54 protein-coding genes and 3 pseudogenes (2 of these 57 cut by a window edge) are annotated in these 54,785 nt (G+C 66.8%); 32 read left to right on the top strand and 25 right to left on the bottom strand.

Going from position 1 to position 54,785, the window contains the following annotated elements; translation table 11 throughout:
• Positions 1-363: pseudogene (gene dnaE2 / locus V6S85_RS11915) on the top strand (error-prone DNA polymerase) (its annotated part extends 59 nt beyond the left edge of the window); the annotation flags it as partial.
• Between the two features lie 223 nt (positions 364-586).
• Here the strand turns inward: dnaE2 and V6S85_RS11910 are convergent.
• Complete coding sequence (locus V6S85_RS11910) at positions 587-1,588, bottom strand: LysR family transcriptional regulator (protein ID WP_243410667.1); 1,002 nt, start codon at positions 1,586-1,588, stop codon at positions 587-589.
• Between the two features lie 50 nt (positions 1,589-1,638).
• Between V6S85_RS11910 and V6S85_RS11905 the strand changes: the two genes are divergently transcribed.
• Together V6S85_RS11905 and V6S85_RS11900 are read left to right on the top strand one after the other, a co-directional pair.
• The gene (locus V6S85_RS11905) at positions 1,639-1,968 is read left to right on the top strand and encodes a nuclear transport factor 2 family protein (RefSeq protein ID WP_116569758.1); all 330 of its coding nucleotides are present in this window, start codon (positions 1,639-1,641) and stop codon (positions 1,966-1,968) included.
• On the top strand, positions 1,965-2,753 hold the full coding sequence (locus V6S85_RS11900) for an SDR family oxidoreductase (protein WP_116569757.1): 789 nt from the start codon (positions 1,965-1,967) through the stop codon (positions 2,751-2,753). Before V6S85_RS11905 ends, V6S85_RS11900 begins: the two co-directional genes overlap by 4 nt.
• Positions 2,754-2,829: 76 nt before the next feature.
• On the opposite strand, the gene V6S85_RS11895 is transcribed toward V6S85_RS11900, so the two are convergent.
• Positions 2,830-3,318, bottom strand: coding sequence for a MarR family winged helix-turn-helix transcriptional regulator (locus V6S85_RS11895; protein WP_116490037.1), 489 nt, complete (start codon positions 3,316-3,318; stop codon positions 2,830-2,832).
• 156 nt (positions 3,319-3,474) lie between these two features.
• Here V6S85_RS11895 and V6S85_RS11890 point away from each other — a divergent pair, with 156 nt between their 5' ends.
• Complete coding sequence (locus tag V6S85_RS11890; protein WP_116490036.1) at positions 3,475-4,269, top strand: alpha/beta fold hydrolase; 795 nt, start codon at positions 3,475-3,477, stop codon at positions 4,267-4,269.
• Positions 4,270-4,336: 67 nt separating this feature from the next.
• Positions 4,337-4,615, top strand: a complete 279-nt coding sequence (locus V6S85_RS11885) for a hypothetical protein (protein WP_133244937.1) — start codon at positions 4,337-4,339, stop codon at positions 4,613-4,615.
• A 65-nt stretch (positions 4,616-4,680) separates the two neighbouring features.
• Here the strand turns inward: V6S85_RS11885 and V6S85_RS11880 are convergent, their stop codons facing one another.
• Positions 4,681-5,604 carry a LysR family transcriptional regulator gene (locus V6S85_RS11880; RefSeq protein WP_116490034.1) on the bottom strand — a complete coding sequence of 308 codons (924 nt, stop codon included), beginning with the start codon at positions 5,602-5,604 and terminating at the stop codon, positions 4,681-4,683.
• A gap of 155 nt (positions 5,605-5,759) precedes the next feature.
• Between V6S85_RS11880 and V6S85_RS11875 the strand changes: the two genes are divergently transcribed.
• From V6S85_RS11875 to V6S85_RS11845, 7 genes are all read left to right on the top strand, one after another.
• A complete protein-coding gene (locus tag V6S85_RS11875; RefSeq protein ID WP_116490033.1) occupies positions 5,760-7,103 on the top strand; it encodes an MFS transporter in 1,344 nt (447 codons plus the stop codon).
• Between the two features lie 11 nt (positions 7,104-7,114).
• Positions 7,115-9,061, top strand: coding sequence for a glycoside hydrolase family 3 protein (locus V6S85_RS11870; protein ID WP_334349019.1), 1,947 nt, complete (start codon positions 7,115-7,117; stop codon positions 9,059-9,061).
• Positions 9,062-9,269: 208 nt separating this feature from the next.
• Positions 9,270-11,639: a TonB-dependent receptor gene (locus V6S85_RS11865; protein WP_116490031.1), complete on the top strand. Its 2,370-nt coding sequence runs from the start codon at positions 9,270-9,272 to the stop codon at positions 11,637-11,639.
• A gap of 73 nt (positions 11,640-11,712) precedes the next feature.
• The gene (gene mhpA / locus V6S85_RS11860) at positions 11,713-13,338 is read left to right on the top strand and encodes a bifunctional 3-(3-hydroxy-phenyl)propionate/3-hydroxycinnamic acid hydroxylase MhpA (protein ID WP_116490030.1); all 1,626 of its coding nucleotides are present in this window, start codon (positions 11,713-11,715) and stop codon (positions 13,336-13,338) included.
• Positions 13,326-13,778 carry a GlcG/HbpS family heme-binding protein gene (locus tag V6S85_RS11855; RefSeq protein ID WP_116490029.1) on the top strand — a complete coding sequence of 151 codons (453 nt, stop codon included), beginning with the start codon at positions 13,326-13,328 and terminating at the stop codon, positions 13,776-13,778. The genes mhpA and V6S85_RS11855 overlap by 13 nt, the downstream gene beginning before the upstream one ends.
• Before the next feature lie 9 nt (positions 13,779-13,787).
• Positions 13,788-14,669 (top strand): VOC family protein, encoded by an 882-nt coding sequence (locus tag V6S85_RS11850; RefSeq protein ID WP_116490028.1) that lies wholly within the window; start codon positions 13,788-13,790, stop codon positions 14,667-14,669.
• Between the two features lie 33 nt (positions 14,670-14,702).
• A complete protein-coding gene (locus V6S85_RS11845; RefSeq protein ID WP_334349017.1) occupies positions 14,703-15,545 on the top strand; it encodes a fumarylacetoacetate hydrolase family protein in 843 nt (280 codons plus the stop codon).
• 83 nt (positions 15,546-15,628) lie between these two features.
• Here the strand turns inward: V6S85_RS11845 and V6S85_RS11840 are convergent, their stop codons facing one another.
• Positions 15,629-16,522: an MBL fold metallo-hydrolase gene (locus tag V6S85_RS11840; protein WP_334349016.1), complete on the bottom strand. Its 894-nt coding sequence runs from the start codon at positions 16,520-16,522 to the stop codon at positions 15,629-15,631.
• A 77-nt stretch (positions 16,523-16,599) separates the two neighbouring features.
• Between V6S85_RS11840 and V6S85_RS11835 the strand changes: the two genes are divergently transcribed.
• From V6S85_RS11835 to V6S85_RS11825, 3 genes are read left to right on the top strand one after another with little or no spacing between them, the layout of a single operon-like run.
• The gene (locus V6S85_RS11835; RefSeq protein ID WP_334349052.1) at positions 16,600-16,959 is read left to right on the top strand and encodes an ArsR/SmtB family transcription factor; all 360 of its coding nucleotides are present in this window, start codon (positions 16,600-16,602) and stop codon (positions 16,957-16,959) included.
• Entirely contained in the window at positions 16,928-17,461 is a 534-nt protein-coding gene (locus tag V6S85_RS11830; RefSeq protein WP_334349015.1) for a rhodanese family protein, read from the top strand. Before V6S85_RS11835 ends, V6S85_RS11830 begins: the two co-directional genes overlap by 32 nt.
• A gap of 4 nt (positions 17,462-17,465) precedes the next feature.
• The gene (locus tag V6S85_RS11825) at positions 17,466-18,236 is read left to right on the top strand and encodes a sulfite exporter TauE/SafE family protein (protein WP_116490023.1); all 771 of its coding nucleotides are present in this window, start codon (positions 17,466-17,468) and stop codon (positions 18,234-18,236) included.
• A gap of 145 nt (positions 18,237-18,381) precedes the next feature.
• Here the strand turns inward: V6S85_RS11825 and V6S85_RS11820 are convergent, their stop codons facing one another.
• Both V6S85_RS11820 and V6S85_RS11815 read right to left on the bottom strand, forming a co-directional pair.
• On the bottom strand, positions 18,382-19,407 hold the full coding sequence (locus V6S85_RS11820; protein ID WP_334349014.1) for a zinc-binding dehydrogenase: 1,026 nt from the start codon (positions 19,405-19,407) through the stop codon (positions 18,382-18,384).
• A gap of 39 nt (positions 19,408-19,446) precedes the next feature.
• Entirely contained in the window at positions 19,447-20,262 is an 816-nt protein-coding gene (locus V6S85_RS11815) for an oxidoreductase (protein WP_334349013.1), read from the bottom strand.
• 104 nt (positions 20,263-20,366) lie between these two features.
• Between V6S85_RS11815 and V6S85_RS11810 the strand changes: the two genes are divergently transcribed.
• Both V6S85_RS11810 and V6S85_RS11805 read left to right on the top strand, forming a co-directional pair.
• Positions 20,367-20,951, top strand: coding sequence for a TetR/AcrR family transcriptional regulator (locus V6S85_RS11810; RefSeq protein WP_334349012.1), 585 nt, complete (start codon positions 20,367-20,369; stop codon positions 20,949-20,951).
• A gap of 189 nt (positions 20,952-21,140) precedes the next feature.
• Positions 21,141-21,842 carry a hypothetical protein gene (locus tag V6S85_RS11805; protein WP_334349011.1) on the top strand — a complete coding sequence of 234 codons (702 nt, stop codon included), beginning with the start codon at positions 21,141-21,143 and terminating at the stop codon, positions 21,840-21,842.
• Between the two features lie 286 nt (positions 21,843-22,128).
• Here the strand turns inward: V6S85_RS11805 and V6S85_RS11800 are convergent, their stop codons facing one another.
• From V6S85_RS11800 to V6S85_RS11790, 3 genes are all read right to left on the bottom strand, one after another.
• Complete coding sequence (locus V6S85_RS11800; RefSeq protein ID WP_334349010.1) at positions 22,129-25,101, bottom strand: PAS domain-containing protein; 2,973 nt, start codon at positions 25,099-25,101, stop codon at positions 22,129-22,131.
• Complete coding sequence (locus V6S85_RS11795; protein ID WP_334349009.1) at positions 25,004-25,363, bottom strand: hypothetical protein; 360 nt, start codon at positions 25,361-25,363, stop codon at positions 25,004-25,006. The genes V6S85_RS11800 and V6S85_RS11795 overlap by 98 nt, the downstream gene beginning before the upstream one ends.
• Positions 25,364-25,515: 152 nt before the next feature.
• Positions 25,516-25,935, bottom strand: a complete 420-nt coding sequence (locus V6S85_RS11790) for a response regulator (RefSeq protein ID WP_334349008.1) — start codon at positions 25,933-25,935, stop codon at positions 25,516-25,518.
• 256 nt (positions 25,936-26,191) lie between these two features.
• On the opposite strand from V6S85_RS11790, the gene lov reads away from it, so the two are divergent.
• The 3 genes and pseudogenes from lov to V6S85_RS26590 all read left to right on the top strand — a co-directional run.
• Positions 26,192-27,229 carry a blue-light-activated histidine kinase gene (lov, locus tag V6S85_RS11785; protein WP_334349007.1) on the top strand — a complete coding sequence of 346 codons (1,038 nt, stop codon included), beginning with the start codon at positions 26,192-26,194 and terminating at the stop codon, positions 27,227-27,229.
• Positions 27,230-27,454: 225 nt separating this feature from the next.
• Positions 27,455-27,976 (top strand): pyridoxamine 5'-phosphate oxidase family protein, encoded by a 522-nt coding sequence (locus V6S85_RS11780; protein ID WP_334349006.1) that lies wholly within the window; start codon positions 27,455-27,457, stop codon positions 27,974-27,976.
• Between the two features lie 319 nt (positions 27,977-28,295).
• Positions 28,296-28,412, top strand: a pseudogene (locus V6S85_RS26590) (isochorismatase family protein); the annotation flags it as partial.
• Here the strand turns inward: V6S85_RS26590 and V6S85_RS11775 are convergent.
• Both V6S85_RS11775 and V6S85_RS11770 read right to left on the bottom strand, forming a co-directional pair.
• Positions 28,409-30,451, bottom strand: a complete 2,043-nt coding sequence (locus V6S85_RS11775) for a hybrid sensor histidine kinase/response regulator (RefSeq protein ID WP_334349005.1) — start codon at positions 30,449-30,451, stop codon at positions 28,409-28,411. The pseudogene V6S85_RS26590 and the gene V6S85_RS11775 sit on opposite strands and share 4 nt — an antisense overlap.
• Positions 30,444-31,946 (bottom strand): ATPase domain-containing protein, encoded by a 1,503-nt coding sequence (locus tag V6S85_RS11770; protein WP_116490015.1) that lies wholly within the window; start codon positions 31,944-31,946, stop codon positions 30,444-30,446. Before V6S85_RS11770 ends, V6S85_RS11775 begins: the two co-directional genes overlap by 8 nt.
• A 440-nt stretch (positions 31,947-32,386) precedes the next feature.
• On the opposite strand from V6S85_RS11770, the gene V6S85_RS11765 reads away from it, so the two are divergent.
• Positions 32,387-32,749, top strand: a complete 363-nt coding sequence (locus tag V6S85_RS11765; RefSeq protein WP_116490014.1) for a CZB domain-containing protein — start codon at positions 32,387-32,389, stop codon at positions 32,747-32,749.
• Positions 32,750-33,072: 323 nt separating this feature from the next.
• Here V6S85_RS11765 and V6S85_RS11760 read toward each other — a convergent pair whose 3' ends face one another.
• The 4 genes from V6S85_RS11760 to V6S85_RS11745 form a co-directional block, all read right to left on the bottom strand.
• On the bottom strand, positions 33,073-33,336 hold the full coding sequence (locus tag V6S85_RS11760) for a hypothetical protein (RefSeq protein ID WP_116490013.1): 264 nt from the start codon (positions 33,334-33,336) through the stop codon (positions 33,073-33,075).
• Positions 33,337-33,346: 10 nt separating this feature from the next.
• Positions 33,347-33,829: an Hsp20 family protein gene (locus V6S85_RS11755; protein ID WP_116490012.1), complete on the bottom strand. Its 483-nt coding sequence runs from the start codon at positions 33,827-33,829 to the stop codon at positions 33,347-33,349.
• Between the two features lie 377 nt (positions 33,830-34,206).
• Entirely contained in the window at positions 34,207-34,758 is a 552-nt protein-coding gene (locus V6S85_RS11750) for a type 1 glutamine amidotransferase domain-containing protein (RefSeq protein WP_116490011.1), read from the bottom strand.
• A gap of 140 nt (positions 34,759-34,898) precedes the next feature.
• Positions 34,899-35,219 carry a plasmid stabilization protein gene (locus tag V6S85_RS11745; RefSeq protein WP_116490010.1) on the bottom strand — a complete coding sequence of 107 codons (321 nt, stop codon included), beginning with the start codon at positions 35,217-35,219 and terminating at the stop codon, positions 34,899-34,901.
• Between the two features lie 190 nt (positions 35,220-35,409).
• Between V6S85_RS11745 and V6S85_RS11740 the strand changes: the two genes are divergently transcribed.
• The gene (locus tag V6S85_RS11740; RefSeq protein ID WP_116490009.1) at positions 35,410-35,697 is read left to right on the top strand and encodes a hypothetical protein; all 288 of its coding nucleotides are present in this window, start codon (positions 35,410-35,412) and stop codon (positions 35,695-35,697) included.
• 670 nt (positions 35,698-36,367) lie between these two features.
• Entirely contained in the window at positions 36,368-36,604 is a 237-nt protein-coding gene (locus tag V6S85_RS11735) for a DUF3175 domain-containing protein (RefSeq protein WP_207780805.1), read from the top strand.
• Positions 36,605-36,781: 177 nt separating this feature from the next.
• On the opposite strand, the gene V6S85_RS11730 is transcribed toward V6S85_RS11735, so the two are convergent.
• On the bottom strand, positions 36,782-37,408 hold the full coding sequence (locus V6S85_RS11730; protein ID WP_116569744.1) for a response regulator transcription factor: 627 nt from the start codon (positions 37,406-37,408) through the stop codon (positions 36,782-36,784).
• A gap of 2 nt (positions 37,409-37,410) precedes the next feature.
• On the bottom strand, positions 37,411-40,395 hold the full coding sequence (locus tag V6S85_RS11725) for a sensor histidine kinase (protein ID WP_334349004.1): 2,985 nt from the start codon (positions 40,393-40,395) through the stop codon (positions 37,411-37,413).
• A 155-nt stretch (positions 40,396-40,550) separates the two neighbouring features.
• On the opposite strand from V6S85_RS11725, the gene V6S85_RS11720 reads away from it, so the two are divergent.
• A complete protein-coding gene (locus tag V6S85_RS11720) occupies positions 40,551-40,925 on the top strand; it encodes a hypothetical protein (RefSeq protein WP_116490004.1) in 375 nt (124 codons plus the stop codon).
• Between the two features lie 225 nt (positions 40,926-41,150).
• Here the strand turns inward: V6S85_RS11720 and V6S85_RS11715 are convergent, their stop codons facing one another.
• Positions 41,151-41,573, bottom strand: a complete 423-nt coding sequence (locus V6S85_RS11715; protein WP_116569742.1) for a MarR family winged helix-turn-helix transcriptional regulator — start codon at positions 41,571-41,573, stop codon at positions 41,151-41,153.
• Positions 41,574-41,720: 147 nt separating this feature from the next.
• Between V6S85_RS11715 and V6S85_RS11710 the strand changes: the two genes are divergently transcribed.
• The 5 genes from V6S85_RS11710 to V6S85_RS11690 all read left to right on the top strand — a co-directional run bounded on the left by V6S85_RS11710 (position 41,721) and on the right by V6S85_RS11690 (position 46,828).
• Entirely contained in the window at positions 41,721-42,704 is a 984-nt protein-coding gene (locus V6S85_RS11710; RefSeq protein WP_116569741.1) for an alpha/beta fold hydrolase, read from the top strand.
• Positions 42,705-42,794: 90 nt separating this feature from the next.
• A complete protein-coding gene (locus V6S85_RS11705) occupies positions 42,795-43,571 on the top strand; it encodes an alpha/beta fold hydrolase (protein WP_116569740.1) in 777 nt (258 codons plus the stop codon).
• A 54-nt stretch (positions 43,572-43,625) separates the two neighbouring features.
• Complete coding sequence (locus tag V6S85_RS11700) at positions 43,626-44,027, top strand: cupin domain-containing protein (protein WP_116490000.1); 402 nt, start codon at positions 43,626-43,628, stop codon at positions 44,025-44,027.
• Between the two features lie 224 nt (positions 44,028-44,251).
• Entirely contained in the window at positions 44,252-44,917 is a 666-nt protein-coding gene (locus tag V6S85_RS11695; RefSeq protein ID WP_165829056.1) for an ATP-dependent Clp protease proteolytic subunit, read from the top strand.
• Between the two features lie 336 nt (positions 44,918-45,253).
• Positions 45,254-46,828 (top strand): FAD-dependent monooxygenase, encoded by a 1,575-nt coding sequence (locus tag V6S85_RS11690; protein ID WP_334349003.1) that lies wholly within the window; start codon positions 45,254-45,256, stop codon positions 46,826-46,828.
• 718 nt (positions 46,829-47,546) lie between these two features.
• On the opposite strand, the gene V6S85_RS11685 is transcribed toward V6S85_RS11690, so the two are convergent.
• The 4 genes from V6S85_RS11685 to V6S85_RS11670 all read right to left on the bottom strand — a co-directional run bounded on the left by V6S85_RS11685 (position 47,547) and on the right by V6S85_RS11670 (position 51,892).
• Entirely contained in the window at positions 47,547-48,413 is an 867-nt protein-coding gene (locus V6S85_RS11685) for a nucleotidyl transferase AbiEii/AbiGii toxin family protein (RefSeq protein WP_243410666.1), read from the bottom strand.
• Positions 48,398-49,672 (bottom strand): type IV toxin-antitoxin system AbiEi family antitoxin, encoded by a 1,275-nt coding sequence (locus tag V6S85_RS11680; protein ID WP_133244825.1) that lies wholly within the window; start codon positions 49,670-49,672, stop codon positions 48,398-48,400. The genes V6S85_RS11685 and V6S85_RS11680 overlap by 16 nt, the downstream gene beginning before the upstream one ends.
• A 126-nt stretch (positions 49,673-49,798) precedes the next feature.
• Positions 49,799-51,328 (bottom strand): cryptochrome/photolyase family protein, encoded by a 1,530-nt coding sequence (locus V6S85_RS11675; RefSeq protein ID WP_116569737.1) that lies wholly within the window; start codon positions 51,326-51,328, stop codon positions 49,799-49,801.
• Positions 51,329-51,352: 24 nt separating this feature from the next.
• The gene (locus V6S85_RS11670) at positions 51,353-51,892 is read right to left on the bottom strand and encodes a lipocalin family protein (RefSeq protein WP_116489995.1); all 540 of its coding nucleotides are present in this window, start codon (positions 51,890-51,892) and stop codon (positions 51,353-51,355) included.
• Positions 51,893-52,040: 148 nt separating this feature from the next.
• Between V6S85_RS11670 and V6S85_RS11665 the strand changes: the two genes are divergently transcribed.
• Positions 52,041-52,433 (top strand): hypothetical protein, encoded by a 393-nt coding sequence (locus tag V6S85_RS11665; RefSeq protein WP_116569736.1) that lies wholly within the window; start codon positions 52,041-52,043, stop codon positions 52,431-52,433.
• Between the two features lie 19 nt (positions 52,434-52,452).
• The gene (locus V6S85_RS11660; protein WP_116489993.1) at positions 52,453-52,620 is read left to right on the top strand and encodes a DUF2256 domain-containing protein; all 168 of its coding nucleotides are present in this window, start codon (positions 52,453-52,455) and stop codon (positions 52,618-52,620) included.
• Positions 52,621-52,782: 162 nt separating this feature from the next.
• On the opposite strand, the gene nhaA is transcribed toward V6S85_RS11660, so the two are convergent.
• Entirely contained in the window at positions 52,783-53,979 is a 1,197-nt protein-coding gene (nhaA, locus tag V6S85_RS11655; RefSeq protein ID WP_116569735.1) for a Na+/H+ antiporter NhaA, read from the bottom strand.
• A 164-nt stretch (positions 53,980-54,143) separates the two neighbouring features.
• Entirely contained in the window at positions 54,144-54,440 is a 297-nt protein-coding gene (locus V6S85_RS11650; RefSeq protein ID WP_207780803.1) for a LysR substrate-binding domain-containing protein, read from the bottom strand.
• A 90-nt stretch (positions 54,441-54,530) separates the two neighbouring features.
• On the opposite strand from V6S85_RS11650, the pseudogene V6S85_RS11645 reads away from it, so the two are divergent.
• Positions 54,531-54,665, top strand: a pseudogene (locus V6S85_RS11645) (transposase); the annotation flags it as partial.
• A 77-nt stretch (positions 54,666-54,742) separates the two neighbouring features.
• On the opposite strand, the gene V6S85_RS11640 reads toward V6S85_RS11645, so the two are convergent.
• Positions 54,743-54,785, bottom strand: the 3' portion of a protein-coding gene (locus V6S85_RS11640) for a response regulator (protein WP_116569734.1). The gene runs 329 nt beyond the window's last position; only the last 43 of its 372 coding nucleotides appear in the window; the start codon falls outside the window, past its right edge; it ends in the stop codon at positions 54,743-54,745.

Here is a 54,785-nt window from a genome sequence, read left to right as displayed (position 1 = left end):
CCAGATCATCGAATGGGACAAGGACGACATCGACGAACTGAAGTTCATGAAGGTCGACGTCCTGGCGCTGGGCATGCTGACCTGCCTCAAGCACGGCCTGGATTTGCTCAAGGATCACAAGGGGATCAACCTGGATCTTGCGACGATCCCGCCCGAGGACCCGCGCACCTGTGCGATTATCCGCAAGGCCGACACCCTGGACGTTTTCAAGATCGAAAGCCGGGCGCAGATGGCCATGCTGCCGCGCCTGAAGCCCCGCTCGTTCTATGACCTGGTCATCGAGGTGGTGATCGTGCGGCCAGGCCGATCCAGGGCGACATGGTCCACCCCTATCTGCGCCGCCGCGAGGGCAAGGAGAAGGTCGGAGTGAAAACGGCGGCTATCGGCGGGATCTGCTGAAGGCCGTTGCGCAGCGGGTCGAGGTGTCCTCGGAGGGGGGCCTGCGCGTCAGCGGCTGCAAAGTCGAGCTGCTGCGGGCCATTTCGGCGAACAACGGCGTATAATCGGCGGCTCTAGACGTTCATACGCGTGAGCCGGTCTGCCGCGCCGAGCGGGCTTCTAACCTCCCGTGTGGGGCTCGCGAGATTCAGCCTATCGACGGCCTAAGGGCGTCGCTGGTTCCACTATGGCGCCGCGCGAAGTCGACGAACGCCTTGAACGCGGCGGTCGGATTGCGCCGGCTCGGATAATAGAGGCTCAAGGGTGACAGGCTTGGCGTCCAGTCCTCGAGCACGCGCACGAGGCGGCCAGCCTCGATGTCGTCTCGCACATCGGACTCCATCGCCAGGGTCAGGCCCACGGAGGCCAGGGCTGCGGTGCGGGCGAGGCTCGCTTCGTCGAGAGTAACGGCGCCCTCGACGTCGATCTGGACGGACTGTCCATCCTTCTCGAACGGCCAGCGGTAGATCGCGCCGTTGGGAAGCCGGACGCGGAGACAGGAATGCTCCGCCAGGTCCTGGGGGATCACGGGCGTCCCGTGCGCCTTCAAATAGCCCGGTGAGCCAACCACGACATTGCGCCGCGCGCCGCCCAGCCGGAGCGCGATCATGTCGACGGGCACAAGGTCGGCGCTGCGAACGCCGAAGTCGAAGCCGCCCTCGACGATGTCCACGAGGCGCCCCTCCGTGACGATATCGATGTGAACCTGCGGGTGCACGCGCAGGAAGGGAAGGACGAGCCAGGAGAAGATTTCCCGCGCCGCTGTGGGAAAGGCATTGATGCGCAGCGTGCCCGAAGGGGCCGTTTTCTGGGAGCGCGCAATGTCCATCGCTTCGTGAATGTCGCGCACGGCGGGCGCGACCTGCGCAACGAATTGCTGGCCAGCCTCGGTCAGGGAGACACTTCGCGTCGTGCGGTTGAAGAGCCGTACGCCGAGCGAGCGTTCCAGCTTTACGATCGCGTTGCTGAGCGCAGTCGTCGACATCCCTAGCTCAAGCGCAGCCGTGCGGAACTTGCCCCGTCGGGCGACCATCAGGACGGCGTCCAGTTCGGTAAGGCTGCCTTGGACCATTGTCCTGCCTTTCGTGATGAAGCGTCCCTGATTGACCGGATTATCACGCAAACTGGCGACGTCTAACTTGTCTGGCAAGCGCACTTCCAGCCGGCCTGGCTGCCAGCGCTGAAAGCAGGACAAAGACGATGTCGCTCGACCTTCCATCTCCGATCGCCGCCTATGTGGCCGCGAACGCCCAGCTCGATGTGGACGCCATGCTGAAGCCCTTCGCGGCCGACGCCGTCGTCACGGATAATGGCGCGGTGCTTCGCGGGCACGCCGAACTGAGGTCCCTGTTCGAACACGAAGTGGTCCCCGTAAAGGCGATCTTCATGCCCGACACCGCCCGGTACGAGGGCGGGCAGGTCGTGGTCGAAGGCCCCGCCCACGGTGACTTCCCAGGCAGCCCGATCCGCTTCACCTACCGCTTCACGCTGGAGAACGGCGGCATCAAGGCCCTGGAGATCACCGTATGACCTTCAAGGCAGATCCGACCGAGTTCGCCGGCAAGCGCGTGCTCATCAGCGGCGGCTCAAAGGGCCTGGGTCGCGCGACTGTCGACCGCTTCCTGGCCGGCGGCGCCCGGGTGATCACCGCCGCCCGCGGAAGCCTGGAGCCCATCGACGGCGTCGAGTTCGTCCAGGCGGACCTGACGACGGCCGGGGGCGGGGAAACCTTCGCCAGGGCGGCGCTCGAGCGCCTGGGCGGGATCGACATCCTCGCCCACGTGGTCGGCGGCTCGTCGGCGCCGGGCGGCGGCTTTGTCGCCCTGACGGACGACTACTGGCTCTCCGAACTCAACCTGAACCTTCTGGCCACGGTCCGCCTCGATCGCCTGCTGATCCCGCAGATGATCGAGCGCGGCGCCGGGGCGGTCGTGCACGTTACGTCCATCCAGTCTGTGCTGCCGCTTCCCGAGGCGACCACGGCCTACGCCGCCGCCAAGGCCGCGCTCAGGACCTACAGCAAGTCGATCTCCAAGGAGCTGGGCCCCAAGGGCGTGCGGGTGAACGCCGTGTCGCCTGGTTGGATCATGACGGAGTCGACCGGCGTGTTTCTCAAGCGTCTGCAGGACGCCAATGGCGGAACGATCGAGGACGCGCGCCAACTGGTCCTGCAGGGCCTTGGCGGCATTTCGATCGGTCGCGGGGCCGAACCGATCGAGGTCGCCGACCTCATCGCCTACTTGGCCTCGGATCGCGCCGCCGCGATCCACGGCGCCGAGTTCGTCGTCGATGGCGGCACAGTGCCGACCGTCTGATTGCGTGTCCATGCCTGGCCGCGCAGGCCAGGCATGGACAGATGTCCGACAACGCCCAGCGCCCTCGAACTCTGCCTCACGGTCGTTCATCAGCCTTGGCGGTGGACGTCCCAGTCCCCCATCCGCCGATGGCGCCGTATATGTCGTTCCTCAGCGCCCGGACCTTGTCATTCAGGTCGTTGAGGGCGTCAGGCGACTGGCCCGAGGCTTCGAGCAAGGCCGCGCCCAGGCAGCCGGCCTCCTGCTGCATCGCCCGTCCGGCGTCCGTCAGGGCGACAATGACCTGGCGGGCGTTGGCGGGGTCGCGGGTCCGGTTCACCAGGCCCGCCGCCTCAAGACGCTGGAGCAAGGGGGTTAGGGTGCTGGATTCGAGCGCCAGACGATCGGCTAGCCGCCCCACCAATTGCCCGTCTTCGGCCCACAACAGATTGAGGACCAAATACTGGGGGTAGGTCAGGCCGAGCGCGTCGAGCAGGGGCTTGTAGGTGCGCTGGATGGCGATGCCTGCCGAGTAGATGGCGTAGCAGAGTTGGTCGTCGAGCGGAGGCGGGGGGCTGTGGTTCATGACGGTCTCCTCCTGTCCATATAGGCCCAATCCGAGAAATTGCTATCGCGATAACTTTCCACTGGACGACCGCGTGCGCGAGCGCTAAAAGATACTTATCGCAATAACTTTTATCGCAATATCCCCACGAACACCACTCTTCACAGGTAGGATTCCATGATCCGCCAAGCGCGCACCCTTCTCATCGCCGCCGCCCTGACGGGCTTGGCCGGCGCCGCTCATGCCCAAGCCGACGCCTCGCACGACGCGCATGCGCCCGCCGTCCACAACGTCGTCCTTGTCCATGGCGCTTTCGCCGACGGCTCGGGCTGGCGGGGGGTCTACGACCGACTGACCGCCCAGGGCTACAAGGTCAGTATCGTCCAGAACCCGCTGACCTCGCTGGCCGACGACGTCGCCGCCACCCGCCGCGTGCTGGCCCGCCAGGACGGTCCGACCATCCTGGTTGGCCACTCGTACGGCGGCACAGTGATTACCGAGGCCGGCAACGATCCCAAGGTCGCGGGTCTGGTCTATGTCGCCGCCCTGGCGCCTGACGCCGGTGAGTCGACCGGGGACCAGTTTGCCGAGGTCCCCGCCCCTCCTGGCTTCGTGATCGAGCAGCAATCGGACGGCTTCGGCTTCGTCAACCTCGCCAAGTTCAAGGCTGGCTTCGCCGCCGACATCAATGACGCCGACGCGGCCTTTATGCGCGACAGCCAGGCGCCGATCGCCATGTCCGCCTTCGGCGACAGGGTCACCAAGGCCGCCTGGCGCGTGAAACCCAGCTGGTTCGTCGTGGCGACCGAGGACGGCGCAATAGATCCCAAGCTCCTGCGCAAGACCTCCACCCGCATTGGCGCGCAAGCCGTGGAGATTACGGGCAGCCACGTCGTCTTCCTCAGCCGGCCGCAAGCGGTGGCCGAAGTGATCGACAAGGCCGCCAAGGCCGCCCTGTCCAAGGCGAAGTAGGACCTAGACCGACTACGGGGCCCGATGGGCCAGCCGCCGGCGCGCCAGACGCGCCGGCGGCTGGGCCGTGAACACGGCTGGAAACGGCGGCGGCTACACGGGCTTTGACTTCGCCGAGCGAACATCTCAAACGGTGACGACCTGGTCGGGCATGAACGGCTTGCAGGGCGGCGACCCGGCCAAGCTCGCGGGCGCTCTGGTGACTCTTTCGGACTCCGGCGATCTGCCGCTTCGCTTCGTGGCGGGGGCGGACGCCATGGCCGCGGTCGAGACCAAGCTGCAGACCCTTCAACAGCAGATAGAGGCCCATCGCGATCTGTCCGCCTCGCTCGCGTTCGACGAATAGCATTCAGCGCGTGTGGTTTGAGGCCGTGACGCGCCAATTGCCGACATTGCGATACGGTCGGCCGATTATTCAAACCGGCCCGTCGGGCTCCACCGCGTCGCTACTTCCTCGCGCAACGACTCGCAGAAGCTGGTGACGAGAGCGGTGGGCTTGGCGCCGGCCCGCATCTTGAAGCCGATGGTCCGATGACCCGCGCCTTCCAGCGGAATGACAGAGAAGCCTTCACCCGCAGCGCCGATCTGGACCTCGGAGATAAGGGTGATCCGATCGGTCGTGCGCACCAAGCTCTCCAGGACACTCAGCGAATTGGCCAGAATGCAGTCCTTGGGCCAGGCCACATTGCGGGTCATGAACATCGCCTCGACGTGGCGGCGATACGTGCTGCCCTGGCGTGGCAGGATCCAGCGCGCCATCGCCAGCTCCGGCAAGGTCAGGCTCTTGCGTCCATGGAAGGTGCTCAGGGGGCCAGCGGCGATAGCGAAGGGATCCTCCAGCAGCACCTCCTCGACAACGTCCGGTGCGCCGCGGAACATCTCGGCAACCGGGCCGACGATGATGTCGATACGGCCAGCGCGCAGCATGGGCACCAAGGCGTCGTCCAGATCGTCGACGATCTCAATATCGACCGCCCCGCACTCGCTCACCAGCCGCCCCAGGGCCTTGGGCACCAGATCGGCCAGTACGCTGGGCGTCGCGCCGATCCGCAGCGGGCCACTGATCCCGTTGGCGTAGTGCCTGACCTCGGTCTCGGCGTCGGACAGCAGCGAGAACACCCCCTCGGCCCGGCGGACCAGGATCTCGCCATAGGCCGTCAGGCTTGAGCCGCGACGGCTGCGTTCGAGCACCTGAACGCCCAGGCGCTGCTCCAGCAGGGCGATGCTATTGGACAGCGCCGGCTGGGACATGCCCTTCTCCGCCGCGGCCCGGGTGAACGAGCCATACTTGGCGATCGCCAAAAGGTTGGCGATCTGTCCGGCGTCAACAGCCATAAATTGAACCTATGATAAGACCCACTTTCATTATTTGACGTTGGTTCTAAATCGCGGTCAATCGAGTCTGAACCTGGACCGTGGCGACCTGCGGCCGGCGACACGAGGGCGCAAAGCCCCGCCAAAGGCTCCGGCCGACCACGGGAGGAACATCGATGCACGGCGCGATCAACGTCACGCGGGAACTGGGCGAGACCCGCCTGGGCCGCTTCCACATCGGGTTCGCGCTGCTGATCGGGGCGATGCTCTTCATCGACGGCTACGACTTGTTCAACGCCGCCTATGTCGCCCCCTACGTGAAGGCCGAATGGAGCCTGCAGGCCCCGCAGATCGGCCTGATGTTGTCGATCGGCCTGGCCGGCTTGGCCTTCGGGGCCATCCTGCAAGGTCCGCTGGCCGACCGCTTCGGCCGTCGCCGGCTGATGCTGTCGGCCGTCTGGGGCCTGGGGCTGGCCAGCCTGGCCCTCTGGCTCTGGGCTCCCACCTTCGTGGAATTCTGCGTGCTGCGAGGCCTGCTCGGCGTCTGCCTGGGCATGATCTCGCCCCTGGCCTTCGTCTACGTCAACGAATGGGCGCCCAGCAATTGCGCCAACCGCTACGCCACCCTGGCCTTCGTGCTGCCGTTCTCGCTGGGCGGCATCGCCGCGGGCCTGGCCGGCATGACCATCGGGCCGGTCTGGGGCTGGCGCGAGCTCTATCTGATCGGCGTGCTGGCGGTTCCCCTGGCGATCGCCGGACACTTCCTGCTGCCAGAATCGGTGCGTCACCTGGTGCGCAAGGGCCGCCACGCCGAGGTCGCCCGCCTGCTCGCCCAGGCCCGCCCCGAGCGCGCCCATACCTATGCGTCGGCCGAAGGCTTCGTCACCGGCGAGCCGCCCGCCTCATCCGGTTCGTTCCTGGCCCTGCTGGGCGAGCGCTATCGCGGCGTGACCCTAGCGATCTGGGTGGCCGGCGCCCTCAGCCTGTTCTGCATCCACGGCCTGACCGGCTGGCTGCCCAGCATCGTGCTGGCTCAGGGCGCGGGCGTGCGGACGGCCTTCGGCTATGGCTCGCTGCTGATGACCATGCAGATCGTGGGCGGCGCGATCGGCGGCTGGGCGGCCGACCGCTACGGCCGCGTGCCGACCATGGCCGCGGGCTTCGCCGGCGGGGCCGTCGCCCTGCTGCTGCTGGTCCCGGCGATCAGCACGCCGGCGGCGATGGTCGTCGTGGCGCTGACCGGGCTGTTCGTCTTCGGCGCCCAAGCGGTCATGAACAACTTCATCGCCATGAGCTACGAGACCGGCCTGCGCGGCACCGGGGTCGGGGTCGCCGTCGGGGTCAACCGGATCGGCGGCGTGCTCGGCCCCCTGCTGATCGGCCTGGCCCAGCAGACCGGCGACGCTCTGCTCCTGACCCTGGGCATGCTCGCCCTGGCCCAGCTGGCCGCCGCCGCCATCTTCTCCATCCGGCGCAGGGCGCTGGAAGTCGGTCTCGTCACCGTCGCAAAGAGCGCCTGAGGCACATCGTCATGCTTAAGACCCTTCTGCTCGCCCCCAGCCTGCTGGTGATGCTCACCGCCGCCGCGCCGCGTCCCGCCGAACAGGTCGAACTGGGCCGTCGCACCGCGCCGCTGATCGAGCAGGACGGCCTGGCCTTCAAGGATCTCGACCGCAACCATCGGCTCGACTCCTACGAGGACTGGCGCCTGCCCGCGGCGGTCCGCGCCCGGGATCTGGTGGCGCGGATGACGCTGGAAGAGAAGGCCGGCGTTTTGATGCATGGCACCCCGCCGGGTCAGGGCGGCGAATTGCGCGCGCCCTGGGACCTGGCCGCGTTCAAGCCCTGGATCCAGCAGCGCCACGTCCGCTTCTTCATCCACCGGGTCAGCGGCAAGCCCCGCGACCTGGCCGAAATGGCCAACGCCGCCCAGGCTATGGCCGAGGACAGCCGCCTGGGCGTGCCGATCGTGTTCAGCAGCGACCCACGCAACCATTTCCAGGCGGCCCTGGGCGTCAGCGTCAGCGCCGGGCAGTTCTCGCAATGGCCCGAGACCACCGGCATGGCCGCGATCCGCGACCCGGCCCTGGTGCGTGATTTCGGCCGGATCGCCGCTCGCGAATACCGCGCGGTCGGGATCACCATGGCGTTGTCGCCGATGGCCGACCTGGCGACCGAACCGCGCTGGCCGCGCATCAACGGCACCTTCGGCGACGACCCGGAACTGACCGGGAAGCTGGTCGAGGCCTATGTCGAAGGCTTCCAGGGAGGGCGCGAAGGCCCCGGCCCGAACGGCGTCGCCACCGTGGTCAAGCACTGGGTCGGCTACGGCGCCCAGCCCGCGGGCTACGACGCCCACAATCCTTACGGCAAGGACATCGCCTTTCCCGGCGGGCGCTTCCAGCAACATGTCCAGCCCTTCCTGGGCGCCTTCGACGCCAAGGTCTCCGGCGTCATGCCCACCTACGGACGGCCGCCCGAGGGTCTGCTGATCAACGGCCGGCAGGCCGAGCGCGTCGGCGCCGGCTTCAGCCGCCAGATGGTTACCGACCTGTTGCGCGGAACATACGCCTACAAGGGTTTCGTTCTCACCGACTGGAAGATCACCGACGACTGCGACGCACCGTGCGTCAACGGCACCCTGCATCACGACGAGGTCGGCATGCCCTGGGGCGTGGAGACGCTGAGCAAGTCCGAGCGCTTCGCCAAGGGTATCGACGCCGGCGTCGACCAGTTCGGCGGCGTCATGGACGCCGACATCCTGACGGACCTCGTCCGCTCGGGGCGGGTTTCGCAGACGCGGCTCGACGAGTCGGCTCGGCGGATGCTGGAACTGACCTTCGAGCTTGGCCTGTTCGAAAACCCTTATGTGGATCCCGCCGGGGCCGAGGCCGTGGTCGGCGACGCGGCGGCCAGGGCCGCCGCGCTCGACGCCCAGCGCCGATCGCTGGTGCTGCTGGAAAACAGCGGCGGCCTCCTGCCGCTATCCGCGGACAAGCGGCCCAAGGTCTGGCTGTGGAAGGTGTCCAAGGCCGCTGCCGAGGCCCGCGGCTTCCAGGTGGTCGACCGCCCCGAAGACGCCGACGTCACGCTGCTGCGCATCGTCGCCCCGTTCAAGACCCGTCCGCAGTACTTCTTCGGCTCGCGCCACCACGAAGGCGGCCTGGCCTTCGCCGAGGACAACGCCGACCGCCAGGCTGTCGAACGCGCGAGCGCGGCGACGCGCACGATCGTCAGCGCCTATCTCGACCGGCCCGCCATACTGACGCCGATCCGCGCCAGGGCCAACGTCCTGATCGCCGACTTCGGAGCCTCCGACGAGGCCCTGCTCGACATGCTGACCGGCGACGCCCCGTTCCAGGGCCGGCTGCCGTTCGAGCTGCCGTCGTCCGAAGCCGCCGTTGAGGCGCAGCTTCCCGACGTGCCGGCCGATTCGGCCGATCCCCTCTACCGCACCGGCTTCGGACGGAACCGCTAGACCCCGAGCGCAGCCGTTCACGCGGCGCGTCGCCCTGGCTTCGACAAGGTCGGACTCCGCCGCGATCAGTCATAAGTAAAATAGCGTACGTACCGACAATCCATCATTGGACCAAGGGGCACGGAGCGCGCCATGTCTCGCTCATCGGCCAGCCCGCAGGGGCGGCCCGCCGGAAGGCCATCAATAATAAGTTGGGGAGGACTATTCCTTGATCACCGTCAAATTCACCCGGCGTTCGCGCTACATGGTCTCTACCGCCGCCGTGGCGCTGGGCGCCCTGATCTCCGGCCAGGCCATGGCCCAGGACGCCGCCGCGACCATCGACGACACGGCGGTGACCGAGATCGTCGTCACAGCCCAGAAACGTAGCGAGCGCCTTCAGGACGTCCCCCTGGCCGTGACCGCCCTGGGCGCCGACGCCCTGCAGCGCAACCAGGTCAACAGCACCGCCGGCGTCGCCTCGCTGGTGCCGTCGCTGACCTTCACCCAGTCGACCAGCGACCTGAACAACAACGTCCGTATCCGCGGCGTGGGCACGGCCCTGTTCAACGCCGGCCTGGAATCGGCGGTCTCGTTCGTCGTCGACGGCGTAGTGATGTCGCGCCAGGGCCAGGGCTTCCAGGACCTGATCGACGTCGAGCGCGTCGAGGTTCTGCGCGGTCCGCAAGGCACGCTGTTCGGCAAGAACGCCACCGCCGGCGTCATCAACATCGTCACCAAGCGCCCGTCCAAGAGCTTCGAGGCCGTGGCCGAAGCCACCGCCGCCGAACAGGGCGAGTACCGCCTGCGCGGCTCGGTGTCGGGCCCGCTCAGCGACACGGTCGGCGCGCGGCTAACCGCGTTCTATAACGACAACCGCGGCTACATCTACGACTACGGCAAGAAGGACTGGGTCTACGGCGGCGAAGACCTCGGCGTGCGCGGCAAGCTGGAATGGCTGGCTTCGGAGAAGCTGAACATCCTGGCCACCGCCGACTATCGCGACAGCAAGTCCGACTGCTGCCAGCCGATCCCCTACCAGACCTCCAACAGCGTCCTGAACGGCCTGCGCTCGCCGATCGTCGCCTCGGTCTCCAACCGCAGCGTGATGAGCGACAGCAACACCTTCGCCGACTCCCAGCAGAAGGGCCTGTCAGTCGAGGCCAACTACGAGCTGGGCGACCATACGCTGACATCGGTCACCGCCTATCGCACCTGGAAGATGAAGAACAACGTCGACGTCGACGGCTTCGTGGCGTCCACGCCGGTCTACGTGCCCTTCGGCAACGGCTATTTCGGCGTCAACGGCGGGACGATCGACATCTCGCAGTTCACTCAGGAACTGCGCCTGACCTCACCGTCGAACCAGCCGCTGACCTACACAGTGGGCCTGTTCTACTTCAACCTGGACCTCGACCGCGCCTTCACCCGCCGCGTCGGCGGCTGCGTCACCACCCCGGCGGCCTACGGCCAGGCCTGCCCCACCTACTATTTCTCGTCGGCCTCGCACCAGGCCAACACCCAGACCGACAACATCGCCGCCTTCGGCCAGGCCGACTACAAGCTGACCAACGCCCTGTCGGTGTTCGGCGGCTTCCGCCTGCAGAAGGAGACGGTGTCGTACTGGGGCGAGCGCACCGCCAATCCGGCCTTCGCCGGCGACCGCCTGCTGTTCGCGGCCAACACCGGCAAGGGCGAGGTGTCCGACACCGACCTGTCGGGCAAGGCCGGCGTGAAGTACGCCTTCAGCAGCCGCGCCCAGACCTACGCGACCTGGTCGCGGGGCTATAAAGGCCAGGGCTACGACGTCGAGATCACCGCCGACTTCGCGGGCCAGACCGCCGTCAAGCCCGAGACCGTCAACGCCTACGAGCTGGGCTACAAGCAACAGGCCTTCCAGGGTCGCCTGACCCTGAACACGGCGCTGTTCTACGCCAAATACGACAACCTTCAGGTCCAGTCGACGATCGCCCCGAACGTGTCGGTGCCGACCAACGCCGGGACCTCGGTGTCCAAGGGCCTGGAAGTCGAGTTCTCGATCCGTCCTGACGACCACTGGTCGATCAACGGCGGCGTGACGCGCCTGGAAGCCCGCTTCGACGCCGACCGCATCGCCTGCGCCCTGCCCGCCCAGGCCACGCCCATGACCCTGGCTTCCGGCGCGGCCGAACCGGTCAACACTTGCTTCCGCCTCGGCAGCGGCACGGTCCAGAACGTGCGCGACGGCATCCTGCCCAACGCCCCCGACTGGCGCGGCAACCTCAACGTCCGCTACGAGACCGACCTGCCGGGCGGTGCCTGGGTCGGCTTCGGCCAGTTGGGCATGAACAGCCAGAGCGAGGTGCTGTTCTCGCTGGAGCAGGACAAGGCCCTGCGCCAGGGCGGCTACACCACCTTCGACGCCAGCGTCGGGGCCCGCTCGGCCGACGACCGCTATCAGCTCACGATCTTCGTCCGCAACCTGACCGACAAGCACTACGCCGTCGGCATGCAGCGCGACAACATCGTCACCAACGCGGCCAATCCCGGCAACATCCTGTTCTTCACCTCCAAGGACGCCGCCCGCTACGCCGGCGCCACCCTGCGCGTGAACTTCTGATCCCCTCCTGGGCGCGCCGGCCCCTTCCGCCGGCGCGCCAGCCTTTTTTCAGCTTTCATCGCCGGAACCGTGAATGTCGCGTCCCGCCTCTTCTTCCGTCCCGCCGTCCGGGGACGCCGCGCCTTTCTATGAGGTCGCTATAATCGGTTGCGGTCCCGTTGGGGCCATGGCGGCCAATCTGCTGGGGGCTGCGGGGCTGCAGGTGGTGGTCCTGGAGCAGGAGCGCGATCCGCATCCGCTGCCGCGGGCGGTGCACCTGGACCACGAGATGATGCGTATCTTCCAGGGTGCGGGACTGGTGGACCGGCTGCGCCCCCTGATGCGCGAGACCCAGGGCCATCTGCACATCGGGGCCGACGGTGGGGTGATCCGCTACATGGGCACGGCCGGCCAGGCCAGGCGCTTCGGCTGGGCCAACGACTACTTCTTTTACCAGCCCGAGCTGGAGGCCCAGCTGCGCGGGGCCCTGGACCGCTTCGCCGGGGTGGACCTGCGCCTGGGCGCGCGGCTGGAGAGTCTGACCCAGGACGAGGACAGCGTGGCCCTGGCCCTGGCCGACGGCCAGACCCTGCGCGCCCGCTGGGTCATCGCCTGCGACGGCGCCCGCAGCGCCGTGCGCAAGAGCCTGGGCGTGCGGCTGGACGACCTGCGCTTCGAGGAGCCCTGGCTGGTGGTCGACGCCGAGGTCGACGGCCCCATAAGCTTCCCGCCGATCCCGGGCCTGCCCGCCGGCGCGGACCTGCAGCAGCTGTCGGTGATGCTGTGCGACCCGCGCCGCCCCACCACCATCGTCCCCGGCCGCGGCGATCACCGCCGCTGGGAGTTCATGCTGCTGCCCGGCGAGGACGACCAGGCGATGATGCGACCCGAGGCCGTCGAGGCCCTGATCGCCCCCTGGGTGGCCGGCTCGACCTATCGCCTGGTGCGCGCGGCCACCTACCGCTTCCACGGTCTGGTCGCCGAGCGCTGGCGCGTGGGCCGGGTGTTCCTGGCCGGCGACGCGGCCCACCAGACCCCGCCGTTCTTCGGCCAGGGCATGTGCCATGGCCTGCGCGACGTGGCCAATCTGGCCTGGAAGCTGCCGCTGGTCGTAGGCGGCCTGGCCGACCAGACCCTGCTCGACACCTACCAGCCCGAGCGCGACCCCCATGTGCGCGGCGTTATCGGCGCGGCCGTCGCCGCCGGCCGCTACATCTGCGAGCTCGACCCCGCCAAGGCCGCCGAGCGCGACGCCAGGATGCGCCAGGCCATGGCCGCCAGCGTCCCCGGCGCCACCGCCGCTGACCTGATCCCCGCGTATCAGGCTGGCGTCGTGCGCCCCGGCTGCGGCGAGCGCTTCATTCATCCGCGCGTCGGCGCCCAGCGCCTGCTGCTCGACGAGGTCCTGGGCCGAGGCTTCTGCGTCATCGCCCGCGAGCCCCTCGCCGCCACCCCGGCCCTGACCGCCTTCGCCGAGTGGGCCGACTGGGCCGCCCTGGGCGGACGGGTCCATGTGCTGGGCCGCGACCTCGACGACGCCGACGGCGCCCTGGCCGCCTGGCTCGACGCCAGGGACGCCGCCGCCGTGCTGCTGCGCCCCGACCGCTACGTCTACGGCCTGGCCAAGGCCCCCGCCGACCTGCCCGCCCTGATCGACCAGCTTCGCGCCGATCTGTCCCTGACGCTCGCCGCCCGCGTGGAGACCCCATGTCCCGCCTGACCCTGGAGGCCGCCTCCCTCATCGTCGACGCCGCTCTCGCCCAAGCCCGTCGCGACGGCTACCAGCCGCTGGCTGTGGCCGTGCTCGACGCCGGCGCGCACCTGGTGGCGCTCAAGCGCGAGGACGACGCCAGCCTGATGCGGCCGCAGATCGCCGTGGCCAAGGCCACTGGCGCGCTCGGCATGGGCTATGGCAGCCGCGAGCTGGCCAAGCGCGCCAACGCCGCGCCGGTGTTCTACTCCGCCCTGTTCGCGATCAGCGGCGGGGCCATGGCCCCCTCGCCCGGAGGCGTGCTGATCCGCGACCCGCAAGGGCTGATCATCGGCGCCGTCGGCATCAGCGGCGACACCGGCGACGCCGACGAGGCCTGCGCCATCGCCGGGGTCATCGCCGCCGACCTCACCCCCGATCCGGGCGGCGCGCCCGCGCCCCAAGCTTAAGGAGCCGCCATGCGCCTTCGCAGCATCGAACTGAACCTGCCCGACACCGCCGCGGCCGCCGCGTTCCTGACCGACATCTGGGGCCTGGCCGACGCCGGCGCGGCGGGCGATACCCGCTATCTCCGCGGTTCGGGGACCTTCCCCTATCTCGTGGCCATGACCGAGACGCCGGGATCGTCGGTGCGCTGCACCACCTTCGTCGGCGAAGAGGCCGAGGTCGCCGAAATCGCCGACAAGGCCCGCGCGGCCGGCGCCCCTGTCGTCGAGACCACCTCTGACGATCTCGGCGGCGGCGCAGGGATCCTGGTCCAGCTGCCCGAGGGCGAGGTGTTCCGCTTCCTGCACGGCGCTGCCCTGGCCGAGCCGATCGAGGGCCGCGACCTGCCGGTCAAGCTGACCCACGTGGTCATGAACGCCGCAAACGCCGAGGCCACGGCCGATTTCGCCGAGGCGGCCCTGGGCTTCAAGGTCTCCGACCGCACCAAGGGCATGGTGTTCGTGCGCTGCAACGCCTCGCACCACTCCACCGCCTTCGCGCGCGCCGGTTTCACGTCGCTGAACCACATCGCCTTCGAGATGGCCGACCTGGATGCGGTGATGCGCGGCGTCGGCCGCCTACGTGACACCGGCGCGGTCCCCGCCTGGGGCCCCGGCCGCCACGGCCCAGGCGACAACGTGTTCGCCTATTTCATCGCCCCGTTCGGCGCGGTCGTTGAGTTCTCCACCGCCGTCGAGATCATCCCCGACGACTACAAGGTTGGCGCGCCCGAGGACTGGACCTGGCCGGAAGGCCGCATCGACCAGTGGGGCCTGTCGGGCAAGGACTTCGCCGCCCTCAACACCGCCGAGCGCACCTTCGGGCACGCGCCCCTGCCGACCGCGGCCGCCTAGACGCAACGCACTCCAAGAGTCGAGACCAACTCCATGAAACTGATCAGCTTCCTGCGGAACGGCGTTCCCTCCTACGGCGCCATCCAGGGCGACCGCGTCGCCGATTTCGGGGCGATCGCCGGCCCGGACGAGCACGACCTCGTCGCCGCCCTGCGCCTTGACGCCATCCAGGCCCTGGCCGCTGAGGCGCCGTTCGACGTGCCGGTCTCCGAGATCGAGCTGCTGCCGGTGGTCACGACCCCAGGCAAGATCTTCTGCGTCGGCCACAACTACGAGACCCACCGCCAGGAAACCGGCCGGGCCAAGGTCGGCCATCCGTCGATCTTCACCCGCTTCGCCGACACCCTGACCCCGCACGGCGGCCCGATCGTGCGCCCGCAAAGCTCGACCATGCTCGACTACGAGGGCGAACTGGCCGTCGTCATCGGCAAGGGCGGCCGCCACATCAGCGAGGCCGACGCCATGAGCCATGTGGCCGGCTTCGCCTGCGCCAACGACGCCTCGGTGCGCGACTGGCAGTGGCACACCCAGCAGTTCACGCCCGGAAAGAACTTCCCCGGCACCGGCGGCCTTGGCCCCTGGCTGGTCACGCCCGACGAGATTGACGACCTGAACGCCGTCACCGTCACCACTCGCCTCAATGGCCAACAGGTGCAGCACGCAAGCCTGGCCGACCTGATCTTCCCCCTGCCGACGATCATCGCCTATCTGTCGGAATTCACCCCGCTGTCGCCGGGCGACCTGATCCTGACCGGCACGCCGGGCGGCGTCGGCGCCAAGCGCGAACCGCCGCTCTGGATGAAGGCCGGCGACGTGGTCGAGGTCGAGATCACCGGCATAGGCCTGCTCACAAACTCGGTCATCGACGAGGAGTAGTCGTTTAGCCGCCGCCTCCGATCAGGCGGCAGCGCGCCAACAGCGGAAATTGGCTTGCTTCAAGGAACTGGACGTCGCACCGCTCAAAGCACAGACGAGGCCGGCCGCTGCCTGCTGATAGGTGATCCGGTCACGGGCAGTCTGAGAAATACGCCGCCGAAAGGTGTTGGTGCTGGAAGGGCGCCGGCTCGGATGTTCACTTGTAGCGACGGCAGGATCAAGGTGGGCGCTGGAAGCGTCGCGTCCCGAGCCTCGCGCAGGACCACGAACGCATCCTCGGCCTGGCCGTCCCGGAGGTGGATGTTGCGAGCCCGCTGCTCGGCCACCGTGGTCTCCCAACGATAGTCCGACCGGCCCTCGGGGAGGTAGTCGTGGCCGACGAACACCCGGGTTTCCGGGGGCAAGTCCAGGACCTTGCGGATCGAGCGGAACAGCGTGCGCGCGTCGCCACCGGGGAAGTCGGCGCGAGCGGTGCCGTAGTCGGGCATGAAGATCGTGTCGCCTACAAAGGCCGCGTCGCCGATCCGATAGGTCAGGCAGGCCGGCGTGTGTCCGGGGGTGTGCAGCGCGCCGATCGTCAGCTGGCCCAGCGGCAGCGCGTCGCCCTCTTTCATCAGCACGTCGAAGGCCGAACCGTCGGCGGCGGACTCGGACTCAAACACCGGGATGAAGGCCTTCTGCACCTCGACGATCCTGGCCCCGATGACGATCTTCGCGCCGGTCTCGCCGCGGATGTAGTCGGCGGCCGACAGATGGTCGGCGTGGGCGTGGGTCTCGAGCACATAAGTCAGGATCAGGCCGCGCGCCGCGACGGCGGCCAGCATGGCGTCGGCCGAGCGCGTAGAAAGCTTGCCGGCCTTGGGCTCGAAGTCGAGGACGGGGTCGATGATCGCCGCTGTGCCAGTGACCGGGTCGACGACCAGATAGCTGACGGTGAAGGTGGCGGTATCGAAAAACGCTTGAACGTCGGGCCGCATGGCCGGAGCCCCCCCCCCTTTAGCAAGATCTATATATTAGGCATTGCTAAATTAGATCAAGCTAATATATGACGTTCATGTTCGATCTCTCGCGTTTTGATGTCAGCCAGTTCGAGGCCAGCGCCGCGCAGGCCGCCAAGCTCCTGCGCGCCTTGGCTAACGAGCGACGGTTGATGATCCTGTGCCAACTCGCCGATGGCGAACGGTCAGTGGGGCAGATCCAGCCCCTGGTCGGCCTGTCGCAATCGGCTCTTTCGCAGCACTTGGCCGTGCTGCGCGTGGAGGGTGTCGTGGCCTCGCGCCGCCAAGCCCAGGTGGTCTGGTACCGGATCGCCGATCCCGCCGCCCTCAAGGTGGTCGGCACGCTCGCGGAGATCTTCTGCCCTCCAGCGGAGAACGCCGCCCATGACCAAGACCTTGAATCTCCTGAAGCCTGACGAAGCTGCCCGGCGCCTGGCGGAAGGCCGCGCCATCCTGATCGACATCCGTGAGCCCGATGAGTTCGCCAGGCGTCACGCGAAAGGCGCGCTGTCGCGTCCGCTGTCGAGCCTGGACGCCAAGAGGCTGAGCTTGCCGGACGCGCGCGAGGTGATCTTCACCTGCCGCTCGGGCATGCGCACCGGCGCCAACGGCGAGCGACTCATGGCCGCTTGCGGGCGTTCCGCGCACGTGCTGGAAGGCGGCCTCGACGCCTGGAACGGCGCTGGCCTGCCGATCGAGGTCGACCGCAAGGCCCCGCTGGAGATGATGCGCCAGGTCCAGATCGTCGCCGGATCGCTGGTGCTGATCGGCGTCATTCTGGGCCTGACGGTCTCGCCCTGGTTCCTGGGCGTGGCGGGCTTCGTTGGCGCGGGCCTGACCTCCGCGGGGATCACCGGCTTCTGCGGCATGGCGCGGCTCCTGGCGCTTGCGCGCTGGAACCGTCCGGTCTCGGTGTGAAATCATGGATGCGAGCCTTCTGGCCGCCGCCCTCAGCGGGGCGGTCGTCGCGCTGCTGCTGACGCTGTTCGGCGGCGGCGGTTCGGTGTTGGCCACCCCGTTGCTGCTCTATGTCGTCGGGGTCCGGGACGCGCACGTGGCGATCGGGACCTCGGCGGCGGCGGTGGCGGTCAACGCCGCCACGAGCCTCGCCGCCCACGCCCGGGCGGGTCGCGTGAAGTGGCCCTGCGCTCTGACCTTCGGCGCGCCGGGCCTGGTCGGTTCGCTGGTCGGCGCGCATTTGGCCAAGGCCGCGTCTGGAAGTCATCTGCTGGCCGGGTTTGCCCTGGCCATGGCGGCAGTCGGCCTTTCGATGTTCCGAGCGCCGCGCTCGTCGGGCGACCCGGACGTCCATATCGATCCCGACAAGGCCCTGAGGCTGGTTCCCGCCGGCGCGGCCACCGGCCTGGCGTCAGGCTTTTTCGGCATCGGCGGCGGCTTCCTGATCGCGCCCGGCCTGATGGCCGCGACTGGCATGGCCTTGGCAAACGCGGCCGCCTCGTCCTTGGTCTCGGTCAGCCTATTTGGCGCGGCGACAAGCCTGAGCTACGCCGCATCCGGGCTGGTGGATGGACGTCTGTTTCTGGCTCTGGTCGGGGGCGGCGCTGTCGGCGTCCTAGCGGGTGCGCGCCTGACCCCGCGCCTGACCTCAAGCGCCCTGCTGGCCCGCCAGCTGTTCGCGACCATGATCGTTGCCACGGCGGCCTACGTGCTCTGGCGGGCAATCGGTGCCTAAGGGGTTAACAGGTCGGCGTTCCGCATGCATCCCAAGGGCTGCTTTCCACCCTGCTCGGCTGACGCCGAGGTTCGATCACTGGCGGGGCAGCGCCAAAAGCGGCCGTTGGCGAGTCTCCAGAAACTCGACGCTCGCCCAGGCGCGGTCAGTCGTTGAGGAGCACGATCTTGCCGGTCACCGATCTGGCTTCGAGCGCGCGATGAGCCTCCGCCGCCGCCCGTAGCGGATAGGTCGCGCCGACCTCAGGGGTCACGACGCCATCCGCCACCAACTTCAGCACGGCGACCAGATCGTTTTGATAGGCGCTGGGCCGTCCATCGCGCCAGGGCTCGCTGGAGTAGGCGACCACGCCCTGCCCCTTGGCGAACAGGCCAAGGCTGGAGAACCGCGCGTTCAGGAGCAGGTCCGCCACCGCCAGCGGATTGACCTTGCCGCCTCGGCTGACATCGTAGGCGCCGTAGAACACGCCGACGCCGCCAGGACGCAGCGCCGGCATCGAGACCGTCTTGAAGTGCTTTCCGCCAAGGTGGTCGAACGCCGCGGCCACGCCGCCGCCGCTCAGGGCCATGGCCCGGGCGACGACGTCCTCCCGCGCGTAGTCGATCGGTTCGCCGCCGCGCTGGGCGACGGCGTCGGCCTTGCCGCGCGAGGCGGTACCGATGGCGCGCACGCCGGCGATGCGCGCCATGTCGAGCAGCAGACCGCCCACGCCGCCGCCAGCCCCGTGCACCAGGACCCATTCGCCTGGCGCGGGGTTGGCGATGCGATGGAGCATTTGCCAGGCCGTCACCCCGTTCAGGACCGCCGCCACCAGCCGGCCCGCATCCACCCCCTCTGGCGCGGGGACCAGCCATTGCGCCGCGACGTTGCGGCGGGTCGCGTAGGAGCCGAAGACGGTGATCCCGGCAACGCGCTGGCCGATGGCCAGGTCCTTGACCCCTGGTCCGATCGCCTCGACCCGGCCGACCAGGTCATAACCCGGCGTGATCGGCGGCTTGTGCCCCGCATAGACGCCCTGCCGCATCATGATGTCGGCATAGGCCACGCCGACCGCTTCGATCGCGACCCGGACCTCACCGGCGGCCGGTGGCGGCAGGCGGCGCTCGACCGCGGTAAGCACCATCGCCGATCCCTTGCGAGGGATGTGCATTTCGAGAGCCTGGTCGGTCATTTCGGCAGTCCTGGGGTTCGGGGGTCTCAGAGCGCGAGGCTATGCGGGCAGTCGCATCTGCTTGCGCAGGCTCTTGTCGAAGGCCTTGGCCGGTGCGAACCGGCGCAACAGCGCGATCTGCTTGGCCAGCTTGCCGGCCGGGTAGCGCAGGCGCGGCTGCGGATCGACCGCGGCCGCGCGAACCACCGCGGCCACCACCTCGGGCAACTCGGCGGTCGGCATGACCTCGTCCAAAAGCGCCCGCACGCCCGCCCGCGCCTGATCGTAGACGGCGATCTGGGCGTCCGCCTCTACGGCGTTCTGGTCGAAGGTGCTGCGGATGTAGCCCGGCTCGATCAGGGAGACGCGGACATTGAAGGCCCGAACCTCATGGTCGAGCGACTCCGAATAGCCCTCCAGGGCATGCTTGGTGGCCGCATAGTGGGCGGAATAGGGCGCGGGGATCAGTCCAAGAACCGAGCTGATGTTGAGAACTCGACCTTGGCGCCGGGCGCGCATTGAAGGCAGCACGGCGTTGGTCATCCGCATGACGCCGAACAGGTTGACGTCGAACAGGGCCTGGACCTGACCGATCGAGCTTTCCTCGGCCCCGCCCGTCAGGCCAAGACCCGCATTGTTGACCAGTACGTCGATCTGGCCTGCCTCGGCCAGCACTTCGGCGACCAGTTCGCGGACGGACGTCTCGTCGGTGACGTCGCACACCACCATACGAACCCCATTGGGCGCGGCGACGGTCGGTCGGCGGCTGGTCCCGTAGACCGTGTAACCGCTCGCGGCCAGAGCTTGGGCGCTGGCCTGGCCGATGCCGGCGGACGCTCCGGTCACCAGGGCGATCTTCTTGCGTTGAATGGTCATGGGCCTTCCCGTAGGCAGCAGGCGCAAGAGCGACGCTGCTCATTGCATTATGATCATAATGTGGAAGTATGATCATAATGCAATGAGAATCTCGGAGGCAGGACATGCGCTATGAAAAAGGTCATCGGGACGCGTCGCGCGAGCGCATCCTGCAGGCGGCTTCGGAACGCTTCCGGGCCGACGGCATCGCCGCCTCCGGCCTGGCGCGCGTCATGAAAGACGCTGGCCTGACGAACGGCGCCTTCTATCCACACTTCGAGTCCAAGGCCGAACTGGTGCGCGAAAGCCTGGTCGCCGCCCTCGACGCGCAGGCCGGCCAAATGCGACAGATCCTTGCCGCTGACGGTCTCGAAGGGCTGATTGCGGCCTATCTCTCCCCAAAGCACCGCGACAATCCGCAGGACGGCTGCGCCACCTCCGCGCTTGCCGCCGAGATCGCGCGCGAGCCTCTGGAAACCAGGTCCGCCTACACCGGGCGCGTCGCTGCGTTCGCCGAGCTGGTCGCTGCTTACCTTCCGCCGCACGCCTCGGACCGGGAAGCCGCCGCCACGGCGCTGCTGGCGACCTGCATCGGCACGCTGCAAATCGCGCGCGCCGTCGACAGCACGGAGGTGTCCGATCGCATTCTCGCGGCGGGCCGAGAAGCGGCGCTGACGCTTTTGCGAACTAGCGCATCGTCAGCGACCTAGGCGGCGTCTGACTACTTAGTCTTTGGCGAGTTCGCGCCAATTGCCGAATTAGCAGGGGGTCACGTCAGGCGGACAGTGGTGAAGTCGTCTTCTCATCCACGCCCAGTCGGGGTTGCCCCCGCAAAGCATGGCCTTGATCCGGACATGCGCGACGATGAAAGTGGCTTCGTCCACCACCAAGAGTGTCCAATGTCCGGCAACGATCAAACTCGTCGGGCCGCGATCAGCGGCGCAGCGCTTACAATGGCCTCAGCCAGTTCCCTGGCGGCTCTAGCCGCACCACGCGCCGTCGGCGGGACGGGACTGGAGACTGGAGCGATCCGGGCCATCGGCGTTGACACGGTGCGGACGAATTATATGGGCCGTCCGGCCTTACGCGCCACGGCATTGGAAAACGTTCCAGAGCTCGATCGGCTGGTGGAGCTCGACACGCCCGCCTTCGGCGACGGCGTCATCGAAGCCTGGATAAGCGGCGCCCCGAGCGCTACAGCCAGCGCCACGGCGCGAGGCTTCGTGGGCCTGGCTTTCCGGGTGCGCGACGAAGCTCAGCTGGAGGCCATCTATCTGCGTCCAACCAACGCCCGGTCCGACGACCAGTTACGCCGCAACCATGCCGTCCAGTACATCTCTCACCCAAACTATCCTTGGGAGCGGCTGCGCGCCGAAACCCCGTCCAGGTATGAGACCTACGTCGATCTCGAACCTGGGCGGTGGACGCACATGCGGATTGTGGTGGCGGGTTCCAAGGCTCGGCTGCATGTTGACGGCGCAGAGCAGCCGACCCTGATCGTTGGCGACCTCAAGCACGGCGCCGACGCCAAGGGCGCCGTAGCGCTCTGGATCGGCCCGGGCACGCTGGCCCATTTCAGCGGCGTGAGGATCACGTCCTAGGTGTCGTGAGATCCAAGCGCCGGATCGAGACGCGGCCCAGCCTCGAAGGCTTGTTCGCAAAGTTCACGCTGCTGGCCTCCGAGCGCTGGGAAAGCCCTACACAGCAGCGCCCGCCCCCCGCCTGAGCCACTCCTTCCCTGACGGTCAGGCCGTCCGCTTTTGCGGCGTGGTTGCGCCAACAGCCGACCTTCAGCCATCTTCGGAACTCCAACAGTTAGGCCCGAAACCGCGTATCGCCCCCGCCGTTGATCGAACTGTCGAGTTGGGAGCGGACGTCCTCTGCGTCCTAGAGGCCAAGATCAGCGATGGCGTCGGACAGCTCCTGAGAGCGGAAAGGCTTGGTCAGACGCGGTAGATCCGGCGCGATGCCATGCTCCTCCGCATAGCCGGAAATGATCAGGGCCGGCATGGAGGGGCGAGAGAATCTGACGGCGCGCACGAGCTGGGCGCCGTCCATGCCGGGCATCAAGTGGTCTGTCACCAGCAAGGCGAGGTCGTCGCGTTCCCTCATCAGCATCAGAGCGCGCTCGGCTGATCCAACTTCAATGACCTCGAACCCCAAGTCCTCCAGCATCCGGGCGGTGCTCTCGCGTACGATCTCCTCGTCATCGACCAGGAGGACAACGCCGTGCCGATCGCTTGCCGCTCGAGGCTCACCCTGCCCTTCGATAGGCGCCGCGCTCAGCTTTTGGCTAACCGGCAACCAGAGCGTCACCCGGGTGCCGACACCCATCCGGCTCGCAATATCGAGCGCACCGCCGAGCTGCAGGGCCAGGCCATGAACCATCGACAACCCAAGCCCCGTGCCCTTGCCGATGCCCTTGGTTGAGAAGAAAGGCTCGATCGCCCGCTCCATGGTCGCCGCATCCATGCCAGCGCCGGTGTCAGCCACCGTGATCTTGATATAGCGCCCGTCCGTGAGGCCCTGAGGCTTGGCTTCATCCAAGGCCGACATACCCACCGAGATGCTCAATTCGCCGCCGTCAGCCATGGCGTCGCGTGCGTTAACGCTGAGATTGAGGATGGCCATCTCGAGCTGGTTGAGATCGCCGTGGGCCATGGGCAAGTCTGGCGCGATGTCGGTCACCACCCGCACCTGTGGCCCGGTCGTGCTCGACACCAGGTCGGCCATGCCCGCCACGAGGCTCGCCGTGTCGACAGCGGTCGGCTGCAGGGGCTGTCGTCGGGCGAAGGCGAGCAAACGCTGAACGAGGGTCTTGGCCCGCTCGGCCGATTGCAGGGCGCCGTCGATCAGGCGCTGCTCGCGCTCGGTGTTCAGCGCCTTTCGGCTCAACATGTCGAGTGAGCCGATGATCGGGGTCAGAAGATTGTTGAAGTCGTGGGCCACGCCACCGGTCAGTTGGCCAAGCTGCTCGACCTTCTGGGACTGGCGCAATTGCTCCTCGGCGTCGGCCAGGCGGCGCTGTTCGGCGACCCTGGAGGTGACGTCGTAGACGAACTGGTAGGCGCCGGCGATCTGGCCCGAGGCGTCGCGGTAGTTGCGGAACGTCATCTCGAACCACCGGCGCTCATACCCCGCGCTCCCGAATTCGCGGATGTCGGTGTATTCCTCACCGGCGAGCGCCCGATCCCAAGAGGCCCTGACATCGGCGACGTCTCCTCGTCGCTCGCCAAGCAGCGTGATCATGTTGTCGCCAACCTGCGGCCGGGCGCCGTAGACCCGCTCGAAGGCGTCCATCCCGGCTCGATTGATCGCCAGCACCTGGTAGTCCCGGTCCATGACAATGATGATGGCGTCGGTGTTCTCCACGAGGTCGACAAGCAGACGCCGCTCGGCGATCCCCTCGGCGATCCGGCGCTCCAGGTGCTGGTTCAGCTCCCGCAAAGCTTGATCATTGGCTTTGCGCGCGGTGATATCAATCGCCGTGCCGATAACCCGCAGGCAGCGGTCGCCTTCGAAGAGGCCTCGGCCCTTGGCCGCGACCCAGCGCAGGATCCCGTCTTCCAGACCTATGGTGCGGTATTCGACATCGTAGACGTCACGCACGGCGGGATCGGCCGCCGCGGCGAAGGCCCGCGCCGTCGCTTCGAGGTCATCGGGATGAAGACCGGCGTAGAAGTCGGCCAGGGTGACGGTACGGTCCGTCAGCAGGCCGAACATCGCCCTCAAGCGCGGCGGCCAGTAGAGGGTGTCGTTGACGACGTCGACGTCCCAAAGACCGATCTCGGCGGCGTCAGTCGCTAGCCGCAGCTGTTCTTCGCGCCGGCGCAGGGCCGCCTCGGCGCCGGCGCGTTCGATGTGGGCCCATGAGCGCTCGGTCACCGCGCGAATGATGGCCAGTTCGTCGTCGGTCCAGGCGTGAGGGACCTTGTCGTGAATGGCCATCAGGGCCACCAGGCGCCCGGCCTTGATCAGCGGCATGCAGATCGTCGCGGCGACACCGATGTCCTGGAACGTCTGGGCTTCGTGCGGCGCAAGTTCGGCGAGGTTATCGTTGACGATCAGCGGACGCCCCGCCCCAAGCTCCCGAACGGCCAAGACCCCGAAGTCGGCTAGACGGTAGTGGCCGACGATCGAGGGCGAGCCAGGTTCGTGCCAGTCGCCGCGGATCGTGAGGCCGTCCTCGTCCGCGTCCATATCGGCATAGGCGCAGTTGGAGACGCCCAGATGCTCGCCGACCATGCGCGTCGTAACCTGAAGGATTTCGTCGGCGGTGCTGTAGGCGCTGAGCGCCAGCCCGAGATGGTCGAGAAACTGGAAGACCCCCGCGCTGGTGGCCAGTTTCCGCTCCGCCACGACGCGCGTGGTGATGTCGAAGACCATAGCCAGAATGCCGACCGGGCGGCCCGCGTCGTCGCGAATAGGTGTGTACTCAAGGTCCATCCAGACCTGCTCGGCGCGACCAAGCCGCCAGAGCTCGAGGGGCTGGGCGGCGTAGTGGAGCGCCTCGCCCGCCAGGCCCTTTTCGAGGACGTTGCGGTTGAACCCCTCGGCTTCGGGCCAGATCTCCAGGAGCTTGCCGCCTAGGGACGCCGGGTGCCTGGGACCGCAAACCTCGGCATAGCCGTCATTGTAGATCAGGCGCCCCTCGGCTCCCCAAAGCACCACCATTGGCACGCGCGAGGACAGTACGGTCTGCACGGCGAAGAAAAGCTCCGCCGGCCAGGCTGCGATCGGCCCCAGGTCGGTCGCGCTCCATTCATGGGCGCGGATCAAATCGCCGACCGCGCCGCCCCCCTGCAACTGGCGAGGAACCGCAGGCCTCGGGACTTGAGCATCGGCTTTGAAATCGTCCACGGCCCACTCTCTTTGAGCCGTAGCGATAGCCGAACAGTTCGGGCTCGAAAAGTCGATCGACGAGATCAAATCGATCGCGAGTCTCCCCCTCGTGGCGGCCCGTCTGGCCGGGGTCGACCTCGAAGGCTCGGCAGAAGCTGGCGCTGGCGGCGATGACGATCAGATCGTCACCTAGAAGCAGGGTCGGTTCGGACGCGCTGGCGATGATCGCCATCGCCAGGCCATGGCCGGCGTCGACGTGCAGAATGGGGTGGGCAGCCATGGCTGTCCTTCGCCGACCAGAGGCTCGCGAAGCGAAAGCCATACCTGGCTTGGAATATCTTGGAGACCGCTCGTGAACTCGATGCGGATGAGGCCAGCACCACATCACGTCCAGCTTGGAAGGGCGGGCCTCTTATTCGGCCCTACGAGAATTCATGCGTCGACTATCGGCGTCGGCGCCATCATGGCGATGACCAGATCAAGAAGCGCCGAAGGCCGGTAGGGCTTGGGAAGATATCGACCGTTCGCCGGCAGATCGACGGGCTTTGGGACAGCCGCCCCCGAGGTGGCGATGATCGGCAGTTTGGGCCAACGCAGAGCCGCCAGACGCGCAAGCCCCAGGCCGTTGATTTCGCCGGGCATGTCCACGTCGGTGAACATCAAGGCGATGTCGGGTCGGGCGTCCAGCAGCACGAGCGCCTCGCGGGCGTCAACGGCTTCCAAGGCGTCGTAGCCGGCGTCTTCCAGGATGTCGCAGGCCAGCATGCGGACCAGCACCTCATCCTCGACGACCAGCACGACTTGCGGCGCCGCGCGGGCTCCGTCCGCGGTCTCGCCGCCCTCACTGCCCATCGAAATGCCCCTGGCGCGACCTGCGCGCCGAAAGGCGCAAGCAACGTCGACTACCCGACGTAACCCGAGGCGAGCGTTTTAGTTGCGTCGCCGTTGGATAATCATTCCCAGGCCCGGGCTTCGGCGCCATGGCCAAAAGCCATCCCGTGCACCTTTGGAGACACGGCCCCTTTGTCTCGCGAACAGATCGCAACCCACACCAAACCCTGGCGTTGTCCTGCCCCGGGGAAAGCGCTGATCGGGTTGGAGGTTTGTTTTGAGCGACGCGACCTTGTCCTTGGAGGACCAAGGCCCGATCGATCGGCGGGATCTGGTGTTCGTCGCCGTGGATCGTACGCGCACGCCGATGGTCATCTGCGATCCGCGGCAGATCGACAACCCGATCATCCTGGCCAACCAGGCCTTCTTGGATCTGACAGGCTATGCGCTCGCCGAGGTGATCGGCCGCAACTGCCGTCTGCTGCAAGGCCCCCAGACGGCCCGCGCGGCGATCGACGCCATTGGCCAAGCCGTGCGGGAGGCGCGCGACGTCGAGGTGGAGATCCTCAACTACCGCAAGGACGGTTCGACCTTCTGGAACCGGGTCAGCCTCAGCCCCGTGCACGACGAGGCTGGCAGGCTGATCTACTTCTTCGGCTCGCAGGTCAACGTCACCCAACATCGCTTTGCGCAGGCCAGCGAGGCCGAGGAAAACCGCATCCTGCTGCGTGAGATCGACCATCGGGCGATGAACGCCCTGGCGATCGTCGAGGGCATCGTGCGGCTCAGCCGCGCCCAAGACATCCAGCAATACGCCGCGGCGGTGCAGCAACGGGTGCAGGCCTTGGCCAGGGCCCATGCCTTTCTCTCCGAGAGACGTTGGCAGGCCGCCCCGCTGGAAGACGTCCTGCGGCTGCAAATCGAGCCCTATGGCCTGGGCCGTGCGACTCTGGACGGGCCCAACATTCAGGTCAGGGCGACGCTGATCCAGCCTCTGGCTCTGGTATTCCATGAGATGATCGCCAACGCCGCGATCCATGGCTGCCTGTCGACGCCGGCCGGCGGCTTGGCCGTGCGTTGGGCCCCGCACAATGATGCCAGCGGCTTTCACTTGGTCTGGGAAGAGACTGGCGGGCCGCCGCCGCGGCAGCAACGCACGTCGGGCTTCGGTTCGGCCATGGTCGCCGCGATCATCGAGCGCCAATTGCGCGGCCAGGCGCGTCTGGACTGGCCGCCCACAGGCCTGCGGGCGGAATTCACCGTGCCGGACGCAGCCGGCGAGCCCGCGCCGTTTCGGGTCGCCGCCGGCGGTTGATCGCACATCGGACACGTCAATTCGGATCCAGGGCGCTACTCTTGGATGGCGCGCAGGCGCGCAGTCGTCGTCCAGGCCCACAACCAAGCCTCCACGACTCGTCCGGTTCTGGACATTGCCTTGGCCGGCGCAGCCTTAAGGTTCTGCACGCATTAGCATTGAGCGGCTGCGATGTCCGTGCGCTGGCGGCGGCCGCATTAACCCCCAGCGACCAGGAACAACGCCATGCTCACCGACAGCCTCAGCTGCTCTGGAGGGGAAGCAGGTAAGATCTCCGCCGAGCAAAGACGACGCATAAACGCTATTCTAGACGACAACCAAGTCATGACGCTGGCCACGAACCGTCCCGACGGTTGGCCTCAGGCCACGCCGGTAAACTACCTCCATAATAGCGGCCTGTTGTATTTCGTCGTCGCCCGCAACAGCCAAAAGCTGGCGAATATCCAGCAGGACGGCCGGGTGTCGATCACGGTTGGCGGCGCGAGGAAATCTCAAACCTCGGGACTCTCGATAGCGGCCATGGTCACGGAAGTGACCGAGGGTGAGCAGATCGCGCAGCTGAACACCTTGTTGTGGAACACTCCCGCCGGGAAGGCGTATTCACCTCACCCGGGCGCCAACAGCATAGCGGTGCTGAAGGCGACGCCACGGATCATCTCGCTTATCGACTACGCATTGCCGCCAGGCCAAGCCCAGACGATCTTGATCGAGGAGCCCGGGCCCAGAGGCGCGATATCGGGCTGGTGAGCTTCTGGCCAGCGACCTCCGCTTGCCGCGCATGCCCACCCTTGCGGGCAAACTTGCGCCATCTTCGGCCAGCGTCGTGACGCTGACCGAAGTGTAAGGATCGCTTGCAGCCTAGCTAAGCGCCACGCCTGGTCGCCTGCCCGACCGCTCCCGAAACTCCAAGGACTGGCCAGGCCGCGCCAAGCAAGGGCTGCGCGCCATGATGCCTGCCTACGGCTCCTTCCTGGGCCAGCAGAGGGACCTTTCCACGGCTTCGAACTGGCCCCCAAGAAGTACATGATCAGCGAGCGCACGGGGTGGGGGCAGCAGCGCTTTTGCCGCCACCACCCTGGACAGCTACCTGCGCAACAACAGGATCGAAGACCTCTATGTGATGGGCTTCGCGCTCAGGCAGTGCGTCGATTCGACCGTGCGCAATGCTCCCGACCGCGGCTAGGCGCCCATGGCGCTGATCGGCTCGTCCAGCGCCTTGCGGACGGCGACGGCCAGGTCACTGACCTTGAAGGGCTTGCGCAGGACGGCTTCGGAATCCACCAGTTCTCGAATGGCGCTCGCATCGGCGTAGCCGGTGATCAGCAGCATGCCAAGGTCGGGAATGACTTGCCGCGCCTGTCTGGCGACCTGGGCGCCGTCTATGCCCGGCATGGCGAAGTCGACCACCATCAGGTCCGGCCGATCCTCGACCAGGCGCGCAAGTCCCTCCTGGCCGCTCGCCGCTTCGGTGACGCGGTAGCCCAGCGATCTCAGGCACTGGACCAGGAACCGGCGCACGCTGGGGTCGTCGTCGATCACCAGGACGCGCTCGCCCGCGCTGAGAGGGGCCTCGTTTGGCGGGATGTCGCTGGGCCGGACGCGATCGTCCGCCTCGGTGATCGGCAGCCAGATCTCGATCTTTGACCCGACGCCGACGGTGCTGTCGATCCGCACTGCGCCGCCTGACTGGGTGGCGATGCCGTATACCTGGCTTAGACCCAGCCCTGTTCCCTTACCCACGCTCTTGGTCGTGAAGAAGGGGTCGAACACCTTCTGGAGTAGATCCTCGGGGATGCCATGGCCCGTGTCGCTGACGGCGATCACGACGTGGTCGCTGGGCTGCAGCCCCTCGTGCCACTCATCGGAAATCCGGCTGGAGATGCTCACCGTGCCGCCGTCGCCCATGGCGTCGCGGGCGTTGATGGCCAGGTTCAGCACCGCCAGTTCCAGCTGGTTGGCGTCGGCCTTGGCCCGCGCCGTTCCAGCGCCCAGCGCCATGCGGACCTCGACTGTGTGGCCCAGGGTCCGGGTCAGCAGATCGTCCATGCCGGTGATCAGCGCATCGACTTCCACCGGCTGCAGGTCCAGTTGCTGGCTGCGCGAGAAGGCCAGCAATTGCGCGGTCAGCTTGGTGGCGCGCTCGACGCCTTCGCGGGCGTTGGCGGCCATGCGCTTGACCCGCTCGTCGTCGCTGCGCCGCTCGATCATGTCGATATTGCCGACGATGGCGGTCAGCAGGTTGTTGAAGTCGTGGGCTATCCCGCCGGTCAGCTGGCCGATGGCGTCCATCTTCTGGGCCTGGACCAGGGCGGCCTGGGCCTGCTCGCGCTCGCTGATCTCGGCCAGCAGGCGCTCGTTGGCGCGCTGAAGCTCGCCAACGCTGTCGGCGATGCGCTGCTCGAGGGTCTCGTTGAGCAGCCGCAGCTGCGCCTCGGCGGTCTTGCGAGCGGTGATGTCGAGGCTGATCCCCGACATTCGCCGCGGCTTGCCGGGTTGAATTCGGTTGAGCCGTCCCCGCACCTGCACCCAGTGCAGCGCGCCGTCCGGCCAGAAAATCCGGTACTCGACGTCGTAGTCTTCGGCGCGGGCGATCGAGGCGTTCAGCGCGCCCGCGCGCAGGGCCATGTCCTCGGGGTGAACGGCCGCCTCGATGCTGGCCAGCGTCAGAGGCTGGTCGGGTGAGTGGCCAAAATGCGCGCGCGCCACCGTCGAGGTGGTCAGGGCCCCGCTGTCGAGATCCAGATCCCACGCCCCTAGCTTGCCGGCCTCCAGGGCGAAACGCAGCTGCTCCTCGGCCTTGGTCTGGGCGAGCAGGTGATCGCGCGCGCCATACTGGCGATGCCGGGCGCGGATCGCCGAATGCGCGGCGCTGATGAGCGTCTCGGCGTTGATCGGTCGCTCCAGCAGCACGACGTTGCCGATCGCCCGCAGGCGTTCGGCGTCGGCCTGGGTGCGCTTGCCGGGCTGCTTGGTGACCAGCACGATGAACGGGAAGTCCGACCAGGTCGGTTGCTGGGCCAGCCAGTCGGTCAGGGCGTCGGTGGCGCCCTGGGCCAGGGCCTCTTCGGTGAGGATCGCCGCGCCGGCCTCGTCGCCCAGCGCCTGGGTCAGCCCGCCGAGGTCGCCGCAGATCTGCGAGGCGTGACCGACCTGGGCCAGGGTCTCGGCGATGACCGTCGCGTCGCGCCCCCGCGGCGCAAGGATGAGGATCGGCTTAGGCATTCGTCGGCCGATTGTTCTCCTCGCCCAGCATGTCGATCTTGCCCTGGTAGGACGGCAAGCCGGACATCACGCCCTGGAAGTCGGTCAGCGCCTGGCCCACCTCGATGCCGTGCTCGGTCAGGCGGATCTCGCGGATGGTCTTCTCATGCGCGGCGGTGCGGCTCTTGACCGCCGAGATCGCCGTCAGCACCGAACCGGCGGCCTCGAAGAAGCGAAACAGCAGGATGCCGTCGCTGAGATAGCTAAGGTCGATGTCGCTGCGGACCTCGCCGATGAATCCGTGCTGGCCAAGGATCAGCAGGGTGACCACGCCCTGCTGGTTGAGATAGGTCAGCAGCTCATGCATCTGCAGCAGCAGGAACTTCTGCCCAGGCATGGCCTGGAGGTAGGCGTTGAGGCTGTCGATCACGACCGTCTGTACGCCCAGACGCTCGACCGCGTCGCGGACGTGGAAGGCGAATTCGCCCGGCGACAGCTCGGCCGGGTCGATCGCGCGCACGAGCAGGCGGCCGCTATCGATATGGGGTTGCAGATCCATGCCCAACGCCTTGGAGCGCGTCAGCAGGGTCGTGAGGCCTTCGTCGAACAGATAGTAGGCCACCCTCTCGCCGCGCTCCAAGGCGGTTAGGGAGCAGCGGACCGATGTTGTTGTCTTGCCCACGCCCGACGGACCGCTGATCAGTGTATTGGTGCCGCGCGTAAGCCCGCCGCCCAGCAGCGCGTCGATGCCCAGCGCGCCGGTCGAGACCATTTCCTGGGTGAAGGTCGCGCGATGGTCGGCCGCCACCAGGCGCTCGAAGACCCGGATGCCGCCTGTGTCGAGCGAAAAGTCGTGGAAGCCGCCGCGGAACTTGATGCCCCGCATCTTGACCACTTCGAGCTGGCGGCGCTGGGCGCCATATTCGTGGGTCATCCGCCGCAGACTGATCACGCCGTGGGCGATGCTGTGCAGCTGCAGGTCGCCGTCCTCGGCGGTCTGGTCGTCGAGCAACAGCACCGTGCAACGGCGCGTGGCGAAGAAATGCTTCAGCGCCAGGATCTGGCGGCGGTGGCGCAGCGGGTTCTGGGCAAGCAGCCGCATCTCCGACAGGCTGTCGAAGACGACGCGGAGCGGCTTGGTCTCCTCGACCTGCTTCATCACCCCGCGCGTCGTTTCGCCCAGTTCAACATCGGAGGGGTGCAGAACCGACTGCTCGCTGTCGGGATCCAGGCCCTCTTCGCTGACCAGTTCGAACAGGTCGATGCCGTCCAAAGACCAGCCGTGGCTGGCGGCGGCGGCCCTGAGCTCGGGCTCGGTTTCCGAGAGGGTGATGTAGAGCCCGCTCTCGCCCAACTCCCGCCCCTTGAGCAGGAACTGCAGCGCCAGGGTGGTCTTGCCCGAGCCGGGCGTGCCCTCGACCAGATAGATGCGATCGCGCGTCAGGCCGCCGCCCAGGATGTCGTCAAGCCCCGGCACTCCGGTGCTGACACGGCTCTCGACCCTGGCTTCAGACATGCTCGCTCCGCAAACGACGCGCCTGCCCCCTTATGCGGCGCACAGCCGGAGTAACGCTGAAGACAAGGCTAAGTTCAGTTCCCATGCGGCGAACCGGGGCGCAGTCTGGCGGCGCATCGGATAGCCGACACACGCACGGGAGAGGAACCACAGGTCCTTGGCCCAGGCTCTGCCAACAACATTGGGGGGCGCCGGGAGCCGCACGATGCCCAGGGCTAACGAGACCTTCAGCGCCAGTCGCTGACGTTGGCGCATCTGCCGCAACTGGTCCTTCCGCGCATATCTGACAGCGCGACGGTTCGCGAGGAAGAAACGCGGCGCGAAAGCTTGAAAGGCCGTGCATCAGACCTATCAAACTGTGGACATCGATCCAGCGAAAACCAACCGGAAACCATCCTGCGCGACAACCCGGCCCTTGGATTAAGCCGTGAGGTTTGGTCATGGATTTTCAGGAACACGCACACCACCACCACCACATTCGCGAAGCGCTCGCCGCGGCCCTCAATGAGCGCCGCCCCGTCGATCCCGCCGCCTTGCGATCGGATCGACATTGCCCCCTCGGTTGCTGGATCCACGGCGATGGCGCCCGGCGTTGGGCCGGCAACCATGCCTTCCTAGGCTTGCTGGAAAGCCATCGCGCCTTCCACCAGCAGGCGGGTTTGGTTGCCGACCAGATCAATCGCGGGCAGTGGACCGAGGCTCGAAGATCGCTTCGGCAGGGATCGCCTTTCGTTCTGGCGGTTGCGGACTTAGCCGCCGCCTTGAGGCGAATGCGGGCGACGGCTGGATCGGTTGCGGCCTAGCTAAGCGCGCCGCGCCAAGGCCGCCCCGGTTTGCGCCCCGTGAGGTGGAAACAAGAAGCGGCCGGCGCGCGCGCCATCACGCAGTCGGATCTCCAAGATCACAGGCTCGCCGGCGTCCGCCAGGCGATGGGCCAAGTCACGCGCGGCCTGCTCGGCGCGGGCGCCGGCGGCAAACTGGAGGGGACCGCCGCTAAAGTCGCCGCGAACGATCCAGCCGTCGCTCGACGGCTCGACAAAGATGAAACAAGGCATGGTCATAGCGCAAAACAGTGAGCGGAGCGAAGTGGCGGCCGGCCCTCCGCTGGCCGGCCGCCCGCCCCAACTCAAGAGAACATGTCGCGGTCCAGGCGGCGCAGCGCGGACAGGACCTCGCTGAGCGGCACAGGCGCGGGCGTTCCCAAGAGCCATCTCTGACTGGGCCGGTGCTCGACCGCGCTGGCGTCCGACGCCCAGGCCGCCAGGATTTCGCGCTTTTCGGCGAGATCGAGATCCTGATCCTTCAGCACCTCCAAGGGGTGGAGGAAGCCGAACGCCGGCCGAACCGGCCATGGCCGAGCCCGGTCGTTTGCATGGGTGTGCGTGCGCATGGCCAGCTCCTTACGCGGCCTTGCGCGTTTTAGCCGGCTTGAGCTCCAGCGCCTGTTGGCCCGCGCCGACCCCGATCGCGATCTGCTTGGGTTTCAAGGCCTCAGGCACCTCGCGGACCAGATCGATCGACAAGACGCCATGGGCGTGGAAGGCGTCCTTGACCACGACATAGTCGGCCAGCTCGAACCGGCGCTCGAAAGCGCGGTGGGCCAGGCCCTGGTGCAGGAAGGTTCGCGCGCCCTGGTCTTGGTTCGCCGCCCTTCGCCCCTTAATCACCAAGAGATTGGGCTCGGCCACGACCTCGAGATCCTTGGGCGCGAAGCCCGCGACCGCCAACGAAATGCGGTAGGCGGTCTCGCCGGTCTTCTCGATGTCGTACGGAGGATAGCTGGCGCTCCCTTCGGTGCGAAGCGCTGTCTCGACGAGATCGACCATGCGATCCACACCGATCATGGAGCTGTAGAGAGGGTTGAAATCAAAAACGGTGCTCATTTCCATCTCCTCGAAAGCAAGTTGGACATGAGGGGCGCCGAGCCAATCGCCATGCGCCCCAGGGCCAGGCCCCGTCGGCGCCCGGCAAGCAGGCGATGAATTAGGCCGCGGCCGAAAAGCGTCAAGATGCTCGCATCAGAAATTTTTCGATCCTTGAACCGAAGCGTTGCACGGCCTGAACCCGAGGCTGAACCTCGCCGCTGTGCATCACTGTTGGAGATTAGGTCAACGATCATCCTGAGCGGTGATCTCGGCGACCAAACACGACCCGTGTGAGACCTTGCGCCTGGTCGCCTCAGTCCCCAAACGCGAAAGCCTGGGGAGGCCGCGCGCTCAGCACGGCTTCCCATCTTGAAATGGTCGCCGGAGAAATGCGCCTAGTGGCGGCCTTCGGCGAATTCCTCGACCATCTTGGCGCAAAAGGCCGGTAGGTCGTCGGGCTTGCGCGAGGTGACCAGGCCGTTGTCGACCACCACGTCCTGGTCCACCCAATTGGCGCCGGCGTTCGTCAGGTCGGCTTCCAGCGACGGCCACGAGGTCATCTCCTTACCCTTGACGGCGCCGGCGTTGATCAGCGTCCAGGGCCCGTGGCAGATCGCGGCGATCGGCTTCTTCGTCGTCACAAAATGCTTGATGAAGTCGATGGCCTTGGGCTCCAGCCGCAGGGCGTCGGGGTTCATCACCCCGCCCGGCAGGACGATGGAGTCGTAGTCTTCAGGCTTGGCGGCCGAGAGTTCGCGATCGACAAGCACCGTGCGGCCCTTGTCATGGTGTTCCCAGCCTTGGATCTGCCCGCCCTTGGGCGAGACGACCTCGACCTGCGCGCCGGCGGCCTTCAGGGCCTCGACCGGCTTTTCAAGCTCCGACTGCTCGAAGCCGTCGGTGGCGAGCACGGCGACCTTTCGGCCGGCCAGGGTTTGATCGGGCATGGGAGGACTCCTCGGCAAGCGGCAGGGATCAAGTCTTGGCGGAAACCCGGTCTGGCGAGCGGCGGTTCCAATCAGCGCCGACAGCGGAAAAGCCAGAAGCCGTTTCCGAGATTTCGGCGCCGTTCGAGGTGCTAACCCCCCTAGTTATGGGCGTGATGCTCGGCGTTGCGCTTGCGCGTCGCGGCCGCCTTCTTGGCCGAGGCCGAGCGGTCGGCGGCGCTGCGATGGGCCGACGCTTTGCCTCCCGCCTTGCCGCCCTTATGCGCCGCCGGATGACCCGTGGACTTTCCGCGTCCGGAGCCGCCCTGCTTCTTGCCGCCGCCGTCGTCCTTGTTGACCGTGGCCCAGGCCCGTCGCTCGGCTTCCTTCTCTGAAACGCCCTTAGCCTCATAGCCTTGCGCAATGTGGTCGGCCTTGCGTTCCTGCTTGCCGGTGTATTTCGATTTGTCACCTTGAGGCATCTGACGTCTCCGTTGAGATGGGTGGTGCAACGCCCACAAAATTCCCGCCGCCCCACCCCGTTCCCACAGTAAAGTCAGTCGCTTAGCTCGAGTTTGGATGTCGCATTTCCGACAGAGGAACAGGCAGAGGATATCCATCGTTTGCCTCTCGCCACGTCCATCGCGCGGCCAACATCAAGATGGAAAGCAGATGACCATGAGCCAGAACCGCGACAACCAAGGCCTGCAGCAACAGCCCAACGACGCCCAGCGCCAGCAGGCCGGGCAGCAGAACCAGCAGGGCGAGACGCGCCAGCCCCAGCAGCAAGACCAGAACCCTCAGCAGGCTCAGCCGGGCCAGCAAAACCAGCAGGCCGATCGTGAACGCCGCCCCAATGAAGGCGTCGAAGGCACGGACCAGGACGGTCTGAGCAACGGCGGCGTCACTGGCGGTAACGGCGACATCCGTCCGGACCCCGACGGCCGCGCTGAACGTTGAGCCTTCGGAGGGCCGCTCTCGAGCGGCCCTCTTTCCGTCCACCATCTTGATCGCGCGCCCGTACGTGGTGAGCCTTCGCCATCGACGCGGCGAAATCGGAGGCGACGATGACCTGCGTTTTCGAGGTCTCCCCGTTTGAGGGGGCTGGTCGGTCAAGCTCTGCGACACCGGTGAAGTTCTGTTTTTCGAAACGGGCGGACAGGCCGAGCGGGAAGCCAGGCGGCTGGCCGCGAAGCATCCCGGCGGCGCGTGCGTGCGGGTTTTGGATCTGAGGCGCCAATTGGCGGGTGAGTGGATGCCGCAAGGCGACCCGATCTTGCCAGTCGGGTCGTACGCCCAGGCCTAACCCCACGCCTTTGCCGAGGCGCGGGCCCTGGAACGGAGACAAATCATGTCCGATCAGAACGCCGAAGGCGGAAAGGCTAACCAGGCGGAGGCCCCGGGCGAATTCACGGCCCTGGGCGGGAGGAAAGCGGTCGAGCGAACGGGGAAGCTGTCACAAGCCAAGGCGAGGCCCGATGGCGGCGCATCCGCGGACGTTGGCGACACCTTCAAGTCCGGTCCTAAACGGAGGTGAGCGGATGAAGAGCCATTGGCAAAAAGATAAGGGGATTAGTTATGTCCAAGGTCGCTGACCATAAATGGTCGGCCAAGGTCACCAAGACGAGTGATGCGCTCGGGCCTGAAGGCCCACCTCTTCGAGCAGGACGATCCCAGGATCGCCGCCTCCCTCAAGCGTTCGGCCGAGCATAGCCACCAGCGCAAGGGCACGCCGTTTCCGTCGGCGATGTCGATGCTCACCTTCTGCATAAACCGCGCAGGCGACAACCTGTCGGCCGAGCGCAAACAGGTGCTCAACGCCGCCAAGGATGAACTGCGCCAGCAGTTTGGTCGCAAGCCGGCTTAGCGACACGTGCGGCGTCTCCCCGGAAGCCGACATTGGCTTGGCTCCAGAAACTGTACGATCGGCGCGCCATGCGCAGGCGCGAGATCGGCCCGTTGTGGACATCGGCACTATCCTCCTGTCAGCGCCTAATGGAATGGCAATGCCCCCTTGTCGGGTCAGCGACATCGATGGAATGCTCTAAAGCTGGATGATCCCACGGCGGTGGCCGACGGTGACCGCCTGGGTGCGGTCGGTGACCTCAAGCTTGTTGAAGATGCTGCGCATGTGGCCCTTCACCGTGTCCTCGGACAAGGCCAGGCCGCGGGCGATCTCCTTGTTGGCCTGGCCGGTGGAGACACGACGCAACACGTCGATCTCGCGCTCGCTCAAGGGTTCGGCCGTGGCGTTGATGGCGATGTCGTGCGCCACCTGCGGGTGCAGTTGGCGCTTGCCGGAATGGACGGCCCGGATCGTGTCGATGAGCTCGCGGCGCAGGCTGCTCTTGAGCAGATAGCCGCTAGCGCCGGCCTTGAGGGCGCGCAGAGCCCGCACGTCGCCCGCATAGGTGGTCAGGACGATGATCCGGGCGCGGGGCGCCTGGGCGCGTATGGCGGCGATGGCCTCGACTCCGTCGATGTCCGGCATCTGCAGGTCCATCAGCACGATGTCGGGACCGGTTTGGGCGAACAGGGCCACGGCCTCGGCGCCGTCCTTGGCCTCGCCGACGACAACCATGTCGCCCTCGGCCTCGAGTACCGCCGCAACGCCTTCGCGCAGCAGAGGGTGGTCGTCCACGATCAGCACCGAGATCCTTCCCCCAAGCATGCTCACGCAGTCACCTCCGAACGCGGCGCACGCCGCCAGATCTTGCGCCACGGCGCCGATCGCCGCTTCGCATAGGCCAAGCCTCCCGGGATGATCAGCTCGATCTCCGTGCCCTGGTCGGTCCGGCTTCGGATGGTCAATGCCCCACCGATCTTCCTGGCCCGCTCCTGCATGCCCCATAGGCCGAAATGCCCCTCGCGGCCGCCCGCGTCCAGCACCGCCTGCTCTATGCCGACGCCGTCGTCGCGCACGCGGACGCACAACCGCCTGGGATCAAAGGTGACGTCGATGGCGATGTGCGAGGCCTCGGCATGGCGATGGGCGTTGAACAGCGCCTCGACCACGATGCGCTCGATCTCGTCGGCGACCACCGGATGGAGGTCCAGCACAGCCCCTTCCACTGTCACCTGCGTTCGCGCCGCATGGGGCAAGCTCATCTGCTCGGCGACGTCGGCCAGGGTGGCGCCCAGGTCGCTGGCGGCGTCGGCGCGCAGGCTGCGGACCCGGTCGCGGGCCTCGACGACGACGTCCTCGGCGCGATCGAGAGCCTTTTCCAGCTGTTCGCGAGCCGGTGAGCCTGGCGGCACTTGCCGGCTGGCCGACTGAAACTTCAGGATCAGCCCCTGCACGCCCTGCAGCAGGGTGTCGTGCAGTTCACGGGCGATCCGCTCGCGCTCGGCCATCCGCTCGCGCAGGCCAGCCTGCAGGCGTTCGCTGACGCTGCGCAGGCGCAGGCGGTAGGCCAGCACCGCCAGGGCGGCCGCCGCCGCCAGGCACGCGGCCAGGAAAAGTCGGCTCTGGAACAGGGTCGGCGGCAGGTCGAGGGCCAAGCTCGCCCCCTGCTCGTTCCAAACCCCGTCGTTATTGGCGGCCTTGACGCGGAAGACGTACTTTCCGGGTCTGAGGTTGGTGTAGAAGGCCGATCGCCGAGCGCCGGCCTCGACCCAGTCCTTGTCGACGCCTTCCAGCCGATAGCGGAAGCGCACCCGCTCGGGAACCGCTAGGCTCAGCGCGGTGTAATCGATCTGGAGGCTTCTGGCGCCCCTGGGCAGGACGACGCTCTGGAGATTTCCGCTTCGGACGCCGTCGATCACGACGCCCTGTATCGCCACTGGCGGCACGATCCGATTGAAGGGCTGGCGCGCGGGATCCAGCGAGGCGACCCCGTTCGTTGTCGCGATCCAGACGCGGCCATCGCCGCCAACCGCCAGGTCGGCGCGATAGCGGAACGAGGCGGGACCCGGCAGCCCGTCCTTGAGATCGTAGATCCGCGCCGGCAAAGCCGCGTTCGGATCGTCGAACGCCCGCGCCAGGTCGCGATTTTGCATCCGCACCAGGCCCGCCGCGCCGAAAAGCCAGGTTTCCTCCGCCGTCTGCGCGAGGCCATGGCTCAAGCCCAGGAAAGAAAACCGGTCCCGTGAGATGAACTGGGTGGCCTGATCCTTGAAGCGAGTCAGCCCCCGGTCGCTGCCCGCCAGGACGCCCAGCGGCCCCGCGGCCATGGGCATCGTCCCGCCGCGGACGGCGCGGGGCAATGTCTTGATGTGATGAAACGTTCCACCATCCCAAAGCACCGCCCCTAGGCCGGCATCGATCACGACCCGTCCCTCCGTGTCGGCCACCAGGGCGGTGACCGAACGGCCGAGCGGCTTGGGCTGGAGGTGGGTCCAGCGGTGACCATCATGGCGGAAGAGCCCGGCCATGAAGGCCGCAACCCAGCCGTTTCCGGCCCCGTCCTGCGCGCAGGCGCTCACCCAGGTATCGGAGCTGCTGGGAAGGGAGACCGGCGAGACCTTGTCGCCATCGACGCGGACCATCGTCTCGCCAAGCCCGACCCAGAGGCCGCCGCCCGGCGCGTCGCACAGGGCGCTCGGATGCTTGAGGCCGCGAACGACGGGAGTCAGCGGCTCGCCAGGCCTGGCCCGATAGAGGGTGTCAGAGTCCGTGATCCAGACCACGCCGCGCGCGTCGGCGAAGACGATGTAGCCGTAGGGCGAGCTGGCCGGCACGACGGGCTCGGGCGTGATGCTCGTGGCCCGCCAGCGGTCCAGTCCCCTTACTGTGGCGACCCAGATGCTGCCCTCGCGGTCCTCGAACACCTCGTAGGCCATGGCCGAGGTCAGACCCTGGCCTGCGGAAAAGGTCTCGGGTCGTTGCGCGCCCGCGCGAATTCTGAACACGCCATCGGGGTGCTGGGCGCCCCAGAGATTTTGGTCCCGATCGATCATGATCCTGGTGATGCGGCTGGCGCTGGCGTGCCGATATGCCGAGCGCGCCGCTGGCGGCCCCGCCAACAGCCGCGTGCCTCGGGCGTCGGACGCCCAGATGCGGCCAGCGCGGTCCTGGGCCAGGCCCACGCCCTGGGCGAGATCGGTACGCACCATTGAAAAGCGGCGGGCGCCGGGCGCCAGTCTCGCGACCGCTCCGTTCAACCCGACCCACAGGGCCCCGTCCCGCGCCACCAGCAGGTCCGTGAGCTCCCGGTCGGGGAGGCCCCCTTCTACGGCCATCGGCGTCCATGCCCCGCCGGAGAACCGCACCAGGCGGGCCTTGGCGCGTGTCGTCGCCGCCCAGATGGAGCCATCCAGGCCCTCGGCCATCCGAAAAACGACTTCGTCGAAGATCTTGGGATCGTAGAGGACGCGGGAGCGGCCATTCTCGAATACGGCGATCCCGCCTTGCTCGTAGCCGGCCCAGAGCGCTCCTGAGCGCGTGACCAGCAGGCTGACCACGCGGTCAGTCATGGCGTGGGCCGTCGGCGGCGCGCTAATCGGCTGGAAAGTCACGCCGTCGAAGCGAATGAGGCCTTGAGGCGTGCCAAGCCACAGGAAGCCTTCAGGCGTCTGGGCGATGGCTTCGATGCCGGCGGGAGCGCCGTCCTCGAGGGTCCAGCGCGAATGTTTGTATTGTGCAAGGCCGCGTTCCGGATCCAAGGCCCTTGCCGGCGCCGTGGCGAACAGGCTGGCGACGAGAAACGCCGCTCCCAATACCTTCGCCCCGCCCAACCGCATCACACCCTCAAGACGGCCCCTGCAAGACGAGCTACACCCGCAAAGCCGGGACGCTCAATATCGAGCGGGTTGTCGCACGACCACCCCTTCGGAGCTTTTGGCCGCGAACTTGGCCTGCCAGCATCGGCGCCGTGTTTCATACATTCCCCCGCTTCCCCAAGGGCCTCAGCGGCCTTGGCCTGCTCGCCAGCCGGCTTGCGGCGTCTGCGGTCGCACCGGCATGCTGCCTGCTGTTGCCGACCTCGGCGTCCTGGCGCGTTCTGGCCTTGCTGAGCGCGGCCGCATTGATCATTGGCCTTTTGGGCAGGATCGCAGCCCTCGTCCTGGCCATCGCCTTCACCATGCTTCTCCCCCGCGCTGAGGGGGCCGCGCGGGCGTTTCTGGCGGTCAACGCCCTGCACGCAATAGCGATCATGCTGGCCGGTTCAGGCGGCTACTCCCTCGACGCCCATCTCTTCGGCCAGCGGGTTATTCGCGTCCGCCCTTGCGGCCGCACTTTAGTGTAGCCCCGCCATAGCCGTCCCGGGTCTTACCTGCAGCGCGGGAAGATCAGATCCTGGCAGCGCTATCGACACAACGAGCTTCCCATGCCTTCCGACCCGGCCGCGCTTGACGATAGGACCAGACCCAGGCTCACAGGGATATTCCCTGCCGCAGGCAGGTCCGCCATAACCCGCGCCCGTTGGGGATTGGCGCCCCATCTCTTGCAGCGCGCCCCGGGGGCGTCCCGGCTAGTCCGCCAGCTTCGCGCGAAGATGCTGCACTTGCTTGTTCAAGCCATCGAGGTCCTCGGCGGTCATTCCCGACCGAGAGGCCAGGGTCTGTCCCAGGCAGTCGCATTCCTTGAGCAGGGCTCGCCCCGCGTCGGTCAGGCGGACCTGGACCTGGCGCTCGTCGGCGGCGCTTCGCTGGCGCACGACAAGACCCGCCTGCTCAAGGCGCTTGATCGGGGGCGTCACGGTGCTGGACTCCAGGAAGAGCCGCTGGGCGATCGCGCCGACGGTGGCGCCGTCGGCCTCGCCCAGAACGTTCAGGACCAGATACTGCGGATAGGTGATGCCCATCGCATCGAGCATGGGCTTGTAGGTGCGGTTGATCGCCATGCTCGTGGCGTAGAGCGAAAAGCAAACCTGGTCGTCGAGCGGGATAGGCACGGTTGTTCCTCTCTGGGCTACCCAACGCTCCTTACCACGAAAAATGATATCGCGATAAAGAAATCGCTGGACAGCGCGCCACAGCACCTTTAGGCATATCGATATCGCGATAATAGATATCGCAAAAACTTTCTCAAGGGGATCCAGATGAGCCAGTCCAACCGTACCTCCGTCCAAGCTTCACGCCGTGGCCTTATGACCGCCGGGGCCGGCCTCATGGCGGCGGCGCTGCCGATCGCCGCCGCAGCCCAGTCGCCCGCCGCCGCAACGCCAGCGAAGGCCGCCAAGTCGACCACGGGCAGCGGCTACGTCACCGTCCAGGACGGCACGCAGATCTTCTACAAGGACTGGGGTCCCAAGACCGCCCAGCCAATCGTCTTCCACCACGGCTGGCCGCTGAGCAGCGACGACTGGGACGCCCAGATGCTGTTCTTCCTGGCGCAAGGCTATCGAGTGATCGCCCACGACCGCCGCGGCCATGGCCGCTCGAGCCAGACCGACACCGGCAACGAGATGGACACCTACGCCGCCGACGTCGTCGCGCTGACCGACCACCTGGACCTGAAGAACGCCATCCATGTCGGCCACTCGACCGGCGGCGGCGAGGCGATCCACTACGCGGCCCGCGCCAAGCCGGGCCGGGTGGCCAAGGTCGTGCTGGTCGGCGCGGTGCCGCCGATCATGCTGAAGACCCCCGCCAACCCAGGCGGCCTGCCCCGCGAGGTCTTCGACGGCTTCCGCACCGCGCTGGCCGCTAACCGCGCCCAGTTCTTCCAGGACGTTCCGGCCGGGCCCTTCTATGGCTTCAACCGTCCGGGTGCGAAGGTCAGCCAGGGCCTGATCGACAACTGGTGGCGCCAGGGCATGATGGGCGGGGCCAAGGCCCACTACGACTGCATCGCCGCCTTTTCCGAGACCGACTTCACGCCGGACCTGCAGAAGGTCGACGTGCCGGTGCTGATCATGCACGGCGAGGACGACCAGATCGTCCCGATCGCCGACAGCGCCCACCTGGCCATCAAGCTGGTCCGGAAGGGTACGCTGAAGACCTATCCGGGCCTGCCGCACGGCATGGCGTCGACCCATCCCGACGTCATCAACAAGGACCTGCTGGCCTTCTTCCGCGCCTAGCCCGGTCAACGCCTCTCGTCGCCTCGCTCGACGCCCAAGCCACCAACCCATGGCGGCCACGCCCGCCGACACCCTTTCGAGGAGATCCTCATGTTCAAGTCCGTCCTGCTCTCCGGCGCCCTGGCGCTCGGCATCGCCACCTCCGCCTCGGCCCAGCCGGCCGCCCCGGCCGTCAAGAACGTTGTCCTGGTCCACGGCGCCTTCGCCGACGGGTCGGGCTGGCGCGGCGTCTACGACCAGCTGACCGCCCGCGGCTACAAGGTCAGCATCGTGCAAAACCCGCTGACCTCGCTTGAGGCCGACGTCGACGCCACCAATCGCGTCATCGCCCGCCAGGATGGGCCGGTGATCCTGGTCGGACACTCCTATGGCGGCGCGGTGATCAGCCAGGCCGGCGACAATCCCAAGGTCGCGGGCCTAGTCTATGTCGCCGCCTTCGCCCCCGACATCGGCCAGTCGGTGCTCGACCAGTACGCCGACATCCCTCCGCCGCCCAACTTCCAGCCGCAGGAAACCGCCGATGGCTTCGCTTTCCTGAAGGCCGAGACGTTCCGCGCGGGCTTTGCGGCCGACCTGTCGGAAAAGGACGCGGCCTTCCTGCAGGCCTCGCAGAACCCGGTCGCGATGGCCGCGCTAAAGGCCAAGCTCACCGTCGCGGCCTGGAAGACCAAGCCCAGTTGGGCCGTCGTCGCCACCGAGGACGGCGCCATCGCCCCGGCGCTGCTGCGCAAGACCGCCCAGCGCATCGGCGCCCAGGCGACCGAGGTGAAGGGAAGCCACGTCGTCTTCGCCTCCCAGCCCAAGGCCGTGGCCAGCGTCATCGAAGCCGCCGCCCAAGGCGTCAGCCAGGGCGCCAAGCGCCCTTAAGTGCATCAACGAAAACCCGGCCCCGACGGGGCCGGGATCTGGAAGGAGACCACCATGTCCAACTTCTTCGGCGCCATCGTCGCCGCGACGCTGCTCGCCTCGCCGGCCCTGGCCGCCCAGCCTGTCACCCGCACCGACCTGCAGCGCCACGACCTGTCGATCCCGGGCCGCGAGACGATCCAGGCCCGCATCGACATCGCGCCGGGCGCCGAGGCCCCCTGGCATCGCCACCCCGGCGAGGAAGTCATTTACGTCCTCGAAGGCGTGCTGGAGTACCAGCTGGAGGGCAAGAGCCCTGTCACCTTGAAGGCCGGCGACGTGCTGTTCGTCCCGGCCGGCGTCGCGCACAAGGCGCGCAATCCTGGGGCCGCCAACGGCGCCGAGCTCGCCACCTACATCGTCGAGAAGGGCAAGACGCTCGTCGAGCACGCCCACGTCGTCGATCAGGCCAAGTGACGGTCAGGCCTCAATCGGGCCCGGAGCCCCGCCAACGAACCGCGATGTGACCCGGTCCCAGGTCATGATGCTGGCCAGGCCCCTTCGACCCGGAAATGACCATGTGGCTTTCAGTTCTAATCGCCTTCCTCGGAATGACCGGTCCCGCCAGCCTGGATCGAGAGACCGCGATCATCGAGGCTTGCCGGACGTGGAGCCGTTCTTCCGATAACCAATCACAGCCCGTGCGCCAGATCGCGTCCGACGGCCTGTGCTTCTCGGGCCCAATCAACGATGAGACATCGGCGGCCTTCGTCAGCGCGCTGTCGAAGTTCGAGCCTTCGGCCCCTGTCGTGGTCGTGGTCAATTCGGGCGGCGGCGAGATCAACGCCGGCATGGCCATGGGCGAGGCGCTGATACCCCTCCAGACCACGGTGGTGGCCCAGACGGTCTGCGCATCCTCGTGCGCCAACTACCTGTTCACGGCCGGCGACCGTCGCGTGATCGACGATGACGCCCTGCTGCTGTTCCACGGCGGGGCGCATCGGCTCGACGAGGCCCAGCTGCGCAAGGCAATCGCGGCGCAGGTCGCGGCCGAGCAGGTCGAGGCGCAGGTCGCCGGCGTTCGCGCCGGCGTCCAAAAACAGATCGATCGGCAGGACGCGTTCCTGAGACGGGCCGGTGTCGACGTGAACTTCTTTCGTTGGATGGCGGGCTTCAATGATCTCTCGGAGGACGGACGCCTGGCGCTGTGCCCGACGCCCGATCCGGTCATGATCCTCTATTCGGACCGCCTCCTGGCCACGCACGGCGTCACTGTCGACGCCAGTCGGGGACCAAGGTCGCAGGCCGCCCTGGACGCCGCCGTAAGGGCCCTGGGCCGCAGCGATGCGGTCTGCTTCATGCGGTAGCGTAAGGCAGATTGTATCGGAGAGGCCAAGAGGCCGGCGCCGGACGAAGCCCTCTCGCCGGGTCACCGTGCTGTTGCACTGCGGGGCGCCCGACGGTAAGGGAGTCCTGTCGAAAAAGGTGGACCGGACGTGGTGAGCCCCGGTCAGCTATCCAAGCGGTAGCGATATTCCAGCCCTGAGGGCCGCGGACCACGACAGAAGCGGACTTGCGCCGTTTTCTCGTCGAAGGCCCTGGAATGATCGACACTATCCCGGCCGATCGGTCCTGTGCGTCGCGAAAAAGCGGCCAGTCCTTTTCGTCGCCTTCGGCGACGTCGAGCGAAAGGATCGCACGCCGTGCAGAACAATACCCCGAACAATACCCAAGTCCTGATCGTCGGAGGGAGCCTCGTTGGCCTCTCCGCGGCGCTATTCCTCTCTTCCCGGGGCGTCAGTACAATCCTGGTCGAAAAGCACAGGGGCAGTTCGCCACATCCTCGCGCCGTCGGTTTCACGGAACTGACGCTCGAGCATTACCGCGCCGTCGGGATTGCCGATCTCATCCCCCAGGCCCGCCCCGACATTCGCCTGCGGCGCGCCAAGGTCGAAAGCCTGACCGGCCGCTGGGGCGAGGAGACGCCCTGGACGCCCGGACAGGACGAACCCGACAAGGGACAAGTCTCTCCCTGCACCGGGGCCGCGATCGCCCAAGATAGGCTTGAGCCCATTCTGAGAGAGCAGGCCTTGCATCGCGGGGCCGACCTCAGGCTTGGCGTGGAGATGCTGTCGTTCGCCGAGACCAAGGACGGCGTCACCGCACAGGTGCGCTCCCGCGACACGTTCGAGATCTATGAGATCCGCGCAGACTACCTCATCGCGGCGGATGGCGCCGACAGCCCGATCCGCGAGCACCTGGGGATAGGGCGCGACGGCGTCGGATTCTTGCGAACGATCCGTAGCGTCCTCTTCCGCTGCGAGGCCGCCGAGCCCTACCTCGAGCGGGGCATCCAGCAGTTCGAGATTGAACAGCCCGGCTTCCAGGCGTTCCTGACGCATTATCCCGATGGCCGTTGGGTGCTGATGTTCAGCGACGATGAGGAGCGGTCCGAGGACCAGCTGAGGTCCGCGATCCGGCGCGCCCTGGGCCAGGATCTGCCCGTGGAGCTGATCACGACAGGGCGCTGGGAGATGGCTGGCCGGATCGCGCGCAGTTACAGCCGGGGGCGGGTCTTCCTGGCCGGCGACGCCGCCCACCAGCTCCCCCCGACCCGGGGCGGATTCGGCGCAAACACCGGGATCGACGACGCCTACAATCTAGCCTGGAAACTTGACCTTGTGCTTCGTGGCGTGGCTTCGCCCGCCTTGCTGGACACCTACAGCGCCGAGCGCCAGCCCATCGGCTGGCTGCGACATCAGCAAACCTTCGCAAGGCCAGACTATCGTCGCTGGGCCGGCGACCAGCTGGCGGGCGAACCCCTCTTCGGCGCCGAGGCGATGGAGCTTGGTCAAAGGGTCAGCTCAACGGCCGTCATCTCCAATGACGAGGACCTTCCACCCGCCGCGCATCCTGATATCTGGGCTGGGCAGCCTGGCGCCCGGGCGCCTCACGTGTGGATCAGCTTCGACGGCCGGACCCTCTCCACGCTCGATCTCTTTTCCCAAGATTTCGTCCTGATGAGCCCGGACGTCCGATGGATCAATGCTGGCCTCGCCGTGGCGCGCGACCTGGATGTCCCATTGCGTAGCATCGCCGTTGGCCAGCAAGTGTGCTTCCCAGAGGATCGCAGCTTCGAGGCGACCTTTACGGTCTCCTCGCAGGGCGCCTGCCTGATCCGCCCCGATGGCGTCGTTGCGTGGCGCGCATTCGGTTCGGATGCTGATCCGACGCTTAGCCTCTGCCGATCGATGTCGCAGATTCTGGGCCGCAAGTAAGGCGTAACCCGATCTGCCGATGAGGCTTCGCGCCGGCGAGCGCGGATAGTGCGACGTCGTTCAGTGAGCGGCGTTGCACGCCATATGGCGTGGATGCCAAAGCATCGCTTCGGTGACCACCGAGATCTGGACGGTGGATCAAAGGTACGGATCGGGAGCCGCTACGACGTGCGCGATCTGGCGTCGATCGAACTAGGCCGCGATGAGGTTTTAATCCACATCATTAGCGCCAAGCCTCAGCCAACGCGCTGGCCGACCTTTCTAGCCATGCGTCCCGACGGAGCGGTCTGGTCAAACGGGACTGGAGCCGGGTTCACACGGCTGGGCTGCCTTGAGGCGGGTTTCGTGAATGGACAGGATTATCGTCGCCTCAAGGCACGCGATGTCGGATTGAGGGGGGCGCGATTGTGAGATGGTTGAGCGGCGGAGGGGGGCGTTCGAGCGTATGGCAAGATTGAAGCGTCCGGCCCCTTGGGGCCTTACGCGTTTGTCTACACACTGGATTTTCCCGGCCCAGCGTCAGCAGAGCCCGCCCTCTGAAAGCGGGAAGTCTTTCTCTTGCATCGCCTTAGGTCTGCCCCGCTTAATGCTAACCGCCGCTCTTATCCGATGAGGCGAAGCCGACTTTCCACGCCTGCGTCCCTGTCGGCCAGGGGGCTGGTAAGCTGGCACTAGAATGCTGGCCCGCCTAGCCGCGAGAGCATCGCGACGCCGGCGCCTAGACTAGGCCCAAGCCCTTCAGCCACGCAGAAACCTGCCCGTAGGCGTCGGTCTGCCACTGATCTCGAGTGCGCTCGCCGAGGATTTTGGCCTCGACGGCGAAGCGCGCCACCGTCTCGGGTCCGTGAAAATGGCGGTCGGCGAATTTTTCGGCGATGATCTTGAAGGCGCTCACCGCTTCGGGGTCGTCCAGCAGCGGCCTGCAGTCCTCGACCAACGCCGCGACGCCGCCCTCGTAGTTTCGCACGCAGTAGTAGACGTCGTAGGCGTCCTTGTCCTTGGAGCGCCCAGCCAGGGCAAATCCCTTCATGGCGAGGAGCGCCGGGATCGAGGCGACCTTGAGTTCGATCCTGTTCTTACCGCCCTTGGGCATGACACCCTCCAGCAGGAAGCTCTCACTGAACTTCAGCGCCAGCGCCGCGCCATCGGCTTTCTGGACGGCGAAGTTCTCGATCAGGGGCGGCACGTTCTTTTCGATGACAGCGTCGCGCGGCATCAAGAAGTCGACGATGATCGAGATCGGCGGCCCGCCGTCCGCAGCGTCGATGACGCGGACCATCTGGAACTTCTTCAGGTCCTCGCCCTGCGCATAGCCATGCTTCTTCAGTTCCTCGATCAGGCCCGCATATTCACCGTCGCCAAGGGCGATGGGGTCCAGGCTAAGATCGACATCGAGCGAGCCGATATGGCGCATCTGCGGATTGTCCAGCAGCAGCCATGGCACCGCGCCGCCGATGACGACGAACTTGTTGCGATAGCTGCCAAGGATCTGCCCGATCTCTAGAAGAACGGCTTTGACGGCCTGGATCGATCGGTCGTCATAGGCGTGCGCGGGCGGATGGATTTCGGTCATGCCCTTGGCCATGAGAGTCCCTTTCGACGCAGGAACTCGGCCGCTTCACGACCACGCTCACCGGAATTGTAGAGATCCAGATAGGTCTGGACGGGCGAGGTGACCAAGAGGTCGGACGTCGGTTCGACGGCGTCCAGCAGCACGCTTTCGTCCTCAAGCACCTTGACCAGGAGATTGGCGCCCTTGGCGGCCGGCTCAAGCGCCAACGCCGCCTCCAACTCCGGCAGAACCTCCGGCCAGGCGTAGAGGAAGGTCGTCTCGTTTCGGCCGTAGGGGGCAAGCCAGTTGGCGGCCGAATAGGACCCCAGCATCAGCACCGGTTCGACGCGATCGTTCGCCATCAGCCCCTTCAGTCGCGCCGTCAGCGCCTCGCCATGGTGGATGGTGTAGTACTTGCGCGTCTGCCCAGGTGGGGCTTCGTAGTCGTCGCGCCAGGCGTCCAACAGGCTGTCGGGATCGGTCAGGATCAGTCCCTCGGACGTGGATTGGGCCCACTCGCGGGCCAGCAGGCCTTCCTTGACGTTGTGCACCTGGCCGAGGCTGACGGTGGCGCCGTCGGCGATTTCCTGCAGTCGGACCGGGGTGACCGGGTCGCGCAGCAGCCAGCGCAGAACGCGGGCCGACTTGGGCTTGAACAGCGACTTCAGATCGCGGCGCTCGCTGGCGGGCTTGTCGGCGACCGTGCGTTCGAGAAACAGGTTGTCCAGATGCAGGCGGGTGTTTCCAAACAGGTCGAAATAGTTGACGCCAGCCTCCACGCAGAGCGCACGCGATTGTTCGGAGATGTAGGGGGCCAGAAAAATCGGCGCGGCAGGCATGGAATGATACTTCCAGTGCTTGAGCTGCTGGATAGCATCTCGGGTCGCTCGCGGGTGCCCGTTGCTCTTGACCTCGCAGACCAGGAGATAGGGGCGATCGCCCACGGTCAGGTTCAAGACTGCGTCGGCGCCGACGTCGGGATCGTCTTGCTCGAAATGGACGCCCTCCAGGCGGGCGATCGGAATGAGTTCGATGAGGGCTTCTAGCGCTTCAACCGCCTCCCGCTCAAATTTCAATGGATCGTGCACTTTCAGCATCCGTTGAAAATGCGCCATACACTGAAAAATGTCAACCGCAGTTTCACTGGATTGCGCATTTTCAACGTACGTTGAAATAGTCGGATTGAGTGAAATGGGTGGCCACAGGGCGCGGAACTCATGATGGAAAGTCGACCGGCTATCGCGAGCCGCTTCGATCAACGCCACCGTCTCATCGCGATCGTCCGGATGCAACCGGTCGAGCCAGGCCTGGTAGCTGTCGTCGCGCGATGGATCGCGGCGCGTAGTCAGCCCACACCGATGGTCGTAAAGCTGATTGCCGTGGCTGTCGCGACTTATCCTTCCATCAGTCGTAGACGATCAGCGGGAGAAAACGCCCATGCTTTCGCGCAGCACGCTCGCCTTTGCGCGGAGGGCGCGACGATCGCCTTCCCCCATCCTCTCAAGAGCGCGCAGCGGCATCATCATGCGCCCTTGTCCTCGCAATCGGCCGAGATTGCGGTCGAGAAAATCCCAATAGAGCGCGTTGAACGGACAGGCGTTGTCGCCAAGCCGATCTTTGACATCGTAGCGACAGCCGCGGCAGTAATTACTCATCCGGTCGATGTAGGCCCCGCTGGCCGCGTAGGGCTTGGAGCCAACGATGCCACCATCGGCGAAGGTCGCCATGCCGCGCGTATTGGGCATCTCCACCCACTCGTAGGCGTCGGCGAACACGACCATGTACCAGTCGTCGACAGCATCCGGATCCACCCCAAGGAGCATGGCCAGGTTTCCGGTGATCATCAGCCGCTGGATGTGATGGGCGTAGGCGTGGTCACGCGCCGCTCGCACGGTGTCGGCCACACAGGCCATGTCGGTCTCGCCCGACCAGTAGAACCACGGCAGCGCGCCTTGCGCGTCCAGAGCGTTGCGCCGCCCATACTCCGGCATCTTCAGCCAGTAGACGCCGCGCACGAACTCGCGCCAGCCTATGATCTGGCGAATGAAGCCTTCGACGGCGTTGAGCGGCGCGCGTCCCTGGCGATAGGCCGCTTCGGCGCGCCGACAGATGTCCAGGGGGTCCAGGAGGCCGATATTGAGAGCAGGTGAGATCAGGCTATGCCACAGAAAAGGGCGCTCCCAAGCCATGGCGTCCTGCCAGTCGCCGAAGGATGGCAGGAGATCGTCCAGGAAGTGCTGGAAGACGGCTTCCGCCTCCTGTGAATTGGTCGGCCAGCCGAACGGCTCGATCGCCCCGAAATGATCGTCGAAGCCGTGGGCGACCCGGTCGATCATGCGCCTGGTCGTGGGGTTGGGCGTTACGCGCAGGCGCTCAGGCGGCGCGAGCCCCGCGGGTAACTTGCGGCGGTTATCGGCGTCGAGGTTCCAGCGGCCGCCGGCCGGTTCGCCGCCGTCCATCAGGAGGCCCGTCTTCCGCCGCATCTCGCGATAAAAATACTCCATCCGCAGCTCACGGCGGCCTTCGGCCCAGCCCGCGAATTCGGATCTCGAGCAAAGGAAGCGGCTGTCCTCCCGGGTCTCGACGGGCACGGGCAGATCGAGGTTTAGCAGCGCTTGCTCCAGACCCCACTTGCCGCAGGCCGTACGGACCACACGCCTGAAGCCGCCTTCGTCAAGGACGCGACACAGTTCGCCCGCGATCGAACCGCGGTTGCCGGGATCGTCGAGGCCCACGTAGCGGACGTCCAAACCCTCCCGCCGCAAGCGCTCGGCAAACTGCCGCATGGCCGACCAGACCAGGACGAGCTTTTGCTTGTGGTGTTTCCAGGCGGTGGCCTCGGCCCGACTCTCGATCATCAGGACCACGTCCCGGCCCGGTTCGGCGTCCTCGAGCGCCGAGAGCCCGCTGGAAAGTTGATCGCCAAGAACCAGGCGCAAGGTTTTCACGGCTCGCCCTCCTCCAGGCCGCGTTCATCGCTTCTGTGCAACGGGCTCGCCCGACGGCGCGACCGCGTTTGCGGGAAATTCCAGCGCGCCCGCGTAGCCGAGACGACGGACCCTCGCCTCGAGCGCGCCGAGCGTTTCCTTGGACGGCGACGCGCGGGTGTAGAGGAAGACCTTGCTGAGCTTGGGATTTGCCGCGATGAACCATTCCCCCTCGGGATCTCGGTCCATGACGACGTAGCGCCAGGTGACGAACGGCGCGTAGGCGACCTTCAGCCGCCGGTTGACGCCTGGGTCCTCTATTCGTCCACGGCCAGAAATGGCGCGCCGCTTGCCGTCGACACCGCCCTGTCGGCAGTCGTCGACCACCTCGACATGAGTCGGATCCTTGAGGACATAGCGCGTGGTCCCCGCCACGCAGCCGTCGGTAAGGCGCATCGGCGTGCGGCCGACCTCCAGCCAGACGCCGGAATAGTGCTCGGCTGGATCGATCGGCCGGTCGTCTTGGGCCCGGGCGCCAGAGGCGATGGCCAGCGCTGAAAGGCCGATGAGCATGTGCTTGCGCATGATGTCTGTCCTCCGCCCTAAGATACGAGGCATTGAGGCGGCGGGATGTGGGATCGGATGCGAGAGGATGCGGGCGCAAGCGCCCGGCCACGCGTCCGGCCCGGCGATTGGCGCGTAGCTAGGTCGACTTCGCATAAAGGAGGTTTCGATGCTCTCGGTCGCCCTCGCCCTACTCCTGGCCGCCACGCCCTCGCCCCCGTCGGCGCTCCAACCCACGTCCCTCGCGGGAGATTGGGTCGTCGACCTCTCGGCGAGCGACAGCGCGCCCTACTTCAAGGGCATGAGCCTAGACTTGGAGGATGACGGACGGGTGACGGGCAGCTTCTACGACAGCGCGATCGAGGCGGGCCGGTGGCGGACGGCGCGGGGCCGCATTTGCGTAAGCTTTCGAACCAGCGACGGCAAAGGGCCCTATCATACGACCGCCTGCCTGAGGGGCGGCGCAGTGGAAGGGCAGACCTGGGCCGAGCACCGCAATTTCGTGTTCCTATGGAGCGCCAAACCCGCGACGCCAGCTGATCGGGCCGCCCCGTGGTGGTGAGCCTGCCTGGCCGGACCCGGTGAAGACGTCTCGCCGACCCAAATCGACCACGCCAGACAAGGTGTGCCTGGTGTGTGGCCGGCCATTCTCATGGCGAAGGAAGTGGGCCCGCGACTGGGCGTTGGTGAAGACCTGTTCAGATCGCTGCAAGCTCGATCTGCGGCGCGGGGAACGCGCCGACGCCTGAACGGTCGGCGCGCGGGCCAAGCTTCGCGTCAGCGGAAGAAGAACCGCGCCGTATCACCGACGCCGCGCCGCTGCGCGCCAGTAGCCGCCGTTGGGCCGGCTCCAGGAACACGACCTTCGCGGGGCAGATTCATCGAGTGATCACCGGCCACGAAACGCTCGGCTATCGCGCTTGAGGCGTTTCAGCCGCAACTGGCAGGCGCTTCTTGGAACGGCTCAAGAGGGCGGCTCCAAGCCACGCTGAAACAAGCGAGCCGACAAGAACCCCCACCTTCACCTCGTCTTGAAGCGCGGCATCCTTGAATGCCAGGAGTCCGATGAAGAGGCTCATTGTGAAACCAATCCCGCACAGCAGGCTGACACCGTAGAGTTGGAGCCAGGAGGCCGCGACTGGCAAGCACGCGATCCGCAAGCGGATCGCTAGCCATGCCGCCAAGAAGACGCCGGCCTGCTTGCCCAGGAACAGACCCAAGGCCACGCCCAGCGTGACAGGCTGGAAAAGCACCGCAGCCGTCATGCCGGCGAAGGAGACGCCGGCATTGGCGAAGCCGAAGATCGGGACGACCAGGAACGCCACCCAGGGCGCCAGCCCGTGTTCCAGGCGATGGAGCGGCGAGGTCACATCGTCCGGCGCGGCCTTTGAGGCGTGCAAGGGAATGGTCATGGCCAGGACCACGCCGGCGATCGTGGCGTGGACGCCCGACAGCAGGACGAGCCACCAAAGGGCCAGGCCGAGCACCAGATAGGGCGCGAGCCTCGTTACCTTTAGCCGATTAAGGCCTACCAGCAACAGGCTTGCGATCACTGCCCCCGCAAGCGCCGCGACATTGAGCTCGGCGGTGTAGAACACGGCGATGATCAGCACCGCCGCGAGGTCGTCAACAATGGCGAGCGTCGCCAGAAAGACCTTGAGGCTCGTCGGAACTCGCGGACCCAGGAGCGAGAGAACGCCGAGCGCGAAGGCGATGTCCGTGGCGGTCGGGATGGCCCAGCCGCGAAGTGTGTCGCCGCTTGCTGCGTTCAAACCGGCATAGATGAGTGCAGGAACGACGACGCCGCCGGCCGCGGCGATGCACGGCAGCGCCCGGTTTGACCAGGTGGCCAACTGCCCGTCCAGGAACTCGCGCTTGATCTCAAGCCCAACGAACAGGAAGAAGATCGCCATCAGGCCATCGTTGATCCAATGGAGAAGGTCGAGACCGGCGAACGACGTGTGAAGCGCGCTGAAGTAGTTGTCCGCCAACGGTGAATTGGCGACGAAGAGCGCGAGCACGGCGGCGGCCATGAGGAGGAGCCCGCCGGCGGCTCCGCTGTCCAGAAGTTCTCGTAAGACGGACAGCTTGCGGGGGCGCTCAAGCATGGCGCGGGTCTCCGCGCTGGCGGCCCGACCAACGTAAACCCTGATCAACCAAAACAGCTGACCACCCGGCCCTGCCTATCGCATCCGACGCTGGGACGAACAAGTCTCAACCGTGCGTGGCTAATGCCGCTCTCTTGGCGCCGGGTTAGGCGCGACCTTGCAGCCTAGAATGACCAGCCGGGCCGCCCAGGAGGTCGGCCCATCCCCGGATGGTCCGCGCCATGCATCTTGTCGAGCAAGCGGTGGCCGCGGAGGTCTTGGATGCAACCCGGTGTTCCGCTGCGGGCCAGGTAGTCCGGCGCGGCGACCACCAATCGCATCTGGTCCGCCAGCTTGTTGGCGACCAGGGCGATATAGGTCAGTTGGCCGATGCGGATGACCGCGTCCAGCCGGTCCTGCACCGGATCGGCCAGCCGCTCAGTCAGATCCAGCTCGATTTTCAGGCTCGCATGCTCGCCCATCAGCGCCGCGGACGCCTAGGGTCGGTACTCAATAAGCGCTGGCGGTAATCGGGGGTTGCCGATTCAAGGCTTCTGAAAGGGAGCCTTGAGATGGCCAAGCAGGTTCAGTGGCTTAGCGACGAGGAGTGGGCTCGGATCGAGCCGCTGCTGCCGCGCGGACGCAAGGGCGCGCATCGCGTGGACGATCGTCGCGTGGTCTCGGGCATCGTCCACATGCTCACCAGTCGGAGGCCTCACTCGCCGCCCACAGTGATTATGCCGGGCAGGCCGACCACGACCCCCGCGGCGGTTCCGGTTAAGATTTACTCACGCAACTGGCGCGCAACGCTTGTCAAAAGCACGTCC

This window comes from Caulobacter sp. CCNWLW153, assembly GCF_036889365.1.
GTDB lineage: Bacteria > Pseudomonadota > Alphaproteobacteria > Caulobacterales > Caulobacteraceae > Caulobacter > Caulobacter radicis.
The sequence above is the reverse complement of the archived record's forward strand: the minus strand, read 5'-3'. Positions and strand labels throughout refer to the sequence as shown.

What these genes read in the sequence shown, in the direction of transcription:
- V6S85_RS11905 (WP_116569758.1), top strand. Translation starts at nt 1,639, where the DNA reads ATGTCGCTCGACCTTCCATCTCCGATCGCCGCCTATGTGGCCGCGAAC.
- V6S85_RS11900 (WP_116569757.1), top strand. Translation starts at nt 1,965, where the DNA reads ATGACCTTCAAGGCAGATCCGACCGAGTTCGCCGGCAAGCGCGTGCTC.
- V6S85_RS11895 (WP_116490037.1), bottom strand. Translation starts at nt 3,318, where the DNA reads ATGAACCACAGCCCCCCGCCTCCGCTCGACGACCAACTCTGCTACGCC.
- V6S85_RS11890 (WP_116490036.1), top strand. Translation starts at nt 3,475, where the DNA reads ATGATCCGCCAAGCGCGCACCCTTCTCATCGCCGCCGCCCTGACGGGC.
- V6S85_RS11880 (WP_116490034.1), bottom strand. Translation starts at nt 5,604, where the DNA reads ATGGCTGTTGACGCCGGACAGATCGCCAACCTTTTGGCGATCGCCAAG.
- V6S85_RS11875 (WP_116490033.1), top strand. Translation starts at nt 5,760, where the DNA reads ATGCACGGCGCGATCAACGTCACGCGGGAACTGGGCGAGACCCGCCTG.
- V6S85_RS11870 (WP_334349019.1), top strand. Translation starts at nt 7,115, where the DNA reads ATGCTTAAGACCCTTCTGCTCGCCCCCAGCCTGCTGGTGATGCTCACC.
- mhpA (WP_116490030.1), top strand. Translation starts at nt 11,713, where the DNA reads ATGTCGCGTCCCGCCTCTTCTTCCGTCCCGCCGTCCGGGGACGCCGCG.
- V6S85_RS11855 (WP_116490029.1), top strand. Translation starts at nt 13,326, where the DNA reads ATGTCCCGCCTGACCCTGGAGGCCGCCTCCCTCATCGTCGACGCCGCT.
- V6S85_RS11850 (WP_116490028.1), top strand. Translation starts at nt 13,788, where the DNA reads ATGCGCCTTCGCAGCATCGAACTGAACCTGCCCGACACCGCCGCGGCC.
- V6S85_RS11845 (WP_334349017.1), top strand. Translation starts at nt 14,703, where the DNA reads ATGAAACTGATCAGCTTCCTGCGGAACGGCGTTCCCTCCTACGGCGCC.
- V6S85_RS11840 (WP_334349016.1), bottom strand. Translation starts at nt 16,522, where the DNA reads ATGCGGCCCGACGTTCAAGCGTTTTTCGATACCGCCACCTTCACCGTC.
- V6S85_RS11835 (WP_334349052.1), top strand. Translation starts at nt 16,600, where the DNA reads ATGTTCGATCTCTCGCGTTTTGATGTCAGCCAGTTCGAGGCCAGCGCC.
- V6S85_RS11830 (WP_334349015.1), top strand. Translation starts at nt 16,928, where the DNA reads ATGACCAAGACCTTGAATCTCCTGAAGCCTGACGAAGCTGCCCGGCGC.
- V6S85_RS11825 (WP_116490023.1), top strand. Translation starts at nt 17,466, where the DNA reads ATGGATGCGAGCCTTCTGGCCGCCGCCCTCAGCGGGGCGGTCGTCGCG.
- V6S85_RS11820 (WP_334349014.1), bottom strand. Translation starts at nt 19,407, where the DNA reads ATGACCGACCAGGCTCTCGAAATGCACATCCCTCGCAAGGGATCGGCG.
- V6S85_RS11815 (WP_334349013.1), bottom strand. Translation starts at nt 20,262, where the DNA reads ATGACCATTCAACGCAAGAAGATCGCCCTGGTGACCGGAGCGTCCGCC.
- V6S85_RS11810 (WP_334349012.1), top strand. Translation starts at nt 20,367, where the DNA reads ATGCGCTATGAAAAAGGTCATCGGGACGCGTCGCGCGAGCGCATCCTG.
- V6S85_RS11805 (WP_334349011.1), top strand. Translation starts at nt 21,141, where the DNA reads ATGTCCGGCAACGATCAAACTCGTCGGGCCGCGATCAGCGGCGCAGCG.
- V6S85_RS11795 (WP_334349009.1), bottom strand. Translation starts at nt 25,363, where the DNA reads ATGGCTGCCCACCCCATTCTGCACGTCGACGCCGGCCATGGCCTGGCG.
- V6S85_RS11790 (WP_334349008.1), bottom strand. Translation starts at nt 25,935, where the DNA reads ATGGGCAGTGAGGGCGGCGAGACCGCGGACGGAGCCCGCGCGGCGCCG.
- V6S85_RS11780 (WP_334349006.1), top strand. Translation starts at nt 27,455, where the DNA reads ATGCTCACCGACAGCCTCAGCTGCTCTGGAGGGGAAGCAGGTAAGATC.
- V6S85_RS11775 (WP_334349005.1), bottom strand. Translation starts at nt 30,451, where the DNA reads ATGCCTAAGCCGATCCTCATCCTTGCGCCGCGGGGGCGCGACGCGACG.
- V6S85_RS11770 (WP_116490015.1), bottom strand. Translation starts at nt 31,946, where the DNA reads ATGTCTGAAGCCAGGGTCGAGAGCCGTGTCAGCACCGGAGTGCCGGGG.
- V6S85_RS11765 (WP_116490014.1), top strand. Translation starts at nt 32,387, where the DNA reads ATGGATTTTCAGGAACACGCACACCACCACCACCACATTCGCGAAGCG.
- V6S85_RS11760 (WP_116490013.1), bottom strand. Translation starts at nt 33,336, where the DNA reads ATGCGCACGCACACCCATGCAAACGACCGGGCTCGGCCATGGCCGGTT.
- V6S85_RS11755 (WP_116490012.1), bottom strand. Translation starts at nt 33,829, where the DNA reads ATGAGCACCGTTTTTGATTTCAACCCTCTCTACAGCTCCATGATCGGT.
- V6S85_RS11750 (WP_116490011.1), bottom strand. Translation starts at nt 34,758, where the DNA reads ATGCCCGATCAAACCCTGGCCGGCCGAAAGGTCGCCGTGCTCGCCACC.
- V6S85_RS11745 (WP_116490010.1), bottom strand. Translation starts at nt 35,219, where the DNA reads ATGCCTCAAGGTGACAAATCGAAATACACCGGCAAGCAGGAACGCAAG.
- V6S85_RS11740 (WP_116490009.1), top strand. Translation starts at nt 35,410, where the DNA reads ATGACCATGAGCCAGAACCGCGACAACCAAGGCCTGCAGCAACAGCCC.
- V6S85_RS11735 (WP_207780805.1), top strand. Translation starts at nt 36,368, where the DNA reads ATGCGCTCGGGCCTGAAGGCCCACCTCTTCGAGCAGGACGATCCCAGG.
- V6S85_RS11730 (WP_116569744.1), bottom strand. Translation starts at nt 37,408, where the DNA reads ATGCTTGGGGGAAGGATCTCGGTGCTGATCGTGGACGACCACCCTCTG.
- V6S85_RS11710 (WP_116569741.1), top strand. Translation starts at nt 41,721, where the DNA reads ATGAGCCAGTCCAACCGTACCTCCGTCCAAGCTTCACGCCGTGGCCTT.
- V6S85_RS11705 (WP_116569740.1), top strand. Translation starts at nt 42,795, where the DNA reads ATGTTCAAGTCCGTCCTGCTCTCCGGCGCCCTGGCGCTCGGCATCGCC.
- V6S85_RS11700 (WP_116490000.1), top strand. Translation starts at nt 43,626, where the DNA reads ATGTCCAACTTCTTCGGCGCCATCGTCGCCGCGACGCTGCTCGCCTCG.
- V6S85_RS11685 (WP_243410666.1), bottom strand. Translation starts at nt 48,413, where the DNA reads ATGGCCAAGGGCATGACCGAAATCCATCCGCCCGCGCACGCCTATGAC.
- V6S85_RS11670 (WP_116489995.1), bottom strand. Translation starts at nt 51,892, where the DNA reads ATGCGCAAGCACATGCTCATCGGCCTTTCAGCGCTGGCCATCGCCTCT.
- V6S85_RS11665 (WP_116569736.1), top strand. Translation starts at nt 52,041, where the DNA reads ATGCTCTCGGTCGCCCTCGCCCTACTCCTGGCCGCCACGCCCTCGCCC.
- nhaA (WP_116569735.1), bottom strand. Translation starts at nt 53,979, where the DNA reads ATGCTTGAGCGCCCCCGCAAGCTGTCCGTCTTACGAGAACTTCTGGAC.
- V6S85_RS11650 (WP_207780803.1), bottom strand. Translation starts at nt 54,440, where the DNA reads ATGGGCGAGCATGCGAGCCTGAAAATCGAGCTGGATCTGACTGAGCGG.